This is a genomic window from Deltaproteobacteria bacterium (assembly GCA_016930875.1).
In the GTDB taxonomy this organism is placed as follows: Bacteria; Desulfobacterota; Desulfobacteria; order Desulfobacterales.
In genome coordinates this window covers 1-44382 of the sequence record JAFGFW010000106.1, presented here as the reverse complement: position 1 = coordinate 44382, position 44382 = coordinate 1, and the positions used below count along the sequence as shown (strand labels likewise).

Sequence of the window (44382 nt, the reverse complement as noted above, 5' to 3'; positions counted from 1 at the left end):
TGAGGAATGAGGCGTACTTACAAGTACGCTGCAGTGACGAGGGATGAGGATAACGCCGCAGATGTGGGTTTTCCGACAGCCTCCTAGACCCAGAAAAAGCCTTTCGGGAAGAACATCAACCCCTTAGTAGCGATGAAGCAGATGCAGAAAGACAAAAGGGGCGCTGCAACCCAACTAACCATCATCTTCCTCATAAGATCGAACCGAACCGTCTCCATTCCCTTCAATGCCCCGACACCTACGATTCCGCCAATAATACAAAATGTGGTTGAAACAGGCATCCCCAAACAGGTGAATATGAAGACACTTGTTGCAGCACCAAATTGAGCGGCAAAGCCTGAATAGGGGTCCAGGGTAGTGATTCCTTTGCCTACCGTTTCTATCACCCGAGGGCTCAGAAACAAGGCTCCCAAGAACACGAACAAGGCGCCGCCGCAAGAAGCCGCCGTCGTGCTGAACAAACCGGCATGGACTGCACCGCCAAGGACTGTGGCCAGTTCATTGGCCCCCGTCGTATAGGCGATAACAATGGCGCACAGAATGAGAAGATTTTTGAGAATGGTTTCAATCCGAAACACGGAAAAGCGTGAGAGCGTCTTTTCCATGAGTTTGTAGATCAACACGGCGGAAAACAGCGCTCCCAATGGTGAGACGATCCATGAAAGCACGATCTTGACCACAAATGTCATACTTACCGGGATGCCGGATGCCATGCCGGCGCCCGTAAAACTGCCGACAATGACCTGATGGGTGGACAGAGGAAGTTTTTTCCAGTTAGAAAAAGCGATGAGCAACGCGGAAACGATCAGGGAAACCCCTAGAATGGAGAGGTTCACCTCCAGCAGGTCACTGCCCACGGTTTTCATGACCTTCTGGCCCTGCAGGACGGCGCCAAGCAGAACAACGGGCCCGAAAAGGCATAAGGCTTTCTTGAACTTGAGGATGTCACATCCGATGCAGATACCGAAGGCATTGGACGTGTCATTGGACCCAACGACAAAGGCGATGAAGACGCAGCCTATGAGCGGAAGCAGTGTGGCCATCCCGGGCATTGAAAATCCACCTATCTCATACTAACATTAATAACTTGGAGATAGTCACTGGCATCTTCGATGATGTCGCTTACACTCGTGAGGCTCGAAACAAAATCCGACAGGGCCTTCCCATCCCAGAACGTCTTCACCTCCACGTTTCTAAGGTCTCTGACCAGATCAAGCTTGATGTCGTCCACTTTCTTCTCGTAGACTCTGATGGCCAGCGCCTTGTCTCTCAAATCGCCGCCACCCATAAGGGTCTCAAAACTGAGTAAGAGCATTTCGCACATTCTTTCGTTCAACGCGGCAATCTGGGTACAATAATTTTGTATCGACGCATCGATCACTAAATCCAAGTACTGATACGCGGCATCTTCCAGCAGATCAAACACGCAGTCTATGACCTCTGCAAATCTGCACAGCCTTGGGCGGAGATAGGGTAAGAAAGCTCCCTCATAGATATTCGATATCACATCCCTTCGAATCACATCCGCTTCCCGCTCCAGATCGATGATACTGGCCATAAGATCCCTGTCCTTATCTCGAAAGGCCCTTTCAAAAGCGTCCAGGCCGGAATACAGCAGTTTGATATGCCTTGTCAGATCTTCGATAACGGCTTTCTCTTTCTTTCCCGGAGCAAGCAATTTCTTAAGCAACATGACCACTCCTTGCTATCAAGATCAGTGAACCTCCCATGGCATCCGTGAGCGTAAAGATGCCGAGGAGTTTTTTCCCTTCACAAACGAATAGCCTGGCGATACCGAGCTTCTCCATAAGCACTGCGGCATCGATCAGTTTCGTGTCTTGATCAATGCATACCACGGGCTTGGATGCAATCTCAGACACCTTGACGTCTCTTGGCATGAGCCCCTTGCCCAATACCTTAAAAACCACATCTCTGGCAGTGATAACGCCATAGACCTCCTCGGCATTCTCCGGATTGACCACCAAAGAACGGATTCTTTTGTCCAACATCTCCTCGATGGCCTCATACACGGTGCTGTCGGCATCAATGTATGCCAGCTTGGTTTTCATGAATTCCTTGACTTTCATGCTTACACCTCCAACAAAATGTCTATGACTCGATCCCCATGGGAGAACGTGTCCGCAGAATCCAAAAACTACAAAAAGGGAGACAACAAGGGATGTCTCCCTCCGTCTCTCGTCATGTCCCCCTTCTTCCAGGGTCTGACACACCGCTTGCCCGTGTCAGAGACCGTTTGCACGTAGCCGCCTCCAGGTCCAGCTTGCTGATTCTTTCTTCAAGAATGGATCAATGGATAATGGATAAGAATTGATAATAACTTGCTTTTTTGAAGAGAAAACATAGCAAAAAAGGGGTTGTGTGTCAAGGATTAATGGGGCACTACTTAACTGCTGAAACACCTTCTTGCTTGCTAAGGTACCGGACGTAGTCCGCATCCACACCCCGGGCATTCCCATTCCAGCCCGTTAAGATGCGACCCTATTCGCCTCCCCGCAAGTTTCACCTAAAGCCCCAGGTACGCTTTCTTCACACCTTCGTCTAAAAGCAGATTTTTTGCAGAATCTGCAAGCGTTATTCTGCCGTTTTCCATCACATAACCCCTATGTGCCACTTTCAATGCAAGGTTCGCGTTTTGCTCCACGAGGAAAATAGTTGTGTTTTGCTCCGTATTTATTTTCTTTATGATCTCAAAAATATGTTTAACAACAAGGGGTGCAAGCCCCAAAGAAGGTTCGTCCATGAGTAAAAGCCGAGGTTTGGCCATGAGTCCCCTGGATATGGCAAGCATCTGCTGTTCTCCTCCGCTCAACGTGACACCGGGCTGATGCCGTCTTTCAGCTAATATCGGAAAAAGATGGTATATGTATTCCCGATCCCTCTTCACTCCGTCCCTGTCTTTCCTCAGGAAAGCCCCCATGTCCAGGTTCTCAATAACGGACAAGTATGGAAAAATATGGCGCCCTTCTGGGACCTGAGAAATTCCCAGGGATACTATTTTGTGCGCCGGAACATTGTGAATCGGCTTGCGCTCAAAAAGCACTTCGCCGAATCTTGGCGGTACTAATCCACAAACCGACATGAGAGTCGTGGTCTTGCCGGCTCCGTTTGCCCCGATAAGCGTAATGATCTCTCCTTCGGATACATCCATGCTCACACCCTTTAACGCCTGAATGTTCCCGTAGAAAGTCTGGACGTTTTTCAGCTCAAGCATGGACCTCTTCCCCGAGATACGCCTGGATCACAACTGGATTATTTTTTATATCCTCTGGTGTACCTTCTGCTATTCTTTTTCCGTAATCCATGACAAATATCCTGTCAGAGAGACTCATTACCAGTTTCATGTCGTGCTCTATAAGCAATATGGAAATCCCCTCCTCATCACGGAGCTTTACTATCAGATCGTCAAGCTCCTTGGTCTCCTGCGGGTTCATACCGGCAGCCGGTTCATCCAGAAGAAGGATGAAAGGCTCTGTTGCCAAGGCCCGTGCGATTTCAAGACGCCGCTGGGCGCCGTAGGGAAGACTATTGGCGAACTTATTAACGTACCCTGCAAGGCCGATCTTTTCGAGTATATTGAAGCTGTCTTCAACTATTTTTTTTTCTTCCCTGACGGTTGCTCTATTTCTTAGAATGGCGCCCGCAATACCTGAAGACATGCGGCAATGACGGCCAACCATGACATTTTCAAGAACGGTCATATTGAAAAAGAGGCGAATGTTTTGAAAGGTCCGGGCCAGTCCTCTTTCTGTCACTTGGTTCGGCTTGAGATTTTTCAGTCGTTCACGCTTCTTGCCGGGAGGTGAGATCTCCACAATGCCCTCCGTGGGTTTGTGAATCCCCGTTACGCAGTTAAAAAAGGTGGTTTTCCCTGCGCCATTCGGTCCGATGAGAGCGACAATTTCTCCTTCAATAACATCCAGATCAAGCTCGTCGAGTGCCCGCAGGCCCCCGAAATCCATGCTCAGTTTCTTGACTTGAAGTATCGGTCCCATGTCGTCATTCTTGCCTGCTGTGGGCTTCCAGCCCTTTAAACTCATATGTCCGGCGCACATTGCTGATGATGCCCCCGGGACGAAAGACCATCATGATGACTAGCATTGCCCCGAAAAGACACATTCGGTATTCGGAAAAAGCCCTGAGATATTCCGGCAACAGAATCAATATGAGCGCCCCCAAAATAACGCCAATAATGGATCCCATTCCACCCAATACGACAACACAAAGAATGATAATCGACTCCCATATGGTAAAGCTTGCGGGATTGATAAAGGTGGTCTTGGCTGCAAATATGACCCCTCCCATACCTGCCCACGTTGCGCCCAGGGCAAATGCGGTAAGCTTGGTTTTTGTTTTGTCGATTCCCATGGCCTGACAGGCGATTTCGTCCTCCCTCAATGCGATCCAGGCCCTGCCGATCCTGGAATTTTGCAACCGGTTGACAACGAAAATTGTGAAAAGGGCAAGACCGATCATCAGAAAATACATATACATGGTCGCGTTTTGAAGTGAGAGTTGGATACCGAAAAAGCCGGGGCGCGGGATATTCGCAATCCCGCTGGGGCCGAAAGAAAATTCATTCCAGTTCTCAAGAATGAGTCGTATTATCTCTCCAAACCCCAGGGTGACGATAGCCAGGTAATCGCCCCGCAAACGTAAAACCGGAAAGCCAAGCAAGATGCCGAAAAGAAAACCTACGGCGGCGCCGACAGGCAGTACGGTCCAAAAACCCAGACCGAAATGGTGATTCAGGAGTGCGTAAGTATAGGCGCCCACTGCGTAGAAAGCGACGTATCCCAGGTCTAGAAGTCCGGCTAGGCCCACAACGATATTGAGCCCCAAACCGATCATCACATAGATGAGAGCAGTTATCATGATATTGGTCTGATACATGGAAAAGGCAAAGGGAAAGGCTATTGCGAAACCGGCAATCAAAATGAATGCGGGGATATAGATCCTTGGTTTTTTCGAAATTTGCTGGGCCAGAGGAACCCTGTGGATTTCACCTGCTTCTGTCTTTTGCGTTCCAGCCTCCTTTTTTCTGATGAGATATCGCCAAACAAATGAGAGAACAAAAACTCCAACTCCCACGATCAGCAGATTTCCCCATCGCCACTCCACCACCTTTTCGATGGTGTTGACCCGAATGACCATAATCGGAAAAGTCAAAAACATGAACCAGATCGAAACCAGGAAAGATTTTTTTATTTCTTCAAATTGGATCACATGGCACCATGATAGTCTCGAAAAAATCCCGCTACACTTGTTGCGTTTCCGATCGTCCCAGTATTCCTGTCGGCCTGAATATCAGGATGAAGACAAGGAACAAGAAGGCAAATACGTCTTCATAGTCGCTAGAAACGTAACCGGTAAAAAAGCTCTCCGTCCATCCAAGAACCAGACTCCCTAATACAGCCCCTGGTATGCTGCCGATGCCTCCGAGTACCGCGGCTACAAATGCCTTTATTCCTACGATAAAACCGACATAAAAATTGATCTGACCGATATGGGAAGCAATGAGAATCCCGCCAATCGCAGCCGTTGCAGACCCCAAAATAAAGGTGATTGAGATGATCCGATTCACATCGACACCTGCCAGCATTGCCATATCCCTGTCCTGGGCCGTTGCCCGCATCGCCTTTCCGATCTTTGTGAACTTAATCAAAAATGTCAGCAGAATCATGACAACTATGGTTGTGATTAGTATGGCCATCTCCGTTGAACCGATGATGTGTGCAAAGGGCTCCACAACTTTGAAATCAGGAATAAGGCTAGGGAATGGGAGGAAATCTGAGGTTTGGGCCAAAAGGACATAGTTTTGAAGGAACAGTGACATGCCGATGGCGCTGATAAGAGCAGAAAGTCGTGGTGCATGGCGTAAGGGCTTATAGGCCATCTTTTCTATGGTAAAACCGTATGCGGATGAGTAGATAACCGCTACGATTGACGCCAGTACAATGATCGCGATTTGGTTAAGGCCCAGTAGGGTAAGGACACTGGTAACAATCAGGGCAGTAAAAGCCCCGATCATGTAGATTTCGCCGTGGGCAAAATTGATGAGCTGGATGATTCCGTAAACCATGGTGTAACCCAAGGCAACAAGCGCGTAGATGCTCCCACGAGTCAGCCCTCCCAGGAAAAGCTCACAAAAATATTCCCAGTCCATTTAGGTGGTTTTGCTCCTTGTATTACTGCTAGACGTAAAACTCGGCGTTGGTCCTCCTGCTTTCGGCGGACAGTATCGGAACAATGGAGTGCAACAAATCAGGCGTTAGGCCTTCCAGCCTGTCCCCTGAGAAGGCGAAATATTCATCAACATGTTATTTCAGTTCTACATAGACACCATTTTGTACCTGGTAGACGGAGAAGCCTGCACCGATTGCGTCTCCCCGTTCATCAAAACGGATTTTTCCGATGGGCGTTTCAACCCATGCAGTCCTGAGGGCCTTTCTCACCCCATCGTAGTCAGTTGTGCCGGCCTTTTCAATGGCATTGAGCAGAGCCAGAGTCGCTGCATAGGCATTGGTGAAGAAAGCGCCAGGATCCGAGCCGTACTTCATTTTATGGGCTTCGACGGCAGCAATATTCATTGGGTTTTTTGACGTGTCCTTGGGACCTGAGGCATACACTCCTTCTGCATATTTGCCTGCAACCTTGATGAAAGTATCATCTTTGACGCCGTCATCAGAAATGAATATGGTTTTCATCCTTTTCTTGCGCATCTGGCTGACTATCTTCGATGCTTCAGGATGATAACCGCCAAATATTACGGCTTCGGCCTTTAAGTGCTTTATTTTTTGTACAACTGCAGAATAATCAACAGCACCAGGAGTGACGCCTTCGAACAATACGACTTCTGCCCTGCCAGACTCTTCCAGGAATTTCTTTGCAAACCCGGCAAACCCTTTACCATAGTCGCCCTTGTCATGGATTATGGCGATCTTTTTCAGCTTTAGAACGTCAAGCGCAAAATCCACATTGAGCCTTGCCTGGGCATCGTCAGAAGCAATGGTCCGGAAAAAGTTGGGATAGTCACCGCTCTGAGTCAGGGCTGGGTTGGTTGCAGACGGGGACATGGCAATTATCTTTGAATCCTTATAGATACCAAGAGCCGCCTTGGTTGCACCGCTACAAATGTGGCCCAGGACTACATGAACGCCCTGGGATAGGAGCTTTGTCGCCGTGTTTGTGGCGACTTCCGGCTTGCACACGTCGTCTTCTGTCAGCAGCACCACTTTTCTCCCAAGGACTCCACCGCTTGCATTAATGTCCTCCGCCACAAGCTCCGCTGCCCTTATGGATGGAATACCGTAGGAAGCAAGATCGCCACTATGTGCCCCGGCCACCCCCAGCTTGATCGGCTCGGCAGCAAGGCCGATGTCGGACGTTGAGAGTACCAAACACATTCCAATGATGGCCGAAACAAACAGTCGTCCAAATCGATTTTTAGTCATAGCCATATCTTCCTCATTACATTGTTGGCCATAAACTCCCTCCAATATTTTTTTGTTTATAACCACTTGGCCAAGGCGAGTCAAGGCGCAATTTAACCAATAGTTACAATGAGTTTAGCAAGGAACAGGACGGCAGAGTCAACAAGAAAATGTCGCTAGAAAATCTGGAAAGCCTTTCTACGGTTAATAGCCGGGCAATAGGGACGTCCTGGACAAACTGGACATGTGTTGATATGGCTGCTGCATAAAAAGAGGCGAACAGTATGCTGAAGAAAACAACTGTCGGCTCATAGAAGCTTAGTTATCTGCCTATGCCCGCCCTGAGTCTTTGAATTATTTCATGAGCTTATCGTAGGCCCTCTGAATGGCCACGAACTTGTTGTGGGCAAGCTCCTGAAATTCTTTTCCAAGGTGCTGTACCTTGTCGGGGTGGTATTGGGCTGCGAGTCTCTTGTACGCTGCTTTGATCTTGTCTTTGGAATCGCCTCTTTCGATTTCCAATATGTTGTAAGGGTCCTCATCCTCGTACGGATCCTCTGCGGCCTGTCCCTTTGCGCTGGAGGATTTCTGTTGGTATGTTCCCCTGGGCTCCGGGCCGGTTCGAGTCTGATAGGCCCTTTTGATTCTGGTTGCCCACCACCATGCCAGGGCGAGCACACCGAGATCATCGAGCCATCCCGGTCCGAAAAGAAAATCCGGAATTACATCATACGGACATATGAAGTATACCAGCGCTATGAGCCAGGGCAAATATTTCGTAATCATTTCAACCAAATAATCATCAACAGTGACAAAAGACCTTGCAATACGTGACTGGATGCTTAATAATTACAATGTAGGCGTTCACAGGTTCAGAGTTCAGAGTTACAACCTTTGAGCCTCTAAACCCGTGAACGGTTACTGAAAACAAAGTGTAGACTACTTTTGTGTATACATTAAAGATGCCGAAATCTCCTTCGGCTTTCTTGACGAAGGAGTCTGGTACGTTACGAGGAGGAACAGATGCCTCTATATGAATTTCGTTGCCTAAAATGTGGCGCAGAATTTGAGCAAATTGTCTTTTCAACTGATCGTGATCCCATCAAGTGCCCAAAATGTGAATCAACCGATACGGAGCGCCTGCTGTCAATCTTTTCCTCGGGCAGTGCAGCCGGCGAACTGGGAGCTTCCGCAGCGTCTTCCTGCGGCACGTCTGCCGGAGGTTTTTCCTGAGCCTAAATCATTTCAGCCGTTGGCTGAAGGAAAAAGGAATGTCCGAGATACTAATCATACTAGTTATTTTCCTTGTCTGGGTCCTGCTCCAGCTTTATGTCTTTCCCAAGCTTGGTATTCCCACGTGACTCAGAGACTCCTGCCAGGTCGGTGGCCAGGCAAAACGCGCGGAAAAAACGCAGGTTTTCCATGACGTGTCTACGCATAACGATTAGGAAACAAGCCATAGTGCCCGGTTCGACGTTCTGTCCAGCACGTATCTTGACACACTTCCCATAAAAAATGCTTTGCCTCTACCCCGTCTGCCGACAACCACTGTGCCGTAGTCTCCCTTTCTGGCTTCTTCAACAATGGCCTTGGCCGGGTTCCTCTTTCGCTTAGCCGTCCTGATCTCAACCTGCTTATCCTGCATGCCAGCATCCTCAAGTATTCTCCGTGCATGAGCGTAGAAATCCTCTATACATCGCCTGTTGCTTCTTGCAATGACTTGCTCGACGCCGCTTCCCTCAAAGTCTATTACGCAGTAGTCTCCAAGCTTCGGTATGACATGAAAAAGAGTTAATCTGACCTTAGGATTTCCCCCAATCATGAAGCTCAAGTGATCCACGGCCCTAAGCGAAGCTTCAGAGCCGTCCACGGCTACCATGATCTTTGTGGATGTCACATTGCCGTCTACTACCCACACAGGAGTTGCTGTGGAATGCTCCACCAGTTTGGCGGTAACGCTCCCCACAAAGGTCTTCTGGACCCGGGAAAGTCCCCTTCTCCCTATGGCAATTGCGTCATAGAGCCCTTGCTGGGCGCGCTCCAGAACATCTTTAGCGAGCCCCAACAACTTCGGCTGGGTAGTCACCTCAATGTGTTTGCCGTCAATTCCCATCCTGACCATTTGACCCTTGAACTTTTCCAAGATCCCCTGGGCGTGCTCGGTGTTTTTTCGGATGGCTTTCTTCAACTCGGCATTGGCTTTGAAGTCAGTCTTGGCCTCGTCAAGGAGGAACTGTGAGATGGCAGGCTGTACATGAAAGAGGGTGAAGGTGAGATCTTTCACAGCCGACGACATTCTGACGGCATACTGAATCGCATGTTTTGAATGGATGGAATCGTCGACTGCCAGCAGGATTTTTTTCTCCATGAGTGATCCTCCTTTCTCGCCGGGGTTTGCAAGGTTACCATATGTAATCACCGGCAATCCTTCGTTTGTCTTTGCCTGACAGCACGTGAAGCGTGCGTATCTGTTTCAACTTAATGGGCGAAAGCTGGCCGATCGGTATGTAAACGATACGTTTGCCCCACTTGGTTGCCACCTGCTTAATAAATGACCTGGGCGCAGACTTGGCCACATAAACCACATGCTTTTCCACGCTGTATTCCAGGCCGGCCAGAAGGAGGCGCTCTGCCTTGGTCCGCGCCCAATCATACTCGGGGTCCCCCCAGACGTCAGCGAGCCTGAGAGGAGGAAACGTCATAAGAAACCCCCCATAGATACACCTTGAGATCCCGGGCCCGACAATGTGCTCGGCCGGACTGGTGGCATAAAAGGCCATGTCCGACTCCTGGTCATGTTCTCCGAGCCATGTCATCAGGTGGGGGTATTTGTCTCCTGTCGTGTCTTCATCAAATATCACAACAACAGACCCTACGCCACCTTTGACCCTCTTGAACTCCTTGACGTAGATACGGCCTTCGTTGAGGTGGCGGGCTGTCTCCCGCATGTCAATGCCGTCCAGAATAGTGGTTTCAAAGGGCACGCTGGCTGCATCATCGGCTGACAGCACAAATGAGCCCTTGGATTTAAGAAAGCTGCCATAATTCTCAACGGCAAGGTCCTCAGGAGGATATGAGCAGATATAAGGGTCCTCAAAACCCTCCAGCCATTCTCCGGGCCTGTGCTCCCTTATTCGGCGTTTTTTCGGGATATACACCGGTCGGCGCTTGATCCTGGGAAGCCTCCTGCGGATGTGAATCTTTCGTGTTCCCAGCCAAAGCATCTCTCCACTCATACGGATGGTGGCAACGGAAGACTGGGCCTTTTGCCACGGGTAAAAAGAGCCCAATCGCCAGAAGGCATAGCAGAAATTGTCGTCCACACATCCACGGGCTGCAGCAAGAAGTTGGTAGAAGTCCGGGAGGAGCCTGTTTTCCAGGAGGGCATAATTTCTCGAAAAACGGAAAAAGGCCCGTTTCTGCCACCGGTAGACTTCCTCCCCAGTATCCTGGTGATAATGCCGCGCTGCCTCGTCAAAAAGTCGGAGGGTTGCCAACTGGCGATCCACGGCGCCCGGTTTGACATGATGCACAGCCCATCTTATGGACGCATCCAGGGCATCTTCTTCAGAACAGGTCTCCTTGCCTCCACTCATCAGGGTAAGAACGCCGAGTTTCTTTCGGACCGAAAACTTCGAGAGTTCAGGCTCTGGCGGAAGTGTTTTTCTCCGGTATTCATATACGGACGCCAAAAAGGGGTATTCTGTTATGACTTCAGCCAGATCCTCTGGGTGAAGATTAAACAGGCTGACCCCGGTACGTTTTGTTTTTTCAAGGGGCTCGGCCTGGGGGCGAAAAAAAGCCGCCTTCACACCTTCAAGATGTGCCAGCCCGCAAACAAAGAGTATCTTGTCATGTTTGGCCGCAAGCTTTTGCAGTCGGTAGGCCATGCCGGCCTCGCGCCTGATGTCAGCAGGGCCTTTTGCTTGTGCCGGCAGCAACACCTGTGCGCAAATACTGTAGTAGGCATTGATTCCCAACCGGTGGGCCGCATAGGTGTCAGGCACATGATCACGATGTGAAGGATACGTATCCAGGTCAAGGTCCACAAAGTAGACAGGTACGTTGGCCTCTAGGCCGGACCGGATGGCCTCTGCGAGAGGGTCTGTCGGTTCGATCGGGAGATAGATGGTTTCCCCTCGCATATTCTGGTACAGGGCCACGGATAACTCAGGAAGGCGTTGAACGCCTTTTTGGACTACGGCCTGTATGGAGTGGGGCAGTTCAACGGCTACAGCCTCGGGCCTTACGTGCTGAAACAGGCGCCGTACTGCATCGGCAAACTCCATGCTGTAATGGACGATGGGGACAGGATAGATAGGGCCGAATGGGTTCAAGGGCTCATTGATCATCTTTACTCTTGATAACGAAGGGCCTCATCCCCAAGCACATTGAGGAGCGCAAGGTGAAGGGCTTCTTTTTTTGTCATTCGAGTTCCGTGCATCATCTTAAGGGCGTACCTGGCCATATTGATTCCGTCGCGCACAGAATAGACCTCGTCTGCCATATGGCTCCGTTGGAGAAAATCGACCATGTAGTTCAGGATGTCCTCGTCGGCAAAGGGGAGGTTTTCCTTTAGGATCAGCAGTTCGTCTTCTCGGTCCGGAAAATCGATAAATATCTGGGGCTGCAGTCTTGAGTGGATATATTCGGGGATATCATAGGTGGAAGCATCTTCGTTAATCGTGACCACAAACCTGAAGTCAGGGTGGGCTGATATGGTCAAACCGGTTATGATAGATTCCACATATCGCCTGTCGTCCAGTAGAGGAGCAAGAGATGCCCACGATTTTTCGCTCATCCGGTTCCCTTCGTCCAAGATACACACACCGCCCCTGATCATGGCCGTAACCAAAGAGCTGGCAGCGTATTTCACCTTGCCGTCTCCCCCCATCACAGGGGTGATGATGAGGTCCTCAGGTCGAGTGTCCATGGTAGCTTGAAACAGGTATATCTGCCTGTTTAGCTGTTTGGCCGCAGCATACCCGAGTGTGGTCTTGCCAACGCCAGGTTTCCCAACGAGACGGGGGTTGAAAGGAGCATCCTTTTCGTGAATGACCATCCATGCGGCCAGTACCTGCTTTATCAATTCCTTCTGTCCCACCCATTTCAAAGGCAACTCCGCAGGCTGGGCCAGCATGATTTCCAGTGAACCCATGGTGACGGTTTCGCTAGTTTGTGACTTCATAATCTATTGCCTTTCCATTGTTGTCGGCTTCGCAAAAATTCCATCTTGCCGCCTCCGGCGGATTTTGCTTCACCTTCCCCCTGCCTGTGCTTTGCACGCACGCAGGTCACTGCGATCCGCCCCGGGCGGATCACTTTGCTGTTTCATGCGGGCTTCTTCAGAGTATGTCAAATCTAAACCAGTATGATTCTATTGTCAATCATGCCTGAGAGGCTCGCCCGTCGGCTGACACACAATTTGGAAGGCTCTTTGTATGCGAGGGCTCCAATTGGAGTACTGGAGCGCTGGAACATTGGACTAATGGTTTTGGAGGAATAGTAATAGCACTTTCGGCCTTACTTAAGGGTCTTGACGCAAATAGTAGCGTCTCGTTTTTGTTTTTCCTCTATACTCATTCTGAAGCCGGAAGTGAACGCAAGCGCAACACAAACCCCAATTCCCATGACACCAGCGCCTCCCACAAAGGCCAGCTCCAATCGAAAGGCATCCATCATCAGGCCCGCCAGAATAGGGCCCACAAGCATTCCCAGGCTGTGGCCCATGGTCAAAAGGCCCATGATAGAGCCCATGGACTCTGTGTGACGTCCTAAGATGACTGTCATGGCCATGACAGCCGGTATTGCAATCCCTCCGCCGATTCCGAACAAGATGTTGGCCACAAAGAGCCCCCAGAATCCCTGAGCGTAAACGAATGAAAAGATGGCTCCCGCAGTCACCATTCCGCCCACAACGATCAGGACTCTCTTGCTGAAGCGATCAGCCAAAAGGCCCATTGGGGTCTGCAGGAGACCGGAGGTGAGCACCCCGAGCATAACCAGGATTCCGATAGACGAGCTTGACAGATTGAAACCAGAGTCTGCAAGAAGGGGAAGGAAGGCCCACACAATCCCGATACAGGTGGTGTAGGCCAATCGGAACATGAAAAGAGCGCAAATGTATCTGTTTCTGATGAGGATTGCGTAACGAACCGGCAGCTTGGGCTTTACAAGAGGTTTTTCCTTGCTTCTGGGCGGCAGCAAGACAAGACACAGGAGGAAACCAAGGAGCGAAACCAGCCCCATGCCCACAAAGGATGCCTGAATGCCAAAGGCATCGTTGACCGCGCCCCCGACAACCGGCCCGAGACTCAGACCCGCGTAAAGGAACATGTTAAACAGGCCCATGGTGAAGCCTTCCTTTTGCGCGGGCGTGATTTCCCCGACATAGGCCTGGGCCACGGGCAGGATCATGGCCGACGCAATTCCCTGCAAGAAGCGGATCAGGATAAAAATTTCCACGCTTTCGGAAAATGCAAAGGCGATTGAGACCAGGAAATATCCCAGAAGCCCGGTTGTGACGAAGGGTTTCCGGCCCCTAATATCCGACATTCTGCCAAAAAGGGGGAGAAAGGCCGTTCTTGATAGCGAAAAGGCCCCGAAGATAAAGCCTATGCAAAGTCCGGTTGCGCCCAATTTGTGGGCATAGACCGGCAGCAACGGAACCACCAGGCCCACGCCCAGTGTGACGGAAAAAACAGCTAAAAACAGGGTAGCAAACACCTTTGTGTTCATAAAACACCAGCTATTGTGGTAATGATAGGATCTAACTTGGACAATCCGGAACAAAAAAGGAGAAACAAAATTTACCACGTGATGTTCTCAAGGCGAACGCCGCAACACACGAAAAACGTCATTTTCTGCTCTGCACCTTGCAACCAGGCCTAATTTCGTGTTTTTTTTGTTTTCCGCAAAAAACACCACTTTCACGATTCAGGAATTAACAAGAACATGGCAGCGCACACAAGTCAACCATGGATAGAAGTGGCGGTGAGCACACCTTTTCGGCTAAGAAAGACTGTGAGTGAAGCGCTTGGCGGTTTCACAGGTTCACCTGTCCGGGAAGAGCCTGCGGGAACGACCGGCGTCTGGCTTGTCAAGGGGATCATCAAACGAAATGCGCAGGTTGATTCCCGGCTTGCAGGAATAGAAGGGATGGTGAGGCAACTTGAGAGAGAATACGGTCTCTGGGAGTCGCTCGGTATTAATCTCAGGGGTTTTGAGGCCTATGATGGTGTTGGTGGGGAGCAAGGAAAGCCACAGGCTGTCCGTGTCTCTTCCCGCCTCGTGGTGGCTCCGCCCCTCGAGCACGTCGAACCCGAAGGCAGCCAGACCGTGCTCCGCATTGACGCAAAGGACGCCTTTGGCGACGGAAGTCATCCGAGCACCTTCCTGTCATTAGAGCTGCTGGACGTCCTCCTTGCAGGTGACTTTGGGTTGCCGCCCGTGCGTGGGGCCTGGGCCCTTGACGCAGGATGCGGGAGCGGCATTCTGGCGTTGGCTGGCGCAGCCCTCGGAGGGTTCAAGGTGCTTGCCGTGGACATTTCGGCTGAGGCGGTGGTTGCTGCACGAGTTAACCTGCAGCTCAATCCCATGGCAGGATCGAGGGTCTATTTGGTTCTGGGCAAATTGTCGTGCTGCCGCGGACCCTTTGACGTTGTGCTGGCCAACCTGGTGCCTTCAGTCCACGTTGAAGCGCATCAGAGCCTCTGGAGGGCTGTCCGGCCAGGGGGGTGGCTGATACTGGCAGGGTTTTGCAAAGGCCAGAAAGAACTCATTTCAAGACCGTACATCCACAACGAGGCGGAGGAGAAGGCCTACTTGCGCGATCAGGGTTGGGCTGGTCTTTTACTGCGCAAACCGGATTCCTAAACAGTAATCAGTCATTTGGCAGCACACCTCAGTACTTCTTGGGGTGTTGGAAAAATCGTGGTTATTGGTTTTCTGTGGAATTTGAACAAAAATCCTGATAAGAAACAATTTTTTGGAGAGCCTGTTTTCAAACTTTTCTGGAAATGATCAACCAGGTAATCATTCTTGTGAGAAACGCTTTGCAGGAAAAACAACCTACAGAAGATCGGCATTTCACCACCGGCCATGACCCGGAATGGTCGACCCTCCCGCCCGAGTATGACCCGCAATGGCAAGATCCGTCGCCCGGTCGCATCAGGAGGTTCGCCCGGTATTTCTATGATCGTTTCATCCGCCTCCACGGTAACCCTGAACAAATCGCATGGGGGGCAGCGGCAGGTTTTTTTGTTGCCATGTCTCCGACCATGGGATTCCAGATGCTGATAGCCGTGCCCATTGCCGCCTTGTTCAAAGTCAACAAAGTGGCAGCGGCTGCAAGCGTATGGCTTACAAATCCGGCTACCGCGCCTTTTATCTACTGGTTCAATTACAAAGTGGGGGCAAGGCTGCTCGGCTACCCGGTAAAGGCTGGTTTCCTTTCAAACCCTTCCTGGGAGACATTTTGGCATGCCGGCAGGCACGTCTTTCTTTCCCTCACCCTGGGTGGCGCCATCACCGGCGTTGCTGTTGCCCTGATAGGTTATTTCGTGATTCTGTCCATGGTGAAGACCGCCAGGGAAAAAGCCCGTAAGCTCCGACTAAGAAGGCAACGATAGGGGGCTATTTCTTTTCCCAGCGGAGCAGTTCAGTCACCTTGCTGAGGGTGCTTCCTTCCTTGATTTCCTCGCGGATGCGGTTTTCTCGTTCCAATACGTCCATGCTACGGTTGGCGTACTCGGTAGCCATTGATTTTGGCAGCACCACAACCCCGTCATCATCCCCTAGAATCCAGTCACCGGTTTCCACTTTTCGATTGCCTACTGTCACGGGCACGCCGATTTCGCCGAAGCCCTTAGGTTCGCCTGCATTAGGCATGATCAATTTTGTGAAGGCGGGCAATTTCATCTGGCCGATGTCATAGGTGTCGCGCATGGCGCCGTCTATGACCACACCTGCCAGTCGCCTTTGCAGGGCAGAATGCGTGGCCAGTTCGCCCCAAATAGCCGGTCCCAGGCCGCCTGCGTCAACGACGATCACGTCTCCTTCTTCAGCAACATCAATGGCTTCGACCGGCTTGGCCCAATCTCCGGGATAGGTCCTGACCGTGAGCGCCCGGCCCACAAGCCTGATCCCTTGAAATAAAGGCCGCAGGCCTTCCATCACGCCACCTCTGTGCAGGGCATCTGACAAGTTCGCTGCCGAGACCTTGTCAAGGATTTCTCGAATCTCCGCCTCCGATCCTCTTTTAAAGAGCCTTGTGGGAATGGCAACCAGTTCTTTCATGGCCTTTTTGATGGTTTTGGCCGCCTTCTCAGGATCAACAGCTTTTGTGATGGCCCCACCCACAATCACAATCGATGCCCCCGCCTCCAGGGCTCTGGGAGCTGTCTCTGAGTTGATCCCCCCTGCCACCCCCACGGGCACAGAGACGCTTTGAGCAACTTTGCGAAGCGTTTCAAAGGGGTCTTTTCCCTCCATCTGTTCGTCTATGGAACAATGAATCGTTATGTAGTCGGTTCCAAAGCCCTCAACCTCCTTGGCTCGCGACACAGGGTCCTTGACTGCGATGAGATCCACGACAATCCTGGCCCCGTAGTTTTTTGCTGCCTGGATACATTCGCGAATCGTGGCGTCGCTTGCAGCGCCCAGGACATCGACTACGTTGGCGCCTGCTTTGGCAGCCGTTTCAACCTCGATGCGACCTGCATCCATGATCTTCATATCAGCAACAATCGTTGCCCGAGGAAATAGCCTCCTCAGCTCCCTGACAGCCTCAAGCCCCTCACTCTTGATCAAGGGCGTTCCGGCCTCAATCCAGTCCGCTCCACCCTCCACAGCGGCCCGAGCGTTTTTTACGGCCCGTTTCAGATCAACAAAATCCAAAGCCAATTGAAGAACCGGTTTCATCGTTGCACCTCAAAACTACTCCAGTGTCTTAAAAGTTGATTGTTCGACTTTGACGTTGCCGTGGAACTTGTACTATTCCAGGTTGGCATGTCGCTCGAGCAACGCCTGATGATTGCTGCCCTGCCTCTGGAACAGCTCCAGCACGATCGCTTCCAACAACACAAAGGCGGCCTGTTCAAACAAAGACCCCAAAGGCTGGAGAGACACGGGCTCATGGGTCATGTCTGCCTTTGATCCTCCTGGAAGACAAATGACATGATCCAGGGCCCTTGCCACGGGGGAATCTTCAACCCCGATTATACCATAGGTTGTGCCCCCCTGGCGCTTTGCCAGCTTGACAAACTCGCACGTGAATCTGGTTTGGCCCGAACCCGAAACAACAACAACCATGTCTCCCGCGCCTACCCGGGGAGTGATGGTCTCGCCGGCAAAGTAGGCCCTATATCCCAAATGCATCAGGCGCATACAAAAACACCTCAAGACATATCCGGATCTTCCCTGGGCCGCACAAAAAATCCTCTCTGCCTGGCCAAGCCCTTCAACGAAACGCTCAATCGGCTCTCTTGGCGCTTTTGCAACGAGGTTTCGGGCGTCGTCTAGTATGGCTTCAACAAGCCCTTGGACGTTCATTAGATTGTCCTTTCAACAACATGACGAACATCTTCAAATACTGACCGGAAGTGAGGTTATAGGAAAGAGACCTCAGAGTCAATCGGATACCAGCTTGCGGGCTGACACATTACTAAACTTAGTCTTGACTTTTCGTGGACATGTTTATATATGATACCAGATTTTCAACTTGGTTGTATGGGGATTTTCTTTTTTCGTGGGTTTCGCGCGGCAAAGCCGCGCTGCATAAAATTGCGGCGCGATCTTATTACGAGAGCAGTTTAAGTTATGTTTTAAAGTTCAAAATGGATGGGGCATCTGGGTTGATGTGCTTTCAGATGCCTTTTGTGTTTTTGGGATGCGTATTCTTCTAATACATGCAGACAGGTTCTCGTTTCGTGTAACGGGCGAAACCACCGCGGCCTTGCCCGGGGAACTCGACAAGTCCAAGTCGGAGGGAGATGTCAGCGAAGCCTTGGTGGTTTTCATGGCAGCCGAAAAGGGCGATAACGCCAATGTTGGTTCCGTAGCCGACCAAGTGACCGAAGAAGTCTTGACTCTTGCGGCACAGATAGGCGCGGAGAATCTGGTAATCTATCCATATGCCCATCTTTCAAGCTCACTCAGTTCCCCCCGGGTCGCTGTGAAGCTGCTGGATGAGATCTTCACCCGGCTTCAAAGCCACAACCACTTAAAGATAATACGAGCCCCTTTTGGCTATTACAAGGCTTTTGAGATATCATGCAAAGGGCATCCCTTGTCTGAGCTGGCCAAGACTATCACGCCATCCGGGCATACTGATAAAGCTGATGAGGCTGAAGAATCTCAAGCCATCAAGGCAGAAAAGACCCTTAAGTCGGAGTGGATGATCATGACGCCGGAAGGCAAATCCGCTTACAGCGGCCCGGCAGAGGGGTTTTCTTTTGCGACCCGGCCGAATTTGGAGCGGCTGTTCCGGTACGAGAAGTCCGGAAGCCGTATCTCCGAGCAATCGCCCCCACATATCGACTTGATGCGTCGTATGGAGTTGGTGGACTATGAGCCTGGCTCTGACCAAGGGAATTTTCGGTGGTATCCGAAGGGGCAGTTGATAAAAAGGCTGGCCGAGAAATACGTGAGCGACTTTAATACCCGGTACGGAGGCATGCAGGTCGAAACCCCTATCATGTACGACTATCAACACCCAAAGCTTAACCTGTACCTGCAGCGGTTCCCGGCTCGACAATATGTGCTCCTTTCAGGCCAGAAGGAATACTTTCTCCGGTTTGCAGCTTGTTTTGGCCAATACCTGATTCAGCATGACATGCAGATCTCTCATCACCATCTGCCGTGTAAACTCTATGAGTTAACCCATTATTCATTCAGGCGTGAACAATCAGGAGAACTGGCTGGCCTCAAACGCCTGCGAACGTTCACCATGCCGGACCTTCATACATTGGCCAAGGATATGGAGCAGGCCAAAGAGGAGTTCGTCCGCCAGGCCGACCTGGCCATTGAATGTTTGGAAGGCTTTGGCCTTGATTTCGAAGTGGCCATCAGGTTTGTCCAGGATTTCGCTGAACAGCATAAGCCTTTTGTCCAAAATCTCGTTTCCCGCTGTGGACGGCCCGCCTTGATTGAACTTTGGGAGGAGCGCTCGTTTTACTTTGTTGCAAAGCTTGAGTTCAACTTCATCGACGCCCTGGACAAAGCGGCTTGTCTGTCAACAGTGCAGATAGATGTTGAAAATCCTGAGAGATTTGACATAACCTATGTTGACGAAAGCGGGGAGAAACAGCACCCGCTTCTCTTGCATGCCTCTATATCCGGTTCTGTCGACAGGGTGCTTTATGCCATACTGGAGACCCAGGCCATACGTATGAAAAGAGGGCAGAAGGCCGCCTTCCCCTTTTGGCTTGCTCCTGTACAGTTGCGTATAATTCCGGTCTCTGAAAAATTCGATAAGGCATGTAGAGAGGTTTTGTCGGGCATCCCCTATAGAATCGACTATGATGATCGCGATAGCAGCATGGGACGCAAGATAAGGGGGGCAGAAAGAGAATGGATCCCCTACATTCTGGTTGTTGGAGCAAAAGAAGTGGCTGGAGGGTATTTGAATGTTCGAACCAGAGACGGGGCCCAGAGAAAGATGACTCTGCCTGAGCTCTTAGCTGAAATTGAACCTCAGATGAAAGGAAAACCGTTTCTTGATCTTCCCTTGCCTCAAGACATTTCCAGGCGTCCCATTTTTGTCGGTTAGAAAGAAAGATATTGCGTAAAAGCCCTATTTTTAGTATATTTTTTAAATTGTGAATCATGAACCATCAGGGAGGTGAAGCACATAGCAAAGCGCGTTAATGTTAACCGAAGGATTCGGGCCAAAGAGGTCAGGCTGATAAGTGCTGACGGCGATCAACTGGGGGTTGTGCCGGTCAGGGAGGCTCTGGGAATTGCAGAAGAGTCCGGGTTGGACTTGGTTGAGGTTGCCCCTCAGGTCAATCCGCCGGTTTGTCGGATCATGGATTATGGTCGATATAAGTACCAACAGAGTAAAAAGATTCAAGAGTCCAGGAAGCGGTCGTCGGGTTATCAAATCAAAGAGATAAAATTCCGTCCAATGACCGGCGAGCATGATTTCCAGGTGAAGCTGCGAAAGATCAAACGGTTCTTGGAAAATCGGGATAAGGTGAAAGTTTCGATCATGTTCAGAGGAAGGGAACTGGCTTACACAGAGCGTGGATCGGAACTACTCAAACGAATAGCTGACGAGACATCGGACTTCGCCGGTGTGGAGCAAGAGGCGAGGCGAGAGGGCCGCCAGATGTTCATGATTCTTGCCCATAGATAACTTCCAGCAGATTCCCTCTTTCGGATGCGAAAAATCATGCCTTGACAGATTATTGCTCCAAGACGAGTATATTTTACTTGATTGCATAGGAAATCCCTTTTTGATGAACTCGTAGAAAGTTATCAAATGGACGGCGAAACCCGCCCAAGGCAGGACCATATTGGATCGCGAAGGGATTCCCGTGTTCGAAGCAATGGCGCTCTATTTCAGCCAAGGGGACTTTTTTTGCCATAGGATGAGCAACTCACCGCCTTGACGTTTGAAATTGCGAAACAGAGATGAGAGGACAAATACAATGCCAAAGATGAAGACAAACCGTGGCGCTGCAAAGCGTTTTAAGGTCACGGGAACAGGGAAAATAAGATTTTCAAAATCCCATGCAAACCACATCTTAACAAAGAAGACGACAAAAAGGAAGCGGACCCTGAGAAAGCCAGGTACGGTGGACAAAACCAACATTGCCATGGTTAAACGCTTGATTCCTTATGTATGAGTCGTTCGTTACTCATAAATGATTGAGGAATTTAGTCCGTTAGTTATGAAATTCGTGTTTTTTCTGGCAGAAAATATTTGGAATACACTGTTTTTGAATACTGACAACTAATTGAAGAATTTAAGAATTGCGCCTAGACGGCTTGAGAACATCGCAGAGATTCAAGAACTTAGCGATGATGGGATTAGATGCAATTCCGCCAACCCGCCTGCCGGCGAGGCAGGTTCCTGAATTATTCAATTTTTGACCCAGCTCTTAGGCAAGAGGGCCAAAAACGCACTCCAAGGAGGTACTAGTCATGCGAGTCAAACGAGGATTTAAGGCCAGAAGGAGGCGAAAAAAGATATTGAAGCTGGCTAGGGGTTATCGCGGCGGTCGCAGCAAGCTGTATCGCACAGCAGCCGATGCCGTAGACAAGGCCCTTCAGTATGCATACAGGGATAGAAGGACCCGAAAACGTGACTTCAGAAGACTGTGGATATCCCGGATCAACGCAGGGGCACGCCTTAACGATCTTTCTTACAGTAGGCTTATCAATGGATTGAAAAGCGCAGGCGTGGAGATTGATCGAAAAATACTGGCGGAGCTGGCCGTTTCAGATCCAAAAGGCTTTTCTGAATTGGCGGTCATGGCCGCAGGCGCTGCTTCGTAGATCGGCAACCGGACAATCGGAAGTTCTGTCACTGGAAAACGCATAGATATTTGCCGCTAATGAAGGAGGAACTGAAGAAAACAGAACAGGAAGCCTTGAAGAGCCTGGAGACAACCAGCGATCTGCAAGGAGTCAACCTCTTGCGAACTCGGTACCTGGGGCGCAAAGGCGTGGTGACACAATGCCTGCGAGGGATTTCGACCGTGCCTGCCGCGGATCGGCCTGAGGTGGGAAGGCTTGCCAACGAGGTGAAGACAAGGCTTGAGGTCGCCTTCAGGGAGGCCATCGAAAGACTCGACGCTGACAGCAAAGAGCCTTCAGGCGGCCTGGACGTGACTTTACCTGGGCGGCCCTTTGCCAGAGGGCATTTACATCCAATTACGCAAATGACACAGGCGATTTCCGAGATCTTCCTTAGACTCGGCTTTGAGATTGCTGAGGGCCCTAACGTGGAACTCGATTACTATAACTTTGAGGCCCTCAACATTCCCAAAGATCATCCTGCCCGTGACATGCAAGATACCTTCTATATTTCGGATGACGTGGTTTTGCGAACCCATACTTCGCCCATCCAGATCCGCGTCATGGAAAAGCGATCACCACCGATACGTATCATTGCGCCAGGCAAGGTCTACCGCGTCGATTCTGATGTTTCTCACACGCCAATGTTTCACCAGATAGAGGGGCTGATGGTAGGAGAAAATATCTCATTCGGTGATCTGAAGGGGATACTGACCACATTGGTGCATCAAATATTTGACGAAGAAACCAGTCTGCGCTTTCGTCCCAGCTTCTTCCCGTTCACGGAGCCGAGCGCTGAAGTCGACATACGGTGTGTGATTTGCCGCGGCAAAGGCTGCCGGGTCTGTTCCCATACCGGATGGCTGGAAGTTCTGGGCGCCGGCATGGTGCACCCTGCGGTATTTGAGATGGTGGGCTATGATACGGACTGTTACACTGGTTTTGCCTTTGGCATGGGTATCGAGCGTATTGCAATGCTCAAGTACGGTATTGACGATATCAGAAAGTTCTACGAAAATGATATCAGATTTCTTAAGCAGTTTTGACCGGATGCCGGATACCAGATGCCCGATAAATCTCTGGCACGTTGAGTCAAGTGATATGCTTTTCCTGCATCGGGTAGTGTAATGGCGCTAATAATAAGTGATGACTGATCACGGATAAGCCAACTAGTAACCACCATGAGCAGACCTTTGACCCATGAAAGTTAGTCTAAGCTGGCTTCAGGATTATGTAACTGTCGATGCGGATGTGGTTGAGCTTGCCGAGGCTCTTACCATGGCAGGACTGGAGGTGGACGCCCTTTCAGATCGATATGCTTATCTGGATGGCGTTGTGGCGGGACGTCTTGTTGAAATAATACCCCATCCTGATGCCGACACACTTTCCGTGTGCAAAGTGGATGTAGGCGCGGGAGTTAAGTCCATCGTTTGCGGAGCCTCCAATATCAAGAAGGGCGACTTGGTGCCGGTAGCGCTTCCTGGGACTCAGCTTCCTTCAGGCGATACGATTGAAGCCGGTCGTATCCGGGGACGAGTTTCAGAAGGCATGTTGTGTTCTGAAGCAGAGCTTGCCCTTGGAACGGACAGATCCGGCATCCTTGTTCTGCCTGAGTCAAGCGTACCAGGCAGGGGGGTTGCCGCGGCCCTTGGCCTCTCAGATACCGTCATCGAGTTTGACCTTACCCCAAATCGTTCCGACTGTCTCAGCGTCATTGGCATAGCCCGTGAGGTGGCAGCCATTCTTGGCGTGCCCTTGAATTATCCGGAGGTGAAGCTCCCATCAGGCGAAACACCCATTGAGGAGCTTGCGTCCGTGACCATCGAAGTCCCGGATCACTGTCCTCGGTATAGCGCGCGGCTCGTCACAGGGGTCCACATAGCCCCCTCTCCTTTCTGGCTACAAGACAGGTTGAATTCCGTGGGGCTCCGGGTCATCAACAACGTGGTGGATGCGACCAATTTTGTCCTTATGGAGACTGGTCAACCCTTGCATGCTTTTGATTTCGACCGCTTGGCCGAGCATCGTATCGTTGTAAGAACAGCGAAAGAGGGGCAGATCTTTACCACCCTGGACGGCACGGAACGCAACCTTACAGATGAAGCGCTCATGATCTGCGACGGCAAAGGGCCTGTGGCCCTGGCCGGAATCATGGGCGGGCTTGAATCGGAAATCGAAGATGATACGACTCGTGTCCTTATTGAAAGCGCCTATTTTAATCCAATCACCATCAGGCGTACCGCCAAGAGGCTCGGTTTGAGCACCGAATCGTCACACCGGTTTGAAAGGGGCGTAGACCCTGAAGGGATAGTAAGGGCCTTGGATCGGGCAGCTCAACTTATGGTTCAGATGGGAGGTGGGAGTCTAGCTGCCGGCGTCATTGATGTTTACCCGCGGCCAATTCCTGAAAGGGTGATAGAACTCAGTGTGGATCGCACGAACCGGCTTCTGGGTACTGGATTAAGCCGGGACGCGATTATCTCTCACCTGGGATCCATTGAGTTTGACGTTGAGGTCCTGGATGAAGATAGGCTCAAGGTGGCGCCGCCAACTTGCCGTGTGGATATCGAACGTCCAGAGGACCTCATGGAGGAGGTGGCGCGGTTGAGTGGTTACAATAAGATCCCCACCACCCAACCTGTGTCGCATGTGGTGGCCAAGGAACAGGAAAAACGGCTTCGGGTCAGGGATCTGCTCCGCCAGGTCCTTGCCGGCTGTGGGTTCTCGGAGATTGTAACGTACAGTTTCATAGGCGAAGATGCCTGTGACAGGCTTCTGCTCGCAGATAACGACCCGCGTCGGCGGATGGTGTCTATCGTCAACCCTCTTACCGAAGAGCTTGGCGTCATGAGGACCTCGTTGCTTCCAGGCCTGCTGACTACTATGTTTAGAAATAGCACGCAGCGAAACGAGAACCTGAGGGTTTTCGAACTGGGCAAGATCTTTTTGAAGACCGGCCATGATGAACTTCCTGAAGAGGTGGAGATGATATCCGGCCTTTGGACCGGGACGAAGCACAATAGCACATGGAATGTCCAGGAAGAAAAGCTGGATTTTTTTGATATCAAGGGGATCGTTGATACCTTGTATGCAGCTTTGAATATTCCCCATGTGAGCTTTAGGGCACTGAAGGGTCCGGGTCATCCTTACCTGAGACCCGGCCATGCCGCCGAGGTGTATTCAGGCAAGAAATCAGTGGGCACAGTGGGAGAAGTGACCGGTCAGGTCTTGCACAATTTTGAATTGAAGCAACCGGCCTATTGCCTTGACCTGAACTTTGAACAGGTTGTCTGTCTGTGTTCCGAGGAAAAACGCGTAAAGCCGATATCCAGGTTTCCGGCCACTGCGCGGGATATCGCCTTGATTGTAGATGATGCTCTTGAGGCCCAGAGTGTTTTGGATTTCATTGAAGGCCTGGGCCAGGAGCTGATCGATGGCGTGGAGATATTTGATGTCTATAAAGGCTCTCCAATCCCGGCGAGGAAAAAGAGCATGGCTTTGAGGTTAACATATCGTTCTTTTGAAAGAAATCTTACTGATAGCGAGGTCAACAGCATTCACGTAGCCGTTACCCAGAAGATCCTGCGACGGTTTAGGGCCGAGCTGCCAGCAGGGTAGACCGAGAAACGAATAATCAAATATGAACAAGAAAAGCATCGTTGAGGCGATTTACGAGAGAGTCGGCTTTCCGAAGCGAGAGACCGCGGCGATTGTTGATGCAGCCCTTGAGTTAGTCAAAAGCTCCTTGACAAATGGGGAGCCGGTCATGATTTCGGCCTTTGGAAAATTCGCTGTCCGTGAAAGAAAGGCACAGCAGGGGAGGAACCCGCAAACAGGCGAGGCCATGACAATTCCTGCCAGGAAAGTAGTGAGTTTCAAGGTCAGCCGGGTGCTGAAGGAGCAAATCAATGAGGCCCATAGAGGCCGAGATACCCGCAAAACGGTATTTCAGGATCGGTGAGGTTAGCGCTGCAACCGGTCTTGAGTCGTATGTACTGCGGTACTGGGAGACGGAGTTCTCAAGGATCAGCCCTGTCAGGTCTCGCTCAGGGCAACGCCTTTACAGAAAACGTGATATAGAGATCATTTTGGAGATTAAGGAGTTGCTCTACGAAAAGAGATATACCATAGCTGGCGCCAAACAGTATCTCAAGGAGCGCCAAAGAGATGACGGCCTCGCAGCGCGCAACAGCAAACCATTCACCATTGAACAGCTCAGGGAGGAACTTATTGCCATCAGGAATCTGTTGAACAAGTGATGAGTGTAGCTTTCAGGTAACCGTTCACGGGTTCAGAGGTTCACGGTTCAGGGTTCACGAAACTCTGAACCGGTGATTCGTGGGATTTGGGAGTCTGTTGGGTTTTCTGCCGACTTCGCCAAAGCGGCTGCGACCGCTGAATCGGTATGTAAAACGGACTTGCCCCGAAGTCCAGAGTGCGCTCTACATAGCGTTGAACCAACAAAACATAAAGTAACCCTGAACGGTGAACTCTGAACGCCTATGCTTTGAGCTTTCATGCCTACGTGTGTCTGTCTAGCTGTCTGGCAATCCATCGAGAAATTACCTTGTCATCCTTGTATTGAACCACACCTTTCAGGTTCTCCAGAGGGATCTCGGTCCTGGCCATTCCCTTGTGTCCTCCGGCGGTGCCCAAGTGCCCAAAAACGTTACTCAATAGCCTGCCAGCATCCTTTCGAATCTCGTCGTTTCTGACAATAATGACCAACCGGCCCTGATAGGTGCCAGACACAACAGTCCAGGCAATATCATGAATCTTCATAAAGAAATCTGCAATGGATACGCACACATCAGGGTTTGACACAGGCCCCAGGTGCACATGGACACGGCGCTTTTGCACGCGCATCGCTTCCAACGCTCTCCGGTAGTATTTCAGAGAATCCAGGGTAAGTTCCGCCTGCTCAATGCTCCTTGCCATATGCACGTTTACGTAACGAAAAAGAAACTGAAAGGCATTCACATCTTCCATGACGGACTTTCGCTCAAAGTTGCTTGTGTCTGTCTTGATGCCGTAGAAGAGCCCGGTGGCGAGCTTTACAGAGGGTTTTATCTTGGCAGCCCGCAGATACTGGGTCATGATGGTGGATACGGCCCCGTACTCCGGACGTATGTCCACAAAGGTGGCCTCATCGCCGCTGGCAGGATGGTGGTCAATGATGACATCAAAACCGATGCCCTCAAGCCCCTCGTGGTGGGATGGTTGGGAATCGACGATAGCAAAGCGGGTGAATTGCTCTGGGGACACCTTTTCAAATGGGAGGAGATCCAGCTTAAGGTGTCGGATCATGGCCAGATTGTCGGGTCGACTGATAGTATTCACATGGGCGATACAGGTGGCAGACACTTGCCGCCACAAAAGGCGTTTCAAAGCCATGGCGCTGGCCATGGCATCCGGGTCTGCGTTGATGATGATCAACAGACGATCTTCACGCGAAAAAAGGCTCAGCAGTCGTCGTAGTCTTTCTAAAGCAGTAGTTGCCATGGCAGATGATCGATGACCGGTTCTTGTGTTCGGTTCCGCGGCCCTTCGTGCGGATTATGGAGATTACGGGCCGGGCGCCTATCTTGTCAAGAACTCTATCACCTTTTTTCGCATGACGTCAACGTCTGACGGCTTGATCCATTCGATTTCCGGATCTGTCCTGAACCATGTCAACTGTCGCTTGGCATAGCGGCGGGTATCACGCTTGAAAAAGTCTATGGTTTCGCCCCATGTGGCCTTCCCCTGCAAATGGTCTGTCATGTGGCGGTAGCCGATAGAGCGCATGGACTTCAGGCGAGGGCTGTACCCTTTGTCCAGCAACCCTTTTACCTCTTCCAGCAATCCTGATGCAAGCATCTCGTCCACACGCTTGTTGATTCGATCATACAGGATGTGGCGATCCACGAGAAGGCCGATCTTGAGCGTTCGGTAGGGATTGTCCGAAAAGCCGTGGGCACGGTGGTGTTCAGAGAGGGGCTTTCCCGTGACTTCGAAGATCTCCAGGGCCCGTATGATACGATAGGCATCGTTGGGGTGGATGTTTATCGCGGCCACTGGATCGACTGCCTGAAGGCGCTTGTGGAGCACCCGTGAGCCGCGGGCGTCAGCCTCGGCTCGCAGCCTTTTCCGGATAGCCTCGTCCGTTCTTGGAGCCCTAAAGAGCCCTTGGGTAATGGCCTTGATATAGAGACCGGTGCCGCCAACTACAAAAACAGGGAGCCCTTTTTCATGCAGCTTTCCAATCAAAGGCTCTGCGATGGACTTGAACCGGGCTGCACTGAAGGATTCGTCAGGGTCCACTACGTCAATCAAATGATGTTGCACGCGATCTCGTTCTTGTTCGGTGGGCTTTGCCGTGCCGATATCCATATGCCTGTAAACCTGCATGGCATCAGCGCTGATGATCTCGCCTGCAAGAGGCTCGGCCAGGGCAATGGCCGTACGGGTCTTACCAACGCAGGTAGGGCCTGAAATGATGATTAGGCGCGGCCTTTCAGTCATGGTGGCGTCGCTTCTAATTTCTCAATCTGTTGGCTGCTCCTCGGGTAAAAGGGTCCTCCGTGCATCTTTTATGCTGGCATTGTGGGCTTGAGTTTCTTTGTTATATGCTTCTTTTCTTTTGTCGTAGTCTCTAATTCTTGCGTTAAAGTGCGTTATTTTCTCGACAAGTTCTTTCCGCGCGGCTGGTGTCATGCGTATCGTTGATATTTTGTCGAGTTGTTCCCTTTCCTTCATGAGAGCCTCATATTCTTCTCGTAACCTCGCTCCGGTCTCTTTCAGTTTCTGCGCCGCAGCATTACTCTTCATTCTTTCGATCAGAGGTTCTTTTGGGGGGCGCCCTGCTTGGGCCGGTTGATCAGATTTTTCACGGTCCAGTTTTTCGTCTGCCTCCACTTCGGTCTTCTTCTCTTGGCTTGACGGATAAGGGGGGTTCTCATATTCGTCAACCTTTGACCGCTGATCAGCCGGGACATTGGCGAGGTTGTCCGTGAAGCGAACGTTACCGTTTTTGTCCAGGTATTTGTAGAATTCCGCTGAGGCGAGGGCTGGCAGTCCTGTTATTACCAGCAAAATCAGCCAGTTGTTAAGCTTTATTTTGTTCACCGTCTTTTCCCTCAGAAAAAGCACTTGATAATAATAAAACCCAATATCAACAATATCACAAAAACGACAGCCAGAGTATTAAAATGCCGATCAATAAACGACTGGATTTTCGGGCCAAATATATAGATGAGACCTCCTACCACGAAGAACCTTGCTGATCTGGAAACCGCAGATGCAATGAGAAAAACCACAAAGTTGATATGAAAGGCGCCGGCCGTAATCGTAAAGACCTTGTAGGGAATGGGAGTAAGCCCGGCAATCCCCACTGCCCAGGCATCGTAAGTAGTATAGAGCTGCCGGATATATTCATACTTGTCGTGCAATCCGTAAAACCGGATAATGGCATCTCCTATACTAACCATGAATTGCCAGCCGATGAAATAGCCCGCACAACCTCCCGATATAGATCCGGCGGAACAGACCAAGGCATATTTGAGGGATTTCCTGGGCAAGCCAACGCAAAGGGCTATCAAGAGAACATCAGGCGGAATCGGGAAGAAGGAGGACTCGGAAAAGGCCAAAAGAAACAGCGCCCACGTTCCATAGGGAGTTTCTGCCCAGTGAAGAACCCAGTCGTAGAGCCTCCTCAGCACGGCCTAATATTCCTTCCAGCCATGGTTTCCAATGAGCTTTACGAACCGGCAACCCCCTAAGTTGATTTTGCGAATACCATCTTCGCGCCTCTCGATCTTGAGGAGGGTCTGTGAAAGCCTTCCTCCCACCGGGATAACCAAGCGGCCTCCCTCCTGAAGTTGTTCGACTAGGGTGTCTGGCACTTCCGGAGCGCCGGCTGTGACTATGATTGCATCAAAAGGACTTTCCTCTGCCCATCCCAAGGTTCCATCGGAGCACTTTGCAACCACGTTGTGGTAATGCAGCTGGTCAAGAATCTTTCGGGCCCCTATGAATAGCTTGCGTACCCGTTCAATGGTATAGACCCGGTAGGCCAGTTCAGCAAGGATCGCCGTTTGATAACCCGAACCGGTTCCAATTTCGAGTACGCGGTCGTTTTGGGTCAAGTCAAGGGCCTGTGTCATCTCGGCCACGATAAACGGCTGGGATATGGTTTGGCCTTCTCCAATTGGAAGGGGGAAGTCTCCGAAGGCCTGGTCCTGGAGGGCCTCACTGACAAAAAGATGACGGGGAACCTTCCGCATGGCTTCCAGCACCCTCTGGTCGTGGATGCCGCGGAACTCGATTTGGGTGCTGACCATCTTTTCCAGAAGTCGCCTGAATTTCATGTCTGATAGCCTGGTTGCCTTAGAACCCTTCGTAGATCACCCGGTTTGGCTTGCGTTTCGGGGCAGGAGGTGACTCATCAGGATAGCCGACAGGGATGACTGCCACCAATGTCTTGTCGGCAATGCCAAGGAACTCGTTGATCTGGCGGGCTACGTGCACGGGACCCGTCATCCAACAGGCGCCTAATCCCTCGGCGTGGGCTGCCAGTAAGAGATTCTGGATGGCTGCAGCCACGGTTTGAATGCTCGTTTCGGGCCTTTCCCTGGTTGGCGCATAATAGGCAAAGACAATGACCGGAGCGCCTCCGAGCCGCTTGAAAAATTTCTTGGTGAACTCCACCACTCCAGGATTTTCGGCAAATACCTCCCTAAGGACCGGCTCTATGTAATCATAACCCTTGCTTGATATTTCAACAAGGGTTTCCTTTCGATCCCCAGTAATCACCACGAAATGCCAGTTTTGCAAGTTCATGCCAGATGGCGCCCAGATGGCCATCTCCAAGATCCTCGCAAGGACATCTTCAGGGACCAGATCCGGTTTGAATCTCCGGATGCTTCTGCGGCACTTGATTGCTTCATAGAGATCCATGGTTGACTCCTTTCTGAAATATAAAAAAACCTATCAGAACGATGAGTTGGAGTCAAGGGAAAGGACCTTTTGGGTTTACCTCGCGCCGTCGGTATGGTATTAATCATTTCAAGCCATGAAGGCGGTCTGGGAGGAACAGTGTCCTTAACATATTGATTCCGGTTTGTCCGGATTAGGAGGGCCACATGTCATTTAAAGAGAACCTGAAAAAAAAGATGTTAATAGACAGGATTTCAAGGACCGTCTCCCTGTCCGCAGGACCTTCCGGGGTATCTCGCAAGGTGGACAAGGAATCGATGCGGAGACTTCTTGCCCTAAGTCCTTTTCTTTTTGAAAAAAGAAGAGACCTCGATCTTTATGTTCGAGAGTTGGATGAAGGCAGGGCAGAGATCCTTGTCTTGGATAACGAACTTCCCCTTTACGGGAACACGACCCCTGATGATGTGACACTGCGCAAGAGTCCTGAATTGAAGGAAATGATCAGCATTCGAAACATTATCAAGATCTTAAACGACTCAGATATTCTCATGTGCAAAGGTCGTGAGGCTCTTCGCTATGTGCAAGATCGCGCTTTGGAGTTGTTAGATCTTCGTTATGAAAAAAGGGACATAGAAGAGATGGCCGATGAGGGGCTTGAGGCCTTTGCCAGGGCAGATTCCGATGGAGTCATGGAGATCCTGGATCTTTTTGCTGAAATCATGGGTTACGAGCCAGCGCCTGCAGAGGTGATGGTAAACGACTACGTGATGTTTGGGCATTGCCATGAAGAAGGTGAAAGAAAATCTTTTGGCCCTATTATCATGTACAACGACAAAAGGAATATTCTTAGGCTGATAAAACAGAAGGTGTCTGTAAGCGATCCTATCGCAAGAGATATCATCCCAGGGGTTGCCCTTGGCGAACTTGAACCGGACGCTGAGGAGTACGGGGTCTTCCAGTTCTTAAAAGAGGAGGTCTTGAAGAGGGATGGCCCGACCATCCACTAGTTTTCTTATACGTCAAATTCCAAGCCTTGCTGTGTCAAATTATTGGCAGACAAGGGACTGTCGTTGCCAGTGAGCGGGGATACTGAAGCCAAAGGCTGTGTCAGGGTTGTCGTAAGTTCTCAATAACCTGGTGGATGAAGGCTTTTTCTTCCAGGCGATATCAATCCGCCTACGGCGGACCAATCATGCCCGGGCATCGTGGCCAGATATTCATGATTATACCAAGTTGGGCCGTTCCAGTTGGCATATAAAATGCAGTTCAGCGTTAGTTGTCCTGCAAACTGTCAAGGAAAGAAGGAACTTTTTTGGCATGATGAGCTTATGACCGGACTAGCCCCCATTGAGATTGACCCAAGAACATTTCTTCGTGAGCATTTTGCGCTTCCCGCCTTGCCAGAGGTGGTAAGCAAGATTCAGAATCTGATCGAAGGCGGTGATGCGGACATGGCAAACGTGGCCGAGCTTGTCAGCGGCGAACCGGCGCTGGCGGCCCAGGTGCTCAAAGTTGCTAACTCGGCCTATTTTGGACTGTCGAGGGAGATGACAGCGGTAAAATTTGCAATTGCGTTTCTGGGACTCAACGAGATTTATCGTATGGTCCTTTCACTATCTGTGGTCAACACATTGGCCATAGATAAGGAGGAGGAGCTCAAGAGGTTTTGGTTCCATTCTTTTTATGCTGCCCTTTGCACCAAATATCTGGCCAAGAGATACGAACCCCACCTCTCCTTTGAGGAATTATGGTCTGCAGCCATCTTGCATGACATCGGCAAGCTGGTCTACCTCAAGTTCTTTCCTGATCATTACAAGACACTTCAGTTGTTTTGCAATAAAGAGGGCCGTTTGTTTTTTGAGGCAGAAAAGCATTACTCATTACCTTCGAGCGGCTTTTTTGGCACACTCTTGTGTGACCACTGGAGGTTGCCAGGTCACATCAGGCGCGCCTGCGAGTGTCATACCTTAAAAGATCTGACAGACATCGATAAAGAGGATTCATCAGCACGTTTTCGACGGATGATCTGCCTTGGGAATTTGCTGACGGTTCTGTCCACCGATGAACTGAACAACGACACCAAGCAAGAGATAGCTTCTGCGGTGAGGTCAACTCTGGACTGCGGAGAACCAGAGTTTATGACCATGATGGGAGACATCTACGAATTGAGAGTTGAAGTGGAACGATTTACGGACCAGTTCCACTGAGTTTCATGTTAGTTCGTTACTTATGAACTTCGTGGTTTTTTTGGCAAAACACCTAAAAGATAATCACGCCTCTTCCTAAGGCGCATGCCGCAAAACACGAAAGATTGAAAGCACGAAATAGAGATAATATTGGAATTTTCGTGTGTTGCGGCGTTCGCCTTGAGAAGATGCGTAACACTTGTGCATTAGTCACAGGCTAAACGCACTTTCCCTGTTCCGGTATGATCTGAAACAGTTACCGCCCGCACGCCTGCGGTAGCGGTCACAAATGATTATCCCGATCCTTGTCTTTTCTTCCATGTCATCTCCTTAAGTACATCAGCCCGTTCAATACATATAATGATTCTGTCCAGTTGCATGGCTTCGATGAGATGGGATCCGTTCATGACGGTTCCCCCACAAAGGTCAGTTAAATCAATCTCATAGAAGACTGTTGGTGTGAGGTAATGCGGGGCTAATATGTTTCTGAGCTTTCCAGTTTGTAAGAGCTGTGATATCGTATCCAACCTATACATTCTTACCAACAAAGGCAATATTGCTGTTCTGCGTATCAATCAAGGAAGGAGCAGATGATGCAAAAGCTGATAACATGTTGGGTTGTAGTAATGGTCTTGTCGCTTTTCTTGGTTAGTTCGGCTGCCTTTGCCAAAGGCAAGGGTAAGGGGCGTGGTAGCGATAGGCCCCCTGGTTGAGACAAAGGGGAAAAGAAAGGCTGGCACTCCGATGTTCCTCCAGGAATTGAGAAGAAGGCCCCGAGCTTGAGTAAGGACAAACAGGTTGAAGAAGAGGACGACACAACTTCAGAATAAGACGATGGATTACAAATGAACCGAAGGACGTGGGCTATGAGAAACCGATGTTTGACAGTTCTGCTATTGTTTGTAACCACTGGATTTCTAGTGAGTTGTGCTACTCCAAAGGGAGTGACAAAACAGGAACAAAGGGATTATGTCCTGAAAATGAGAGAAAAGACGCTGGCCAAACTGTACGCGCAAAAACCAGAAACAAAAGCCATGATCAAGAAGGCTGCTGGGTACGGAGTTTTTAGCAACATAGGCACGCACATATTTTTGCTTGCCGGTGGTAGTGGCTACGGGGTTGTGGTTGACAATTCGACAGGGCAGAAAACCTATATGAAAATGAGATCAGTAGGTGTTGGCCTGGGGTTGGGTGTAAAAGACTTCAGGGTAGTTTTTCTTTTCAAGAACAAGAGAGTATTAAGTGAATTTGTCGAGAAAGGCTGGGAATTTGGGGCGCAGGCTGATGCTGCTGCCAAATCCGGGGAAAAAGGTGGCGCTGTTGGTGGCGAAGCATATGTTGAAACCGGCATTGCTATCTATCAGTTAACAGAAGCCGGGGTGGCTCTGCAAGCAACGATAGCCGGAACGAAATATTGGAAGGACAAAGATCTGAACTAGCTCTTTTTCGAAGAAATAATTCAATTCAACTTTTGCGACCTGTGCAGTTAGCAGTTATTCCGTAGTGTGATATTAGTTTTCCAGTCAGTCTTCTTGTATATCCGAATATGGAGATCGGAGCTCACTGGGGTGTGGGAACGCTTAAAGAATGAATGAATACCACCGGGAACAATCAGATGCCATTGCTGTGGTGCGGGATCACCTCAAAACGCTTCCTGCCTCGGCAATGGCAAGCCTGAGGACAAGGATAGGAAAGTATCTTGGATTCAGAAAGGACGTGGACTCGTTTTTGCGACGCCATTTTTCTGAGCTATGCACCGAGACGTGTTTTCAGAACCAATATAGCGCATGCTGCAGTCGTGAAGGGATTACTACTTTTTTTGCTGATGTGATGATCAATGTTTTGGTGTCTCCGGAGCAAGAAATTGATGGGCTACTTCAGGTCCTCAGTGTGCCAAACGTGAGCTCAAAATGTGTGTACCTTGGAAAAAAGGGTTGCCTATGGCGCGTAAAGCCCATCGTTTGTGAGATGTTTCTTTGCGAACATGCCAGAAATGCGGTTTTTGACAAAGAGCCCCGGGCGCTGAGGGAATGGGAAAGACTGAAACGCAGAGAAAAAAGATACACCTGGCCGAGCCGCCCCGTACTTTTTGATGACCTGGAAACATATTTCATTGAAAAGGGATATCCCTCCAGCCTCATGTATCTTCACAACAGTCCCGGGCTGTTGAGGGTAAAGGCGCAGGCAAGGGGGGCGAAGAGAGCCAAGGCTATACGATACGCTTGAAGTCCTTTTCGATCTCCCGCAGGGTCTTTGAGATTATGGTTGGGCGACCATGGGGACAATGGGTAGGATGTTCGATGGTGTCCAGTTGTTTCAGGAGCGTTTTCATTTCTTCATCTGAGAGCCTTTTGTTGGCCCTAATGGCCCCGTGGCAGGCCATAATGATCAGACACTCGTCCACCGCACGGAGGAGGCCGGAGGCAAGTCCGATGTCAGCCATCTTTTCGATTATTTCCATGACAAGGGGCTCAGCAGGCTTGCTGGCAAGGATGTTCGGAACAGACCTGATCAAGTAAGTCCTCCCTCCGAAGGGTTCTATTTCCACGCCAATTTCACCCAGGTCTTTCAGCAGGGTGTCCAAGATACCGGCTTCTCGATGGCTCAGTTCCAGTCGTTCAGGGATAAGCAGGCCCTGGGTGGCAATCCTTGAATGTTCGTAGGCAGCCTTGAGGGATTCAAAAACCACCCGTTCATGGGCGGCATGCTGATCGATGAGGACCAGACCCTCTTCGGATTCACATACGATGTAGGTGTTGCGGAGCTGCCCAATGACCCTGAGGGAAGCAAAAGGCTTTTCCTCCCACAATCGTGGCTGGGCATGAAGGGGGGCGCTGTAGGGCTTTGGCAGGGCTTCGGGCATGGGTTCGCTGATCTGGCCATGAGGTGGAAAAATCGTGTAACGCCGGGGCTTGTGAACACCTTCGGGCGCAGGCAGCTTTCCCCAGGCCTGCCGGCTTGAGGTGTTGAGTGTTGCGGCTATGCCCCTTGCAATTGCATAATGAACTCGGCCAGGAGCATCGAAACGGACCGAACTCTTGGTAGGATGAACGTTTACATCTACCTGATCCGGGGGCAGTCTCAGAAAGAGCACGACCACCGGGAAGTTTCCTTTCATTAGGCGCCCGGCATAGCCTTCCATGATGGCGTGATAGAGCACCTTGTCTCGAACGAAGCGACCATTCACGTATACATATTGCCCGCGGGAAGTTGTTCGGGTGATCTGTGGAGACGCGACGAACCCGTTGACGCTGAGGTTGTCGCTCTTGTAGTCTACCTCAAACAGCTTATCTTTCAAGCCGCCTCCCAGGATCTCGATTATGCGGTGAAGAGGAGTTGAGGTGGGACTCCAGTTTCCCAGGGCCTTTGCGTTGTGGTAAAATTTAAAGTGTATGCCGGGCCAAGCCAGAGCCATACGCGTAACAGTATCGCTGATGTGGCCCATCTCGGTCTGGTCAGTTTTCAGGTATTTCCGTCTGGCTGGAGTATTGAAAAACAAACGGCTGACCGTAATCATGGTCCCTTTAGCGGCTCCGACTTCAGACACTTGCTTGATCTGTCCGCCTTTCATGACAATTCGGGTGCCCACATCAGAGGACTCGGTCCTGGTGACAATCTCCATGTCTGAGACAGAGGCAATGCTGGGAAGGGCTTCTCCCCTGAAACCGAGGGTGGATATGGAAAAAAGGCCTTTTTCATCATAGATCTTGCTGGTTGCATAGCGTTCCAAGGAAAGGAGACTGTCATCGCGCTCCATGCCAATCCCGTTGTCTGAGATTTTAATGACGGCCCGTCCACCCTTTCTTACTTCCACGGTGACCTGGGTACTCATGGCATCAATGGCGTTTTCTATGAGCTCCTTTGCCACGGAGGCCGGACGCTCCACCACCTCGCCTGCAGCGATCTTGTTGGAGAGTATTTCAGGAAGAATTCTTATCCGTGCCATCTTGATGAAATCGCTTTGCGATTCGGGGATTTTAGGCAGTTCCAGAAAATCCCCCCGGTCCCTCTTTAGAAAAGGGGGGAGAATTGTCCTTAAGTTAATGACATCGCGTCCTATGAAAAACAGGGCTACGGAAACGAGCTGTGATGTGGCCCCCTGTTACCCTTAGTCCTTCTTGGCAAAAAAGCGCAGAAGGAATTCGGCATCCTTGGGTGGCAGGTCAAATCTGGCACATGCCTGTTCAACCAAATTAGTCAGATTTGCCCCTGGGTTATCGAGGCGCTCGTCTGATATCCATTTTGTTGCCTTTCTCAGATCCTCACCTTCAGGCTGAATAGTCATGGTGTACCCCCTTCTGTTGTCAGTTATTGGTCGCTTATGTTTAGTAAAAGCCACAGGCGCCAAAATCCGTATATCTTAAGACAAATGGCGAACGGCAAATCACAGCTTCGGTCTTCTGCTGTGGTGATCCGTTGCCTGTTCTAAATTGTAGGCCACTCTGATGAGTTTTTCCTCGTCAAAGTGTTTGCCCAGGATCTGCAACCCGATGGGAAGCCCCTCCCTGCTGAACCCGCACGGGACAGAAAGACCTGGTATTCCAGCCAGGCTGGCAGGCAGTGTGAAGATGTCAGAGAGATACATCGACAGGGGATCGTCAAGTTTTTCTCCGAGTCTGAAAGCAGGCGAGGGAGCCACAGGCGTGAGCAAAACATCGCAGGTTTCAAAGGCTTTCTTGAAATCTTGCATAATAAGGGTGCGGACTTGGGACGCCTTTCCGTAATAAGCCTCATAATAGCCTGCTGACAGGGCATAGGTGCCGATAATAATCCGTCTTTGCACTTCCGGTCCAAAACCTTTTGACCGCGTGTTTCGGTACATGTCCATCAAATCACCGGAATCGGCATCTCGAAGCCCGTACTTCACGCCATCGTAGCGAGCCAGGTTTGAACTTGCTTCAGCAGGCGCTATGAGGTAGTAGGTCGCCACAGCGTACTCTGTATGGGGAAGAGAAACGTCTTTGCAGACCAATCCAAGCCCCTCAAGCGCCTTGATTGCATTGCCGATAGCTTGTGACACATCTTGATTCAGACCTTCAACATGATATTCCTTGGGTATCCCGGCCACAATTCCGTTGAGCCCGGACCGCAGGGCTTCAGTATAGTCAGGAACCGGGTGAGGAACAGACGTGGAATCCACGGAGTCGTAGCCACAGATCTCATTCATGAGGAGGGCACAGTCAGTTACATCCTTGGTAATGGGGCCCACCTGATCAAGAGACGAGGCAAAAGCCACAAGTCCGAAACGAGACACTCTGCCGTATGTCGGTTTCAGGCCCACAACGCCACAATGAGAACAGGGCTGTCGTATAGAGCCCCCTGTATCCGTTCCAACGGCTCCGATACATTCGTCGGCCGCTGCGGCCGCTGCCGAGCCCCCGCTTGAACCTCCGGGAATTCTTGTCAGGTCCCACGGATTATGAGTTAACATAAATGCCGAGTGTTCGTTTGAAGAGCCCATGCCGAATTCATCGAGATTGGTTTTGCCTACTATGACCGCGTGAGCGTCCTTCAGCTTGTTTACGACTGTGCTGCTATACGTTGGGACGAAATCTGCCAATATTTTGGATCCGCAGGTAGTCCTGATTCCTTCTGTGCAAAGAAGATCTTTGATTGCCATGGGGATACCGGTAAGGGGTCTGCCCTCGCCACGTCCAATCACATTATCTGCAGTTTCAGCCTCAGCCATGGCCCTATCCTTGACCAAGGTGAGATATGCGGAAATCTTATTCTCGACTTCCTCGATTCGGTCAAAAACCGCTGAGGTCAACTCAACGGAACTGATTTCTCTTCTCTTTAGCAATTTGCTCGCTTCGTGTATTGTCAGTCTATAGGGGTCCATGCAAGGGCCTGCCTTCCGTGATAGGAATTACTTGATTATCTTCGGGACAACAAAGGCCCCATCCTCAGACTCCGGTGCGTTGGTCAATGCACGCTCCACAGGCATGGAGGGTTGGACTTCATCATCCCGAAAGGCATTGTTGATGAAAATGGCATGGGAGGTCGGCGATACGCCCTTTGTATCGAGCCGATTCAGGGTATCCATATATGTCAGGATATTTCCCAATTGCCTGGTGTAAAGCTCAACAGCGGCATCATCTAAGTGCAGTCTGGCAAGCTCTCCCACATGAGCAATCACTTCCTTGGTAATCTTCATGACAATAAATCCCCGTTGAACGTCGACTTCAGTTACTATGTTTTTATTCGCGTATGAAAATCGGCTCAAGCTTTTCGTGTCTGAGCCGTGTAGCCATCGTCCTGGCCTCATTGAGATCTTTGAAATGGCCTACGCGGACCCTGTGATAGGTCCCTTTTCCGTTCAGACGAGCCGTGAGCGCGTAAGCGCCGTAGCCTTTGCTTTGAAGGTCGGAAACCAGCTTTTTTGCCCCCGCGGAGTCCTTTAGAGACGCTACCTGCAGGGTGAAAGACTTGGCAGGGGTTTCTCCTTTTGCTGAAGAGGGCTTTTGCTTATTGGCTTCAGATACTTTCTGCTGCTTTTTCGACTCCGGTCTGCGAGCGATCTCTCTTTTTGCCGGCGGCGGCGCCTTTGGCAGAGATTTCAACCTGGCCTCTTCCTTCTTGTCGGTCAGGACGTCGTAGAAACCCAGATGTCTTTTGTCGGGCGTAGCATTCACCCCCGCTTTGTTAGCGCCTTCCTTCCCCGTGAGGGCATCTTCCTTTAGGGCCAATAGCTCTTTCTTGAGCTTTTCTACATCAAAACGCACTGGCGAAATTCCACGACCCACAATAACGCCCAAGGTGAACATCCACACCATGGCAAGGAAAGCAACCCCCAGCCAAAGAAAAAGCTCTTTTCGGGTCAGTTGAAAGGCGAACCGGCTCTTTTCCCCTGTGCTCTTTTTTTTCGGCTTCTTAGGTGGCGTTGTCTTTTGGCTCATAATGAGGCGAGACCTTTTACATAATTTCCGGCGCTGATACGCCCATTAGGGCGAGTCCGTTTTTTATTATAATTCGAATGGCGGATACAAGGAAAAGCCTTGCCGCTGACAACCCGGCATCATCACTAACGACCTGATGTTTGTTGCGATCATGGTAATAGGCATGAAAGGCCCCTGCGAGTTCTTGCAGGTAAAATGGAATCCGGTGAGGTTCCATGAGCCGGGCGCTTTGAGCCACGACCTCCGGATAGCGCCCCATAAGCTTGATCAGTTGAATTTCCTCGGGCAGACTGATGAGACTGGAGAAGCCCTCATGCCAGCAAATATTCTTGTAACCCCGCTCCTCGGCCTTTCTCAGAATATTTGAGATCCGGGCATGGACATACTGGACATAGTACACAGGATTTTCATTTGATTGTTTCTTGGCCAACTCAAGATCAAAATCCAGCGGGCTGTTATAGTCACGCATCAGGAACAAGAAACGTGCCGCATCCCGACCTACTTCATCCATGACCTCTTTTAGGGTAACAAACTCGCCGGCCCGTGTTGACATAGCCACGGGCTTGCCATCCCTCAGAAGGTTGACCAGTTGCACAAGGATGAACGCACCCTTTTGCTTGTCATAGCCCAGGGCCTGAATCGAAGCGGAAACTCTGGATACATAACCATGATGGTCTGCGCCCCAGATATCAATAATCCGGTCAAATTTTCTTTCTAGCTTGGCTTTATGGTAGGCAATGTCTGAGGCGAAGTAGGTAGTTTGCCCATTGGTCCGAACGACAACCCGGTCCTTTTCATCAGCAAAGTCCCGCGTACGAAACCACATGGCCCCCTCGTGTTCATAGATGACATCTTGGCTCTTAAGGTCGTCAATTACCGCCTGGACAGACCCTGAATCAAACAGAGACTGTTCGCTGAACCACTGGTCAAAGGAGACGTTAAATGCGTCCAGGTCGTTTTTGATCCCTGCAAGGATTTCATTGCCTGCAAATCTTGCGCAGATTCCTATGGCATCCTCCTCCGGAAGCTCCAACAGGCGGTTGCCTTCCTTAACAAGAAGCTTTTTTGCCAGGTCCTTGATATAGCCTCCCTGATAGGCATCTGTTGGGAACTCGATCGCGTGGCCCAGGAGTTGTCGATACCGGAAAAATACGGATTTTCCCAGGGTAGATATCTGGCGACCAGAGTCATTAACGTAGTACTCTGTTTTGGCGTCGTAACCTGCCGCTCTCAATATTGCCGCCAGCGTGTCGCCCACGGCCGCACAACGTCCGTGGCCCACGTGGAGAGGGCCAGTGGGATTAGCGCTGACAAACTCGACGTGAACGCGTTTTCCTTGCCCGATTTTGGAGGCGCCATAGGCCTTGTTTTTGTCATGAACATTTATTAGAACCTCGAACCATTTGTCCCGGGAGATGAAAAAATTTATAAAACCCGGCCCTGCAACCTCTATCTTTGAAAACAGTTGATCGGAGTTTTCAATATGATGGATGATAATGTTTGCAACTTCCCTGGGGGGTCTTTTCTGCCTTGAGGCCATAGTCATGGCAATATTCGTACTATAGTCACCGTGGGCCGCGACCTTGGGGGTCTCGAGAACGATGGGGGATGGGACATCCACCGGCCGAAGATCACCAGCGGCAAAAGCAGATTCTAGCGCTTGCTGCACCTTGGACCCGAGTATATCTTTCATGAGCTGCGTCTTAGTCTTCTCGTCCAGGTCAATAAAGAGGATTTGGAAACAGGCGCTCGTTTCCCACCGACTTTTTCCCGATCAGTCAAAATACGGCCCAGCGACCTTATTCCACAAGCCCTTAACCGCAAGGATGAGTTCTGCAACCTCTCTTACGGCGCCTCTGCCGCCAGGGGCCAGGGTGACGTAATGGGCTGTATCGAATAGATACTCTGAGGCATCGGCTACGGCAACGGCAAAACCCACGCGGTTCATCACGGATAGATCTACCAAATCGTCGCCGACAAAGGAAACTTCCTCTGGCCGGAGGCGCCTTTCAGACAGGATCTTTTCAAGGACAGGCATTTTGTCCCTCACGCCTTGTACAACGTCTGAGATCCCCAGATCAGCGGCCCTTTTGTCTACCGAGGGAGAGGTCCTGCCGGAAATGATGGCTGTCTCTATTCCTGCATGCTTCAACATCTTTATCCCGTGCCCGTCGCGTACATCAAAGGTTTTGGATTCCGTGCCGTCATCGTGATAAAAAAGGCGACCGTCTGTCATGACCCCATCAACATCCACTATAAGAAACTTCACCCGCTCCGCTCGCGCCCGGACCTTGGCATTGAGGCGCTTGAGCACGGAAGGGGTCCTCACCGGTTCTTTTCCGCCAGGCTCTTCCAGAAATCCAACTTTTTTTGTCATAGGTGTTCGGCCCTCTTTATTTTGTCATATTGCGCCTTGCCCGTCCAACCACGGCTTATAACAGACTGTGTTCCCAAAATCAAAGTCCTACTGGTCCAAGCATCTTTCCAGGTAAGAATGGAAATGCGAACCCCTTGAAAAACATTGCCTTTTGATTTAAAAGAAAACCAAGCTTTCAAAAAGAATTGAGCAGAGCCCTCATGACAAGAATGGATTCGCGCACATGACCACAACCGATTTTGCACCCCCACCCAACTTTATTCGCAATATGATCGCCGAAGACTTGAAGACAAACAAGAACGATGGTCGAGTCGTGACCCGATTTCCGCCGGAGCCTAACGGCTATCTGCATATTGGACACGCGAAATCGATCTGCCTCAACTTTGGCCTTGCCGCTGAGAATAAAGGCGGCATTTGCCATTTGCGGTTTGATGACACGAATCCAAGCAAGGAAGAGGTTGAATATATCGAATCGATCAAATCTGACGTTCGATGGCTTGGATTCGACTGGGGGGATCATCTTTACTATGCATCAGACTACTTCGACAAGCTATATGAGTACGCCTTGCAGTTAATCAGAGATGGCAAGGCGTATGTTTGCAGCTTGAGCGCACAGAAAATCAGAGAGTACCGCGGCACCTTGACTGAGCCTGGCAAAGACAGTCCCTATCGCACACGTTCCGTGGAAGAGAATCTGGACCTTTTCGGGCGTATGCGGGCAGGCGAGTTTGAGGATGGTTCCCACGTACTTCGAGCAAGAATCGACATGGGATCCCCGAATTTGAATATGCGAGATCCCGTCATATACCGAATCGTAACGGCGACACATCACAGGACGGGCGACAAGTGGTGCATCTATCCGATGTACGATTTTGCCCACGGTCTTTCTGACTCCATCGAAGGGATCACACATTCAATTTGCACCGTGGAGTTTGAAGATCATCGCCCGCTGTATGACTGGTTTCTTGACCAACTCAACGTCCATCATCCACAGCAGATTGAGTTCGCTCGCCTCAATCTCAGCTACACCCTGATGAGCAAGCGAAAGCTTCTTAAATTGGTGGAACAGGGACATGTCAACGGATGGGATGACCCTCGGATGCCTACGCTATCGGGCTTGCGGAGACGTGGCTACACGCCGGAGTCGATCAGAAACTTTTGTGAACGCATCGGAGTGGCCAAAAAGGAAAGTATGGTCGATGTTGCTTTGCTCGAACACTGCGTCCGCGAAGATCTCAATAAACGGGCCCCCCGTGTGATGGCAGTGTTGCGTCCACTCAGGTTGGTTATTGACAACTATCCGGAAGAAAAAGTTGAAGAGCTGGAAGCCGTAAACAATCCGGAGGACCCCGGCATGGGGTCGCGGAAGGTCCCTTTTTCACGCGTGCTCTACATTGAACGAGAGGATTTTCGCGAGGATCCACCGAAAAAGTTCTTCCGCTTGGCTCCTGGTCGTGAGGTGCGGCTGAAACACGCTTATTATGTTAAATGTGTAGATGTTGTTAAGGACGATCAGACTGGCGAAGTGACCGAGGTGCACTGTACGTACGATCCTGAGACGCGAGGTGGCTGGTCTGAGGACGGACGTAAGGTCAAGGGAACGTTGCATTGGGTTTCGGCTGCGCACGCCCTTGAAGCAGAAGTGCGCCTGTACGGGCACCTGTTTGCAAAAGAAAACCCCGGTGACGTAGAGGATGGCGCTGATCCCGGAACTGATTTAAATCCCGACTCCTTGGAGACCTTAACTTCGTGCCGTGTTGAACCAAGTCTGGCCGGAGCAGCGCCAGGGAGTCGTTACCAGTTCTTGAGACAGGGCTATTTTTGCGTCGACGCCGCTGATTCTTCCAATGAAAGACCGGTATTCAACCGGACGGTGTCACTGCGCGATTCATGGGCCAAGATCGAAAAAGCGCAGAAGAAGAGATAGGGTTCCCTTCGGGGAGTTGTAACCGTTCACGGTTACAAAAAAATGAACATCGAACATCGAACGTCCAATCGCTCGACCTTGAGGCTCTCGACAGGCATCGAAT

At 50.6% G+C, this 44382-nt stretch carries 44 protein-coding genes; 16 read left to right on the top strand and 28 right to left on the bottom strand.

The window, feature by feature from the left end; all coding sequences use genetic code 11:
• Positions 1-83 precede the first annotated feature (83 nt).
• From JW883_09950 to JW883_09910, 9 genes are all read right to left on the bottom strand, one after another.
• Positions 84-1043: an anion permease gene (locus tag JW883_09950; GenBank protein MBN1842587.1), complete on the bottom strand. Its 960-nt coding sequence runs from the start codon at positions 1041-1043 to the stop codon at positions 84-86.
• Positions 1044-1063: 20 nt separating this feature from the next.
• Positions 1064-1690 carry a TIGR00153 family protein gene (locus JW883_09945; protein ID MBN1842586.1) on the bottom strand — a complete coding sequence of 209 codons (627 nt, stop codon included), beginning with the start codon at positions 1688-1690 and terminating at the stop codon, positions 1064-1066.
• Positions 1683-2087, bottom strand: coding sequence for a CBS domain-containing protein (locus tag JW883_09940; protein MBN1842585.1), 405 nt, complete (start codon positions 2085-2087; stop codon positions 1683-1685). Before JW883_09940 ends, JW883_09945 begins: the two co-directional genes overlap by 8 nt.
• Before the next feature lie 437 nt (positions 2088-2524).
• Complete coding sequence (locus JW883_09935) at positions 2525-3232, bottom strand: ABC transporter ATP-binding protein (GenBank protein MBN1842584.1); 708 nt, start codon at positions 3230-3232, stop codon at positions 2525-2527.
• The gene (locus JW883_09930; GenBank protein MBN1842583.1) at positions 3225-4013 is read right to left on the bottom strand and encodes an ABC transporter ATP-binding protein; all 789 of its coding nucleotides are present in this window, start codon (positions 4011-4013) and stop codon (positions 3225-3227) included. Before JW883_09930 ends, JW883_09935 begins: the two co-directional genes overlap by 8 nt.
• A gap of 4 nt (positions 4014-4017) precedes the next feature.
• Positions 4018-5193: a branched-chain amino acid ABC transporter permease gene (locus JW883_09925; protein MBN1842582.1), complete on the bottom strand. Its 1176-nt coding sequence runs from the start codon at positions 5191-5193 to the stop codon at positions 4018-4020.
• An 82-nt stretch (positions 5194-5275) separates the two neighbouring features.
• A complete protein-coding gene (locus tag JW883_09920; GenBank protein ID MBN1842581.1) occupies positions 5276-6184 on the bottom strand; it encodes a branched-chain amino acid ABC transporter permease LivH in 909 nt (302 codons plus the stop codon).
• Positions 6185-6338: 154 nt separating this feature from the next.
• On the bottom strand, positions 6339-7472 hold the full coding sequence (locus tag JW883_09915; GenBank protein ID MBN1842580.1) for a branched-chain amino acid ABC transporter substrate-binding protein: 1134 nt from the start codon (positions 7470-7472) through the stop codon (positions 6339-6341).
• Positions 7473-7805: 333 nt separating this feature from the next.
• Positions 7806-8237, bottom strand: coding sequence for a DnaJ domain-containing protein (locus tag JW883_09910; GenBank protein MBN1842579.1), 432 nt, complete (start codon positions 8235-8237; stop codon positions 7806-7808).
• Between the two features lie 237 nt (positions 8238-8474).
• Between JW883_09910 and JW883_09905 the strand changes: the two genes are divergently transcribed.
• Entirely contained in the window at positions 8475-8684 is a 210-nt protein-coding gene (locus tag JW883_09905) for a zinc ribbon domain-containing protein (GenBank protein MBN1842578.1), read from the top strand.
• Positions 8685-8895: 211 nt separating this feature from the next.
• Here the strand turns inward: JW883_09905 and JW883_09900 are convergent, their stop codons facing one another.
• From JW883_09900 to JW883_09885, 4 genes are all read right to left on the bottom strand, one after another.
• Positions 8896-9819, bottom strand: coding sequence for a universal stress protein (locus JW883_09900; GenBank protein MBN1842577.1), 924 nt, complete (start codon positions 9817-9819; stop codon positions 8896-8898).
• Positions 9820-9853: 34 nt separating this feature from the next.
• Positions 9854-11803 (bottom strand): hypothetical protein, encoded by a 1950-nt coding sequence (locus JW883_09895; GenBank protein MBN1842576.1) that lies wholly within the window; start codon positions 11801-11803, stop codon positions 9854-9856.
• 2 nt (positions 11804-11805) lie between these two features.
• Entirely contained in the window at positions 11806-12639 is an 834-nt protein-coding gene (locus JW883_09890) for an AAA family ATPase (protein ID MBN1842575.1), read from the bottom strand.
• 335 nt (positions 12640-12974) lie between these two features.
• The gene (locus JW883_09885; protein ID MBN1842574.1) at positions 12975-14189 is read right to left on the bottom strand and encodes an MFS transporter; all 1215 of its coding nucleotides are present in this window, start codon (positions 14187-14189) and stop codon (positions 12975-12977) included.
• 216 nt (positions 14190-14405) lie between these two features.
• On the opposite strand from JW883_09885, the gene JW883_09880 reads away from it, so the two are divergent.
• Positions 14406-15326, top strand: a complete 921-nt coding sequence (locus tag JW883_09880; GenBank protein MBN1842573.1) for a 50S ribosomal protein L11 methyltransferase — start codon at positions 14406-14408, stop codon at positions 15324-15326.
• 179 nt (positions 15327-15505) lie between these two features.
• A complete protein-coding gene (locus JW883_09875) occupies positions 15506-16081 on the top strand; it encodes a DUF2062 domain-containing protein (protein ID MBN1842572.1) in 576 nt (191 codons plus the stop codon).
• Between the two features lie 4 nt (positions 16082-16085).
• On the opposite strand, the gene JW883_09870 is transcribed toward JW883_09875, so the two are convergent.
• Together JW883_09870 and JW883_09865 are read right to left on the bottom strand one after the other, a co-directional pair.
• A complete protein-coding gene (locus JW883_09870; protein ID MBN1842571.1) occupies positions 16086-17372 on the bottom strand; it encodes a DUF561 domain-containing protein in 1287 nt (428 codons plus the stop codon).
• A 72-nt stretch (positions 17373-17444) separates the two neighbouring features.
• Positions 17445-18002, bottom strand: a complete 558-nt coding sequence (locus JW883_09865; GenBank protein MBN1842570.1) for an SIS domain-containing protein — start codon at positions 18000-18002, stop codon at positions 17445-17447.
• Positions 18003-18339: 337 nt separating this feature from the next.
• Between JW883_09865 and JW883_09860 the strand changes: the two genes are divergently transcribed.
• From JW883_09860 to JW883_09825, 8 genes are all read left to right on the top strand, one after another.
• The gene (locus JW883_09860) at positions 18340-20220 is read left to right on the top strand and encodes a threonine--tRNA ligase (protein MBN1842569.1); all 1881 of its coding nucleotides are present in this window, start codon (positions 18340-18342) and stop codon (positions 20218-20220) included.
• A 72-nt stretch (positions 20221-20292) separates the two neighbouring features.
• Positions 20293-20808, top strand: coding sequence for a translation initiation factor IF-3 (gene infC, locus JW883_09855; protein ID MBN1842568.1), 516 nt, complete (start codon positions 20293-20295; stop codon positions 20806-20808).
• 295 nt (positions 20809-21103) lie between these two features.
• Positions 21104-21301 (top strand): 50S ribosomal protein L35, encoded by a 198-nt coding sequence (gene rpmI / locus JW883_09850; protein MBN1842567.1) that lies wholly within the window; start codon positions 21104-21106, stop codon positions 21299-21301.
• A gap of 298 nt (positions 21302-21599) precedes the next feature.
• Positions 21600-21953: a 50S ribosomal protein L20 gene (gene rplT / locus JW883_09845; GenBank protein MBN1842566.1), complete on the top strand. Its 354-nt coding sequence runs from the start codon at positions 21600-21602 to the stop codon at positions 21951-21953.
• A gap of 59 nt (positions 21954-22012) precedes the next feature.
• Positions 22013-23020 (top strand): phenylalanine--tRNA ligase subunit alpha, encoded by a 1008-nt coding sequence (gene pheS / locus JW883_09840; protein MBN1842565.1) that lies wholly within the window; start codon positions 22013-22015, stop codon positions 23018-23020.
• Positions 23021-23174: 154 nt separating this feature from the next.
• Positions 23175-25592 carry a phenylalanine--tRNA ligase subunit beta gene (locus tag JW883_09835; protein MBN1842564.1) on the top strand — a complete coding sequence of 806 codons (2418 nt, stop codon included), beginning with the start codon at positions 23175-23177 and terminating at the stop codon, positions 25590-25592.
• Positions 25593-25614: 22 nt separating this feature from the next.
• On the top strand, positions 25615-25935 hold the full coding sequence (locus JW883_09830; GenBank protein MBN1842563.1) for an integration host factor subunit alpha: 321 nt from the start codon (positions 25615-25617) through the stop codon (positions 25933-25935).
• Positions 25892-26233, top strand: coding sequence for a MerR family transcriptional regulator (locus JW883_09825; protein ID MBN1842562.1), 342 nt, complete (start codon positions 25892-25894; stop codon positions 26231-26233). Before JW883_09830 ends, JW883_09825 begins: the two co-directional genes overlap by 44 nt.
• Before the next feature lie 262 nt (positions 26234-26495).
• Here JW883_09825 and JW883_09820 read toward each other — a convergent pair whose 3' ends face one another.
• From JW883_09820 to JW883_09795, 6 genes are all read right to left on the bottom strand, one after another.
• The gene (locus JW883_09820) at positions 26496-27476 is read right to left on the bottom strand and encodes a DHH family phosphoesterase (GenBank protein MBN1842561.1); all 981 of its coding nucleotides are present in this window, start codon (positions 27474-27476) and stop codon (positions 26496-26498) included.
• 78 nt (positions 27477-27554) lie between these two features.
• The gene (gene miaA, locus JW883_09815) at positions 27555-28478 is read right to left on the bottom strand and encodes a tRNA (adenosine(37)-N6)-dimethylallyltransferase MiaA (GenBank protein MBN1842560.1); all 924 of its coding nucleotides are present in this window, start codon (positions 28476-28478) and stop codon (positions 27555-27557) included.
• Between the two features lie 21 nt (positions 28479-28499).
• A complete protein-coding gene (locus JW883_09810; GenBank protein ID MBN1842559.1) occupies positions 28500-29081 on the bottom strand; it encodes a DUF4124 domain-containing protein in 582 nt (193 codons plus the stop codon).
• A gap of 11 nt (positions 29082-29092) precedes the next feature.
• Positions 29093-29674: a DedA family protein gene (locus tag JW883_09805; GenBank protein MBN1842558.1), complete on the bottom strand. Its 582-nt coding sequence runs from the start codon at positions 29672-29674 to the stop codon at positions 29093-29095.
• A gap of 3 nt (positions 29675-29677) precedes the next feature.
• Complete coding sequence (locus tag JW883_09800; GenBank protein ID MBN1842557.1) at positions 29678-30322, bottom strand: protein-L-isoaspartate(D-aspartate) O-methyltransferase; 645 nt, start codon at positions 30320-30322, stop codon at positions 29678-29680.
• A gap of 19 nt (positions 30323-30341) precedes the next feature.
• Positions 30342-30911, bottom strand: coding sequence for a nitroreductase family protein (locus tag JW883_09795; GenBank protein ID MBN1842556.1), 570 nt, complete (start codon positions 30909-30911; stop codon positions 30342-30344).
• Between the two features lie 185 nt (positions 30912-31096).
• On the opposite strand from JW883_09795, the gene JW883_09790 reads away from it, so the two are divergent.
• The 4 genes from JW883_09790 to JW883_09775 all read left to right on the top strand — a co-directional run bounded on the left by JW883_09790 (position 31097) and on the right by JW883_09775 (position 35302).
• Positions 31097-31897, top strand: a complete 801-nt coding sequence (locus JW883_09790; GenBank protein MBN1842555.1) for a hypothetical protein — start codon at positions 31097-31099, stop codon at positions 31895-31897.
• A gap of 321 nt (positions 31898-32218) precedes the next feature.
• Positions 32219-33097: an HDOD domain-containing protein gene (locus JW883_09785; protein MBN1842554.1), complete on the top strand. Its 879-nt coding sequence runs from the start codon at positions 32219-32221 to the stop codon at positions 33095-33097.
• A gap of 845 nt (positions 33098-33942) precedes the next feature.
• Complete coding sequence (locus JW883_09780; GenBank protein ID MBN1842553.1) at positions 33943-34515, top strand: hypothetical protein; 573 nt, start codon at positions 33943-33945, stop codon at positions 34513-34515.
• A 148-nt stretch (positions 34516-34663) separates the two neighbouring features.
• Positions 34664-35302 carry a hypothetical protein gene (locus JW883_09775; GenBank protein MBN1842552.1) on the top strand — a complete coding sequence of 213 codons (639 nt, stop codon included), beginning with the start codon at positions 34664-34666 and terminating at the stop codon, positions 35300-35302.
• Here the strand turns inward: JW883_09775 and mutL are convergent.
• The 7 genes from mutL to JW883_09740 form a co-directional block, all read right to left on the bottom strand.
• Positions 35286-37022, bottom strand: a complete 1737-nt coding sequence (gene mutL / locus JW883_09770; GenBank protein MBN1842551.1) for a DNA mismatch repair endonuclease MutL — start codon at positions 37020-37022, stop codon at positions 35286-35288. The genes JW883_09775 and mutL overlap by 17 nt on opposite strands.
• A gap of 162 nt (positions 37023-37184) precedes the next feature.
• Positions 37185-37361, bottom strand: a complete 177-nt coding sequence (locus JW883_09765; GenBank protein MBN1842550.1) for a hypothetical protein — start codon at positions 37359-37361, stop codon at positions 37185-37187.
• Between the two features lie 99 nt (positions 37362-37460).
• Positions 37461-38918 (bottom strand): Asp-tRNA(Asn)/Glu-tRNA(Gln) amidotransferase subunit GatA, encoded by a 1458-nt coding sequence (gene gatA / locus JW883_09760; protein ID MBN1842549.1) that lies wholly within the window; start codon positions 38916-38918, stop codon positions 37461-37463.
• 27 nt (positions 38919-38945) lie between these two features.
• Positions 38946-39233, bottom strand: coding sequence for an Asp-tRNA(Asn)/Glu-tRNA(Gln) amidotransferase subunit GatC (gene gatC, locus JW883_09755; GenBank protein ID MBN1842548.1), 288 nt, complete (start codon positions 39231-39233; stop codon positions 38946-38948).
• 43 nt (positions 39234-39276) lie between these two features.
• The gene (locus JW883_09750; GenBank protein ID MBN1842547.1) at positions 39277-39975 is read right to left on the bottom strand and encodes an SPOR domain-containing protein; all 699 of its coding nucleotides are present in this window, start codon (positions 39973-39975) and stop codon (positions 39277-39279) included.
• A gap of 16 nt (positions 39976-39991) precedes the next feature.
• A complete protein-coding gene (locus JW883_09745) occupies positions 39992-41668 on the bottom strand; it encodes an arginine--tRNA ligase (protein MBN1842546.1) in 1677 nt (558 codons plus the stop codon).
• An 81-nt stretch (positions 41669-41749) separates the two neighbouring features.
• On the bottom strand, positions 41750-42352 hold the full coding sequence (locus tag JW883_09740; protein ID MBN1842545.1) for an HAD-IIIA family hydrolase: 603 nt from the start codon (positions 42350-42352) through the stop codon (positions 41750-41752).
• A 223-nt stretch (positions 42353-42575) separates the two neighbouring features.
• Here JW883_09740 and JW883_09735 point away from each other — a divergent pair, with 223 nt between their 5' ends.
• The gene (locus JW883_09735; protein ID MBN1842544.1) at positions 42576-44279 is read left to right on the top strand and encodes a glutamine--tRNA ligase/YqeY domain fusion protein; all 1704 of its coding nucleotides are present in this window, start codon (positions 42576-42578) and stop codon (positions 44277-44279) included.
• Positions 44280-44382 lie beyond the last annotated feature (103 nt).

What these genes read in the sequence shown, in the direction of transcription:
- JW883_09880 (MBN1842573.1), top strand. Translation starts at nt 14,406, where the DNA reads ATGGCAGCGCACACAAGTCAACCATGGATAGAAGTGGCGGTGAGCACA.
- JW883_09950 (MBN1842587.1), bottom strand. Translation starts at nt 1,043, where the DNA reads ATGGCCACACTGCTTCCGCTCATAGGCTGCGTCTTCATCGCCTTTGTC.
- gatC (MBN1842548.1), bottom strand. Translation starts at nt 39,233, where the DNA reads ATGAAGATTACCAAGGAAGTGATTGCTCATGTGGGAGAGCTTGCCAGA.
- JW883_09930 (MBN1842583.1), bottom strand. Translation starts at nt 4,013, where the DNA reads ATGGGACCGATACTTCAAGTCAAGAAACTGAGCATGGATTTCGGGGGC.
- JW883_09745 (MBN1842546.1), bottom strand. Translation starts at nt 41,668, where the DNA reads ATGAAAGATATACTCGGGTCCAAGGTGCAGCAAGCGCTAGAATCTGCT.
- JW883_09940 (MBN1842585.1), bottom strand. Translation starts at nt 2,087, where the DNA reads ATGAAAGTCAAGGAATTCATGAAAACCAAGCTGGCATACATTGATGCC.
- JW883_09905 (MBN1842578.1), top strand. Translation starts at nt 8,475, where the DNA reads ATGCCTCTATATGAATTTCGTTGCCTAAAATGTGGCGCAGAATTTGAG.
- JW883_09780 (MBN1842553.1), top strand. Translation starts at nt 33,943, where the DNA reads ATGAGAAACCGATGTTTGACAGTTCTGCTATTGTTTGTAACCACTGGA.
- JW883_09785 (MBN1842554.1), top strand. Translation starts at nt 32,219, where the DNA reads ATGACCGGACTAGCCCCCATTGAGATTGACCCAAGAACATTTCTTCGT.
- JW883_09775 (MBN1842552.1), top strand. Translation starts at nt 34,664, where the DNA reads ATGAATGAATACCACCGGGAACAATCAGATGCCATTGCTGTGGTGCGG.
- rpmI (MBN1842567.1), top strand. Translation starts at nt 21,104, where the DNA reads ATGCCAAAGATGAAGACAAACCGTGGCGCTGCAAAGCGTTTTAAGGTC.
- JW883_09735 (MBN1842544.1), top strand. Translation starts at nt 42,576, where the DNA reads ATGACCACAACCGATTTTGCACCCCCACCCAACTTTATTCGCAATATG.
- JW883_09890 (MBN1842575.1), bottom strand. Translation starts at nt 12,639, where the DNA reads ATGAAGTCACAAACTAGCGAAACCGTCACCATGGGTTCACTGGAAATC.
- JW883_09900 (MBN1842577.1), bottom strand. Translation starts at nt 9,819, where the DNA reads ATGGAGAAAAAAATCCTGCTGGCAGTCGACGATTCCATCCATTCAAAA.
- JW883_09830 (MBN1842563.1), top strand. Translation starts at nt 25,615, where the DNA reads ATGAACAAGAAAAGCATCGTTGAGGCGATTTACGAGAGAGTCGGCTTT.
- mutL (MBN1842551.1), bottom strand. Translation starts at nt 37,022, where the DNA reads ATGGCACGGATAAGAATTCTTCCTGAAATACTCTCCAACAAGATCGCT.
- JW883_09790 (MBN1842555.1), top strand. Translation starts at nt 31,097, where the DNA reads ATGTCATTTAAAGAGAACCTGAAAAAAAAGATGTTAATAGACAGGATT.
- rplT (MBN1842566.1), top strand. Translation starts at nt 21,600, where the DNA reads ATGCGAGTCAAACGAGGATTTAAGGCCAGAAGGAGGCGAAAAAAGATA.
- JW883_09910 (MBN1842579.1), bottom strand. Translation starts at nt 8,237, where the DNA reads ATGATTACGAAATATTTGCCCTGGCTCATAGCGCTGGTATACTTCATA.
- JW883_09885 (MBN1842574.1), bottom strand. Translation starts at nt 14,189, where the DNA reads ATGAACACAAAGGTGTTTGCTACCCTGTTTTTAGCTGTTTTTTCCGTC.
- JW883_09920 (MBN1842581.1), bottom strand. Translation starts at nt 6,184, where the DNA reads ATGGACTGGGAATATTTTTGTGAGCTTTTCCTGGGAGGGCTGACTCGT.
- pheS (MBN1842565.1), top strand. Translation starts at nt 22,013, where the DNA reads ATGAAGGAGGAACTGAAGAAAACAGAACAGGAAGCCTTGAAGAGCCTG.
- JW883_09860 (MBN1842569.1), top strand. Translation starts at nt 18,340, where the DNA reads ATGCGTATTCTTCTAATACATGCAGACAGGTTCTCGTTTCGTGTAACG.
- JW883_09740 (MBN1842545.1), bottom strand. Translation starts at nt 42,352, where the DNA reads ATGACAAAAAAAGTTGGATTTCTGGAAGAGCCTGGCGGAAAAGAACCG.
- JW883_09795 (MBN1842556.1), bottom strand. Translation starts at nt 30,911, where the DNA reads ATGGATCTCTATGAAGCAATCAAGTGCCGCAGAAGCATCCGGAGATTC.
- JW883_09870 (MBN1842571.1), bottom strand. Translation starts at nt 17,372, where the DNA reads ATGAAACCGGTTCTTCAATTGGCTTTGGATTTTGTTGATCTGAAACGG.
- JW883_09895 (MBN1842576.1), bottom strand. Translation starts at nt 11,803, where the DNA reads ATGATCAATGAGCCCTTGAACCCATTCGGCCCTATCTATCCTGTCCCC.
- JW883_09865 (MBN1842570.1), bottom strand. Translation starts at nt 18,002, where the DNA reads ATGAACGTCCAAGGGCTTGTTGAAGCCATACTAGACGACGCCCGAAAC.
- JW883_09820 (MBN1842561.1), bottom strand. Translation starts at nt 27,476, where the DNA reads ATGGCAACTACTGCTTTAGAAAGACTACGACGACTGCTGAGCCTTTTT.
- JW883_09935 (MBN1842584.1), bottom strand. Translation starts at nt 3,232, where the DNA reads ATGCTTGAGCTGAAAAACGTCCAGACTTTCTACGGGAACATTCAGGCG.
- JW883_09750 (MBN1842547.1), bottom strand. Translation starts at nt 39,975, where the DNA reads ATGAGCCAAAAGACAACGCCACCTAAGAAGCCGAAAAAAAAGAGCACA.
- JW883_09915 (MBN1842580.1), bottom strand. Translation starts at nt 7,472, where the DNA reads ATGACTAAAAATCGATTTGGACGACTGTTTGTTTCGGCCATCATTGGA.
- JW883_09925 (MBN1842582.1), bottom strand. Translation starts at nt 5,193, where the DNA reads ATGTTTTTGACTTTTCCGATTATGGTCATTCGGGTCAACACCATCGAA.
- gatA (MBN1842549.1), bottom strand. Translation starts at nt 38,918, where the DNA reads ATGGACCCCTATAGACTGACAATACACGAAGCGAGCAAATTGCTAAAG.
- JW883_09835 (MBN1842564.1), top strand. Translation starts at nt 23,175, where the DNA reads ATGAAAGTTAGTCTAAGCTGGCTTCAGGATTATGTAACTGTCGATGCG.
- miaA (MBN1842560.1), bottom strand. Translation starts at nt 28,478, where the DNA reads ATGACTGAAAGGCCGCGCCTAATCATCATTTCAGGCCCTACCTGCGTT.
- JW883_09765 (MBN1842550.1), bottom strand. Translation starts at nt 37,361, where the DNA reads ATGACTATTCAGCCTGAAGGTGAGGATCTGAGAAAGGCAACAAAATGG.
- JW883_09800 (MBN1842557.1), bottom strand. Translation starts at nt 30,322, where the DNA reads ATGAAATTCAGGCGACTTCTGGAAAAGATGGTCAGCACCCAAATCGAG.